The 51,790-nt window shown below is 42.0% G+C and carries 60 protein-coding genes; 51 read left to right on the plus strand and 9 right to left on the minus strand.

What is annotated here, in order from left to right:
* The first annotated feature begins 65 nt into the window (after positions 1–65).
* From H1R82_RS07120 to H1R82_RS07195, 16 genes are all read left to right on the plus strand, one after another.
* Positions 66–833 carry a hypothetical protein gene (locus H1R82_RS07120; protein WP_181729197.1) on the plus strand — a complete coding sequence of 256 codons (768 nt, stop codon included), beginning with the start codon at positions 66–68 and terminating at the stop codon, positions 831–833.
* A 579-nt stretch (positions 834–1,412) separates the two neighbouring features.
* Positions 1,413–1,802, plus strand: a complete 390-nt coding sequence (locus tag H1R82_RS07125; RefSeq protein ID WP_181729196.1) for a hypothetical protein — start codon at positions 1,413–1,415, stop codon at positions 1,800–1,802.
* Between the two features lie 964 nt (positions 1,803–2,766).
* Positions 2,767–4,545, plus strand: a complete 1,779-nt coding sequence (locus tag H1R82_RS07130) for a bifunctional 3'-5' exonuclease/DNA polymerase family protein (protein ID WP_232333819.1) — start codon at positions 2,767–2,769, stop codon at positions 4,543–4,545.
* A 12-nt stretch (positions 4,546–4,557) separates the two neighbouring features.
* Positions 4,558–4,758 carry a hypothetical protein gene (locus H1R82_RS07135; RefSeq protein WP_181729195.1) on the plus strand — a complete coding sequence of 67 codons (201 nt, stop codon included), beginning with the start codon at positions 4,558–4,560 and terminating at the stop codon, positions 4,756–4,758.
* Positions 4,751–5,797, plus strand: coding sequence for a DNA polymerase (locus H1R82_RS07140; protein ID WP_181729194.1), 1,047 nt, complete (start codon positions 4,751–4,753; stop codon positions 5,795–5,797). The genes H1R82_RS07135 and H1R82_RS07140 overlap by 8 nt, the downstream gene beginning before the upstream one ends.
* A 92-nt stretch (positions 5,798–5,889) precedes the next feature.
* A complete protein-coding gene (locus H1R82_RS07145; RefSeq protein ID WP_181729193.1) occupies positions 5,890–6,987 on the plus strand; it encodes a hypothetical protein in 1,098 nt (365 codons plus the stop codon).
* Entirely contained in the window at positions 6,975–7,451 is a 477-nt protein-coding gene (locus tag H1R82_RS07150) for a crossover junction endodeoxyribonuclease RuvC (protein WP_181729192.1), read from the plus strand. The genes H1R82_RS07145 and H1R82_RS07150 overlap by 13 nt, the downstream gene beginning before the upstream one ends.
* A gap of 12 nt (positions 7,452–7,463) precedes the next feature.
* Positions 7,464–9,515, plus strand: a complete 2,052-nt coding sequence (gene nrdJ, locus H1R82_RS07155; RefSeq protein WP_181729191.1) for a ribonucleoside-triphosphate reductase, adenosylcobalamin-dependent — start codon at positions 7,464–7,466, stop codon at positions 9,513–9,515.
* A gap of 171 nt (positions 9,516–9,686) precedes the next feature.
* Positions 9,687–9,836: a hypothetical protein gene (locus tag H1R82_RS07160; RefSeq protein ID WP_181729190.1), complete on the plus strand. Its 150-nt coding sequence runs from the start codon at positions 9,687–9,689 to the stop codon at positions 9,834–9,836.
* The gene (locus tag H1R82_RS07165; protein ID WP_181729189.1) at positions 9,833–10,108 is read left to right on the plus strand and encodes a hypothetical protein; all 276 of its coding nucleotides are present in this window, start codon (positions 9,833–9,835) and stop codon (positions 10,106–10,108) included. The genes H1R82_RS07160 and H1R82_RS07165 overlap by 4 nt, the downstream gene beginning before the upstream one ends.
* Positions 10,092–10,568 carry a dUTP diphosphatase gene (gene dut, locus H1R82_RS07170; protein ID WP_181729188.1) on the plus strand — a complete coding sequence of 159 codons (477 nt, stop codon included), beginning with the start codon at positions 10,092–10,094 and terminating at the stop codon, positions 10,566–10,568. Before H1R82_RS07165 ends, dut begins: the two co-directional genes overlap by 17 nt.
* Complete coding sequence (locus H1R82_RS07175; RefSeq protein ID WP_181729187.1) at positions 10,522–11,262, plus strand: GIY-YIG nuclease family protein; 741 nt, start codon at positions 10,522–10,524, stop codon at positions 11,260–11,262. Before dut ends, H1R82_RS07175 begins: the two co-directional genes overlap by 47 nt.
* A gap of 90 nt (positions 11,263–11,352) precedes the next feature.
* Complete coding sequence (locus H1R82_RS07180) at positions 11,353–11,880, plus strand: hypothetical protein (protein WP_181729186.1); 528 nt, start codon at positions 11,353–11,355, stop codon at positions 11,878–11,880.
* Entirely contained in the window at positions 11,870–12,490 is a 621-nt protein-coding gene (locus tag H1R82_RS07185; protein WP_181729185.1) for a Mom family adenine methylcarbamoylation protein, read from the plus strand. Before H1R82_RS07180 ends, H1R82_RS07185 begins: the two co-directional genes overlap by 11 nt.
* Entirely contained in the window at positions 12,480–13,232 is a 753-nt protein-coding gene (gene thyX, locus H1R82_RS07190; RefSeq protein ID WP_181729184.1) for an FAD-dependent thymidylate synthase, read from the plus strand. The genes H1R82_RS07185 and thyX overlap by 11 nt, the downstream gene beginning before the upstream one ends.
* 237 nt (positions 13,233–13,469) lie before the next feature.
* Positions 13,470–14,012, plus strand: a complete 543-nt coding sequence (locus H1R82_RS07195; RefSeq protein ID WP_181729183.1) for an AAA family ATPase — start codon at positions 13,470–13,472, stop codon at positions 14,010–14,012.
* 42 nt (positions 14,013–14,054) lie between these two features.
* Here H1R82_RS07195 and H1R82_RS07200 read toward each other — a convergent pair whose 3' ends face one another.
* Positions 14,055–14,447, minus strand: a complete 393-nt coding sequence (locus H1R82_RS07200) for a hypothetical protein (RefSeq protein ID WP_181729182.1) — start codon at positions 14,445–14,447, stop codon at positions 14,055–14,057.
* 100 nt (positions 14,448–14,547) lie between these two features.
* Here H1R82_RS07200 and H1R82_RS07205 point away from each other — a divergent pair, with 100 nt between their 5' ends.
* From H1R82_RS07205 to H1R82_RS07255, 11 genes are all read left to right on the plus strand, one after another.
* Complete coding sequence (locus tag H1R82_RS07205; protein ID WP_181729181.1) at positions 14,548–14,718, plus strand: hypothetical protein; 171 nt, start codon at positions 14,548–14,550, stop codon at positions 14,716–14,718.
* Positions 14,718–15,368, plus strand: coding sequence for a 3'-5' exonuclease (locus H1R82_RS07210; protein WP_181729180.1), 651 nt, complete (start codon positions 14,718–14,720; stop codon positions 15,366–15,368). Before H1R82_RS07205 ends, H1R82_RS07210 begins: the two co-directional genes overlap by 1 nt.
* 55 nt (positions 15,369–15,423) lie before the next feature.
* Positions 15,424–16,545 carry an IS200/IS605 family element RNA-guided endonuclease TnpB gene (gene tnpB, locus H1R82_RS07215; RefSeq protein ID WP_181729179.1) on the plus strand — a complete coding sequence of 374 codons (1,122 nt, stop codon included), beginning with the start codon at positions 15,424–15,426 and terminating at the stop codon, positions 16,543–16,545.
* A 216-nt stretch (positions 16,546–16,761) separates the two neighbouring features.
* Entirely contained in the window at positions 16,762–17,592 is an 831-nt protein-coding gene (locus H1R82_RS07220) for a hypothetical protein (RefSeq protein WP_181729178.1), read from the plus strand.
* 301 nt (positions 17,593–17,893) lie between these two features.
* Positions 17,894–18,670 (plus strand): GIY-YIG nuclease family protein, encoded by a 777-nt coding sequence (locus H1R82_RS07225; protein WP_181729177.1) that lies wholly within the window; start codon positions 17,894–17,896, stop codon positions 18,668–18,670.
* Positions 18,671–18,915: 245 nt separating this feature from the next.
* Complete coding sequence (locus H1R82_RS07230; RefSeq protein ID WP_181729176.1) at positions 18,916–19,668, plus strand: hypothetical protein; 753 nt, start codon at positions 18,916–18,918, stop codon at positions 19,666–19,668.
* A gap of 179 nt (positions 19,669–19,847) precedes the next feature.
* Positions 19,848–20,222 (plus strand): hypothetical protein, encoded by a 375-nt coding sequence (locus H1R82_RS07235; RefSeq protein ID WP_181729175.1) that lies wholly within the window; start codon positions 19,848–19,850, stop codon positions 20,220–20,222.
* A gap of 46 nt (positions 20,223–20,268) precedes the next feature.
* Positions 20,269–20,751: a hypothetical protein gene (locus H1R82_RS07240; protein WP_181729174.1), complete on the plus strand. Its 483-nt coding sequence runs from the start codon at positions 20,269–20,271 to the stop codon at positions 20,749–20,751.
* A 565-nt stretch (positions 20,752–21,316) separates the two neighbouring features.
* On the plus strand, positions 21,317–21,715 hold the full coding sequence (locus H1R82_RS07245) for a phBC6A51 family helix-turn-helix protein (RefSeq protein WP_181729173.1): 399 nt from the start codon (positions 21,317–21,319) through the stop codon (positions 21,713–21,715).
* A gap of 283 nt (positions 21,716–21,998) precedes the next feature.
* Positions 21,999–22,295 carry a hypothetical protein gene (locus H1R82_RS07250; RefSeq protein WP_181729172.1) on the plus strand — a complete coding sequence of 99 codons (297 nt, stop codon included), beginning with the start codon at positions 21,999–22,001 and terminating at the stop codon, positions 22,293–22,295.
* 197 nt (positions 22,296–22,492) lie between these two features.
* Positions 22,493–22,804, plus strand: coding sequence for a hypothetical protein (locus H1R82_RS07255; protein WP_181729171.1), 312 nt, complete (start codon positions 22,493–22,495; stop codon positions 22,802–22,804).
* A 174-nt stretch (positions 22,805–22,978) separates the two neighbouring features.
* Here the strand turns inward: H1R82_RS07255 and H1R82_RS07260 are convergent, their stop codons facing one another.
* Positions 22,979–23,806 carry a hypothetical protein gene (locus H1R82_RS07260; protein ID WP_181729170.1) on the minus strand — a complete coding sequence of 276 codons (828 nt, stop codon included), beginning with the start codon at positions 23,804–23,806 and terminating at the stop codon, positions 22,979–22,981.
* 348 nt (positions 23,807–24,154) lie between these two features.
* Between H1R82_RS07260 and H1R82_RS07265 the strand changes: the two genes are divergently transcribed.
* The 24 genes from H1R82_RS07265 to H1R82_RS07380 all read left to right on the plus strand — a co-directional run bounded on the left by H1R82_RS07265 (position 24,155) and on the right by H1R82_RS07380 (position 45,848).
* On the plus strand, positions 24,155–24,325 hold the full coding sequence (locus H1R82_RS07265; RefSeq protein ID WP_181729169.1) for a helix-turn-helix domain-containing protein: 171 nt from the start codon (positions 24,155–24,157) through the stop codon (positions 24,323–24,325).
* 251 nt (positions 24,326–24,576) lie between these two features.
* The gene (locus tag H1R82_RS07270; RefSeq protein WP_181729168.1) at positions 24,577–25,185 is read left to right on the plus strand and encodes a DUF4352 domain-containing protein; all 609 of its coding nucleotides are present in this window, start codon (positions 24,577–24,579) and stop codon (positions 25,183–25,185) included.
* Between the two features lie 144 nt (positions 25,186–25,329).
* Positions 25,330–27,087 (plus strand): phage terminase large subunit, encoded by a 1,758-nt coding sequence (gene terL / locus H1R82_RS07275; protein ID WP_232333820.1) that lies wholly within the window; start codon positions 25,330–25,332, stop codon positions 27,085–27,087.
* A gap of 13 nt (positions 27,088–27,100) precedes the next feature.
* On the plus strand, positions 27,101–28,690 hold the full coding sequence (locus H1R82_RS07280; protein WP_220214933.1) for a phage portal protein: 1,590 nt from the start codon (positions 27,101–27,103) through the stop codon (positions 28,688–28,690).
* A complete protein-coding gene (locus tag H1R82_RS07285; RefSeq protein ID WP_181729167.1) occupies positions 28,690–29,574 on the plus strand; it encodes a phage minor capsid protein in 885 nt (294 codons plus the stop codon). Before H1R82_RS07280 ends, H1R82_RS07285 begins: the two co-directional genes overlap by 1 nt.
* Positions 29,575–29,586: 12 nt before the next feature.
* Positions 29,587–29,982 (plus strand): hypothetical protein, encoded by a 396-nt coding sequence (locus H1R82_RS07290; protein ID WP_181729166.1) that lies wholly within the window; start codon positions 29,587–29,589, stop codon positions 29,980–29,982.
* 56 nt (positions 29,983–30,038) lie between these two features.
* Complete coding sequence (locus tag H1R82_RS07295) at positions 30,039–30,431, plus strand: hypothetical protein (RefSeq protein WP_181729165.1); 393 nt, start codon at positions 30,039–30,041, stop codon at positions 30,429–30,431.
* 91 nt (positions 30,432–30,522) lie between these two features.
* Entirely contained in the window at positions 30,523–31,134 is a 612-nt protein-coding gene (locus H1R82_RS07300) for a phage scaffolding protein (RefSeq protein WP_181729164.1), read from the plus strand.
* A 47-nt stretch (positions 31,135–31,181) separates the two neighbouring features.
* Positions 31,182–32,267 (plus strand): SU10 major capsid protein, encoded by a 1,086-nt coding sequence (locus H1R82_RS07305; protein WP_232333821.1) that lies wholly within the window; start codon positions 31,182–31,184, stop codon positions 32,265–32,267.
* A 61-nt stretch (positions 32,268–32,328) separates the two neighbouring features.
* On the plus strand, positions 32,329–32,772 hold the full coding sequence (locus tag H1R82_RS07310) for a hypothetical protein (RefSeq protein ID WP_181729163.1): 444 nt from the start codon (positions 32,329–32,331) through the stop codon (positions 32,770–32,772).
* 14 nt (positions 32,773–32,786) lie between these two features.
* Entirely contained in the window at positions 32,787–33,023 is a 237-nt protein-coding gene (locus tag H1R82_RS07315) for a hypothetical protein (protein ID WP_181729162.1), read from the plus strand.
* 10 nt (positions 33,024–33,033) lie between these two features.
* Complete coding sequence (locus tag H1R82_RS07320) at positions 33,034–33,393, plus strand: hypothetical protein (RefSeq protein ID WP_181729161.1); 360 nt, start codon at positions 33,034–33,036, stop codon at positions 33,391–33,393.
* Positions 33,394–33,714, plus strand: a complete 321-nt coding sequence (locus tag H1R82_RS07325; protein WP_181729160.1) for a hypothetical protein — start codon at positions 33,394–33,396, stop codon at positions 33,712–33,714. It abuts the gene before it with no gap.
* Positions 33,711–34,145 (plus strand): hypothetical protein, encoded by a 435-nt coding sequence (locus H1R82_RS07330; protein WP_181729159.1) that lies wholly within the window; start codon positions 33,711–33,713, stop codon positions 34,143–34,145. Before H1R82_RS07325 ends, H1R82_RS07330 begins: the two co-directional genes overlap by 4 nt.
* A 13-nt stretch (positions 34,146–34,158) precedes the next feature.
* The gene (locus H1R82_RS07335; protein WP_181729158.1) at positions 34,159–34,515 is read left to right on the plus strand and encodes a minor capsid protein; all 357 of its coding nucleotides are present in this window, start codon (positions 34,159–34,161) and stop codon (positions 34,513–34,515) included.
* A 6-nt stretch (positions 34,516–34,521) separates the two neighbouring features.
* On the plus strand, positions 34,522–34,950 hold the full coding sequence (locus H1R82_RS07340; RefSeq protein WP_181729157.1) for a phage tail tube protein: 429 nt from the start codon (positions 34,522–34,524) through the stop codon (positions 34,948–34,950).
* A gap of 24 nt (positions 34,951–34,974) precedes the next feature.
* On the plus strand, positions 34,975–35,283 hold the full coding sequence (locus H1R82_RS07345) for a hypothetical protein (RefSeq protein WP_181729156.1): 309 nt from the start codon (positions 34,975–34,977) through the stop codon (positions 35,281–35,283).
* Positions 35,284–35,306: 23 nt separating this feature from the next.
* Positions 35,307–35,591, plus strand: a complete 285-nt coding sequence (locus tag H1R82_RS07350; RefSeq protein WP_181729155.1) for a phage tail assembly chaperone — start codon at positions 35,307–35,309, stop codon at positions 35,589–35,591.
* Positions 35,591–37,981: a phage tail tape measure protein gene (locus tag H1R82_RS07355; protein ID WP_181729154.1), complete on the plus strand. Its 2,391-nt coding sequence runs from the start codon at positions 35,591–35,593 to the stop codon at positions 37,979–37,981. The genes H1R82_RS07350 and H1R82_RS07355 overlap by 1 nt, the downstream gene beginning before the upstream one ends.
* Before the next feature lie 13 nt (positions 37,982–37,994).
* Complete coding sequence (locus H1R82_RS07360) at positions 37,995–41,258, plus strand: distal tail protein Dit (RefSeq protein ID WP_181729153.1); 3,264 nt, start codon at positions 37,995–37,997, stop codon at positions 41,256–41,258.
* A gap of 2 nt (positions 41,259–41,260) precedes the next feature.
* Entirely contained in the window at positions 41,261–44,068 is a 2,808-nt protein-coding gene (locus tag H1R82_RS07365) for a phage tail protein (RefSeq protein ID WP_181729152.1), read from the plus strand.
* Positions 44,061–44,474 (plus strand): phage holin family protein, encoded by a 414-nt coding sequence (locus H1R82_RS07370; RefSeq protein WP_181729151.1) that lies wholly within the window; start codon positions 44,061–44,063, stop codon positions 44,472–44,474. The genes H1R82_RS07365 and H1R82_RS07370 overlap by 8 nt, the downstream gene beginning before the upstream one ends.
* Before the next feature lie 5 nt (positions 44,475–44,479).
* On the plus strand, positions 44,480–45,595 hold the full coding sequence (locus tag H1R82_RS07375; RefSeq protein WP_181729150.1) for a M15 family metallopeptidase: 1,116 nt from the start codon (positions 44,480–44,482) through the stop codon (positions 45,593–45,595).
* Between the two features lie 76 nt (positions 45,596–45,671).
* Complete coding sequence (locus H1R82_RS07380; protein ID WP_181729149.1) at positions 45,672–45,848, plus strand: hypothetical protein; 177 nt, start codon at positions 45,672–45,674, stop codon at positions 45,846–45,848.
* A gap of 36 nt (positions 45,849–45,884) precedes the next feature.
* Here H1R82_RS07380 and H1R82_RS07385 read toward each other — a convergent pair whose 3' ends face one another.
* From H1R82_RS07385 to H1R82_RS07415, 7 genes are all read right to left on the minus strand, one after another.
* Positions 45,885–46,448 (minus strand): hypothetical protein, encoded by a 564-nt coding sequence (locus H1R82_RS07385; RefSeq protein ID WP_181729148.1) that lies wholly within the window; start codon positions 46,446–46,448, stop codon positions 45,885–45,887.
* 46 nt (positions 46,449–46,494) lie between these two features.
* Positions 46,495–47,448, minus strand: a complete 954-nt coding sequence (locus tag H1R82_RS14850) for a toprim domain-containing protein (protein ID WP_181729147.1) — start codon at positions 47,446–47,448, stop codon at positions 46,495–46,497.
* Positions 47,449–47,502: 54 nt separating this feature from the next.
* On the minus strand, positions 47,503–48,882 hold the full coding sequence (locus H1R82_RS07395; protein WP_181729146.1) for an AAA family ATPase: 1,380 nt from the start codon (positions 48,880–48,882) through the stop codon (positions 47,503–47,505).
* A gap of 12 nt (positions 48,883–48,894) precedes the next feature.
* Complete coding sequence (locus H1R82_RS07400) at positions 48,895–49,365, minus strand: hypothetical protein (protein ID WP_181729145.1); 471 nt, start codon at positions 49,363–49,365, stop codon at positions 48,895–48,897.
* A 16-nt stretch (positions 49,366–49,381) separates the two neighbouring features.
* The gene (locus H1R82_RS07405) at positions 49,382–50,149 is read right to left on the minus strand and encodes a P-loop NTPase family protein (RefSeq protein WP_181729144.1); all 768 of its coding nucleotides are present in this window, start codon (positions 50,147–50,149) and stop codon (positions 49,382–49,384) included.
* A 60-nt stretch (positions 50,150–50,209) separates the two neighbouring features.
* Positions 50,210–50,599 carry a hypothetical protein gene (locus H1R82_RS07410; protein ID WP_181729143.1) on the minus strand — a complete coding sequence of 130 codons (390 nt, stop codon included), beginning with the start codon at positions 50,597–50,599 and terminating at the stop codon, positions 50,210–50,212.
* Between the two features lie 84 nt (positions 50,600–50,683).
* A complete protein-coding gene (locus tag H1R82_RS07415) occupies positions 50,684–51,718 on the minus strand; it encodes a hypothetical protein (protein WP_181729142.1) in 1,035 nt (344 codons plus the stop codon).
* Between the last annotated feature and the right edge of the window lie 72 nt (positions 51,719–51,790).

Here is a 51,790-nt window from a genome sequence, read left to right on the forward strand (position 1 = left end):
TTAGGTGAATAGGGGATAGAAGAGTACCCCAACAAAATAAGACAAAAAGGAAAAGGTGATGTTTAATGAGCATTTTTGTTAGGCAAGGTAAAGAAGCACTTCAAGAAGAGCAAAAAACAGACCGCAAAGAAATTTTGAAGTATTTAAAATCCGGCGACTCAATTAAGGTTGCCGTTCTTGGTTTGGATTTCGGTGAGTATTTGCAACATGGAGACTATTATTTAAGTTCGAATTTCGGAGTTTACTCCATGCCGTGCTTAAAACATTCTGGTCAAGAAGACCTTTTTGATAAAGCAATTCCGCTTATGTATGAGGATTCCGAGAACCTTAAAGCTCAAGGTAAAGAGGATGAAGCCGAAGCCATGCGACGCCTCGCCAATGGCTTGCGTGCTAAGAAACGTATGATGTTTGGCTTCGTAGACTTGTCTACAGGAAATCAAATTGTTGTAGACCTGTCTCGGACACAAGGAGAGGCAATTGCAAATACCATTCTTGATTATGAGGAAGATTTGGAAAATATCCCATTCGTCCTCTCTAAAAAAGGTACTGGAACCAGCACGACAGTAACATTACAGCCGATTATCAATTTGAATAAGGGTTTGAATGATACCGAACGTAATAACTTTGAACAAGCAAAAGGAACTAAGTTTAATCACGAACTATTCGAAAAGGTGTTCTTCACTAAATCACGAGAACAGCAAATTCAAGACTTAATGAAAATTGGGTTTGATGTTACACGAATTGGTGAAAAACCTCTTGATAATGATGAATCTATTGAAGACAGTAAAGATAATAAATCCGTTGAACTTAGTGACGATGATTTGCCTTTCTAAATCTGATATGAATATTTAGGTTTGGACGGTTCACCAACGGCTAAGGACGGAACAGGTAGCCGTCGCCTTCGGTGGAGATGCGGGAGTTACCACCCCGCTAGCCGTAGGTGAGCCTCTAAACCTTTTTAAGCCGCCTAATGCGGCGAGCAGTACAGGAACCACTTGTTCTTGTGTTGCTCAGCGCATTATGCGCTACGCCTACGTATCTGTAACATCGACCGTTTTGGTCGATTATTAGGATGCGTAGTCGTCATTAACTCTGGGCGACGGGGAAAACCAAGTAGGCTACTTTCCACGGTTTGTAAAGATACTGCCGAAAGGTGGGCACGTCCCGATAAGGGCATAGGGAGTAAGAAACCGTGGCGTGCCCTATGCCCGATGCCCTCCCCAAACATAACCGGGTTATTGAGGTAGGAAAGGTTCCCTACGCGCAGGCAAAACATGATGTCGCATGTGTAGCTCCTGACTGTACGGTTGGGTGTGATGAGATATGCGACATCTAATTAGTGCCTGTTACCAGAGATGCCGGACACGCCGACCGGTCAATAACCCGGAAATTAAAGAAAGGGGACGTTAAAAATGAGTGAGACAAACAGCGTTTACCGCCCCACAAAAAAAGGACTAAAACAGGCAAGGGAAAGGCTGAAAAAACGGCAAGAAGAATATAAACAGTATGTTTGTTCTTTAAGTTCGGAAGAGCTGCAGAAATCATCGGAAGAAAAACTAAAGGAAATAGCGGAGTTTTTAGCGAGCAATAGCGCTTCAATGGTAGAAGCTGTAGAGCCGGAATTAAAACCGTTATATGCATTCGTTGACGAAACCGGCGAGTATTACCGGGGCGAATCGTGGAATAACGTTAATATCCGTATTTGGTATACAGTCGAAGAAGCAAACAGATATGTAAAAAAGTATAGGTCGAAAGATAAACCGCCTTTAACGCTGGTAAAATTAAACCCTACCAAACGGTAGGGCGCTTTTATAGGTACTTATTTACCGGCGGGTATATAGACATTGGCTTTGCGTTGGAAAACGGATGGATTCTCAGTCTTCATCTTGATTATAACTATGATTTTAATTCCTCTGGGCAATACCCATTTGATTACAGCGACGAAGATATTAAATGGGGAATTCGAACCGCTACTGATTATCACTTTTCCATGGAGGAATACGAAGCGTGGAGAAATGAGGTTAAGGCGTCTAAATCGAACAGTTCCGCCACGGCGAATTGGAGGAGATGGTCTGGGTAACCAGCATTTACAAACCTATAAAGGACGGATTAAGGTGGGCACGTAAACACTAGATATATTGCAGTGCCTGCGGCGGATGAAGTTCCGAAGTCTGAATAAATTTTCTGAGGGAGTGGTTACATGAATTTACCATCGAATGTTGAATTCATGAGGGTTAATCCAGATGGTTCCTGTGAGGTCAAGTTTAGCAAGAAGCCTAATTTCATGTATATTTCGTTTGACCGGAAAGACAACGGAAACCACCTATTGGAACTTGTGTATTTAAATGGCGATTGGGTTCGTCATTGGCAATCCATCGAATTGGAATCGTATGCAACCGAGGTTCCGAGTGTAAAAATAGAGTTTAACCCTATCAATTCAAACTCTTGAGGGAGGCGTTGGGGATGGGTAACATTCATGCAGAGGTAAAGCGTGAAGTCGCTTATCGATTAGAGTTCAATAAACGGTTTGCGAATAAGCTGTATGACGAACTTCATGAATAATATACTGAATGCCCGGCAATAGATGAGCTGTATTATCTTCTTGCTAGGCTTTTGAACGAGGATGAGACTAGTATCTACTAATGGGATAGCTGATTAGCTATCCCTTTTTTTTTTCGTATTGAAAAAAGTTTTTTCGTGAATGTCTAATCTTATCCCCCACTCACCCACTACGTTAGGTGAATAGGGATAAGGAGGTTTTGTTGAATGGAAATTAAATTGAAATTCCATCCCGAAAAGCTGAACCAAGGAATGAAAGAGAGAGTGGAGAAGGTGCGGAAAGATGTTGAAACAGCAAATATGCCACCTCTTGAACAACTTAAGTATTTGCGAGACTCGGTTAAGTTGAACGAGAAAGAGGAAGAATTGTTCCGGTTAGTTGAGGAGGAGTTGGAAGCTGGAAGCCTCAAGTTAGAAGGCAAACTGACAAAGTCCCAAATTCTCCGGGTTGGACAGGGAATTGAAGAAAGAAGAGAGGAGAAGATGCGGATTCGAAGGGCACGTCAAGTTATCGAAACTAAACCGAAAAATTTTTATATTCTGACGGATGATAGCCAACTTCTGAAATTCCTAAAAAGACTTCGTACTGAGTGTACCTTGCAACGTAAAAAATGGGCAGGCAAATGGGACGATTTGGGCGTGAAAAGTCTAATTGCATGGGACTATGAGTCAACCGGGGTTGATAGTTTTATTGACCTAACAATTGGCGTTTCGTGTTGGCTTCCGCTATTGGATGAGGGTTATTATCTTCCTTATGGCCATATCGACGGAGTTAATGAAGTAAACGGTATGAAAATCCCGGCTGAGCTTCAACACCGGAAAGACGCCAAGCAATTAACCCGCTCAAAGGTAATTGAAGCATTAAAGCCATATATGGAAGCTGAGACGGAGGGAAAATCCTTTCATATGGGTTCTGCCCGGTTTGACTTGAATATCACAAAGAATGATGGATATACCATCCGGGGAGCGGTTTTTGATACGCACGATGCAATGTACATTTTGAATGAGCATGAATCATCATACGGATTAAAGCCACTCGTCCAAAAGTACGGCAAATTCTTTGGAATTGAAGGTGACGTCTTTACGTTTGAGGATTTATTCTCTAACTCGTCCCCTGCTCCGTTTAACATTGAGCTTGTGGGAATATACGCCATTAAAGACGTCTTATACGGGTGGAAACTCACAGAGTGGCAAATTGAAATGATGCAGAAAACTGACAACCTGTGGAAATGTTATTCCACGGTTGACAGTAAGTTACCGGAAACTGACGCTTTCCTGTTCCAGACTGGTTTTGAGATTGACTTGAATAAAATGAAACAACTTGAAGAAAAGTTTGAAGCCGAGTTGGAACAAGCAAAGAAAGATTTAATTGATTCCTTTAATATTGATGATTCCTGGCTTTATAAAATGAACATGAGTATCCAAGGCGATAAGATTCAAGATTGGATGAAGAAGCAAAAAGCAAAGGTGAAAAAGCTCAAGGAACGGATTGAGAAACAGAAGCAAATTATTAAGGAGTGCGAGGAGCAAGGGAAAACCAATTTGAAGAAGTACAAAACAGCACAACAAGCATTACAGAAGGCAAAGCAAGAGTTGTCGCAAGTCGAAGAAATCAAACCACAAAACTGTCCTTTTTACTTCCACGAGTTTGTCTTAACAAACAATCGGCACATCCAATATCTAATCTATGAACACTTGAATATTGTGGATATCACGCCTAAATATAAACCGGGAAAAGAAAAAGCAGTTTCCAAAGACGTTTTGGAGGCTTATTTCGAGGATTACCCGGAGCTTGAGCCTTTGCGAAAGGTTTCGGAACTTGAAAAACTTCTTGGAACTTACGTGAAGAAAATTCCAAAAGCCCTTGACCCGGACGGCAAGTTGAGAGCTAGGTTTGATTCATGCGGAACCGCAACAGGTAGGTATTCGTCTTATGCCTATCGTGCACGGGATGTTGCTGTTCTTGACGATATTAAAAAATTGTAGGTGGTGTGTCTAGTGGACAATGAGCCGAAAGATATAGACCTTAAGCATGCCGTAATGGTGGAAAAAGATTACGACGATGGTACTTTTAATATTTACGTAAGACAAGGCGAGTCAATGTATATTGAGTACTTTTGTAGTACTGATTGTGAGCGGAAAATGCTTAGGCTTGTTGAGTTGTTAAAAAAGGAAAGAGGGGAGTTTTATCATGATTAATGTTAACGATAATAACTATCTTGACGTTGTCCGTTTCTTGGTTAAAGATAACCGCATGAAACAACGCGGAACCAATCTCCAAAATATTCCGTCAAAAGGCAACGGTGAAAAAGTTCGCCGTTGCTTCGTCCCGTCGAAAGGCTGGGTGTTTGTGGGCGCGGATTTGTCCCAGATTGAACCTAGAATCCAAAGCCATATTATGTATACTCGGTATGGTGACAATTCTTTAAGAAGCATCTTCGTGGAAGGTGTAGACCTTTACACGACAATGGCAATGCGGACATTTAATCTTGATGAGAAATATTGTGTCGACAAGGCTTACGACCCTACAAACTCATTCCAACCAAGGAAGCTGATGAAACAAGGCGTGCTTGCCGTTTCTTACCAACAAACACCTAAGGCGTTTGCTAAAACAATGAATGTTTCCGAGCAAGTGGCGGAAGACTTCTTCAAGAACTTTGAAGAATCTTTCCCGTCTTTCTCCACCATGGTTAAGGACACTATTGATTTTATGAGAAAGAATGGGTTCACGGAAACACTTTACGGAAGAAAACGTCGTTTCCCGAAATATCAATATTACCAAAGACAAATCAGACAAAATGAGCCGAAGTTACGGGAGCTTTACCAGAAACGAAAGAAACTTCTCTCAATCGAAAGACCGACACCTCTTCAACAAGAGCAGTTTAAGAAAATTCAGGAACAAATACGGGAGTTAAGGAAGCCACAGGCACTTGCGGCTAAAAATGAACGGGAAGCATTCAATGCGGTTATTCAGGGAACGGGTAGTGATATACTGAAGCAAAACGGGGCTAGGATGTATAAAGTTTGCCTTGAGAAAGGCTGGAGAATGAATGCATCAATTCATGACGAGTTAATTATTTCAATGCCTGAGAAGGACGTTACACCTGAGAATATTCAGCTAGTTAACGATATTATGACAAAAACGGTTAAACTTTCTGTTCCACTCAAGTCTGACACCGTAATCATGACCGAGTGGATGGAAGAGGTTTCGCCAGAAGAATGGTTCAGCCGGGGGTAAAAATACCTCCGTTTTTTATTTTTGCATGTCTACTTTCATACCCTACAGTCCCCTATACGTTAGATGAAAAGAGTTAGAAAGGGGAGGTATACATGTTTCTAAAGACTTCGGAAGAACTGAAAAAAGAGTTGCAGGAACGAAAATTTGAGGAAAGAGGAAACCAGTTGGTAAGTGACTTTATTTCGATGCTCGACACGTGGTTTTCATTACCTAATAAAACTGACTCCAACTTGGAGGCTTATTATTTTCAAACAAAAGCTGAAATTGCTTTATATCCGACTGATACAGATTTCAAAAAGAAATACTTTACGCCATCATCCGCTAACTCTTGTCCTAGGGAGTTATATTGCAAGCTAAAAGGCATGAAGCGAGACACGACAGAAAACCTCCCATATCGGGGCAGATGGCAACGGATGGGGACGCTGTTTGGTGAAATGGTGCAGAAAGAACTTTTGTATATTCATAAGCACTACAAACAAGCTACTGGAGAAAATCCCCCATTTGTGCCGCATTATGTGGAATTACAGTTAGGGGAGGAAGTTAAAAAATACCCGGCATGGGAGGACTTCGTAAAGCGTTCTAAGACAATTGTTTGGAACGGCGTGGAAGTTAATCTGATGGGAATGCCTGACGGAATCTTGAAATATAAAGATGGAAGTATTGTCGGGCTTGAAATCAAGTCTAAACAAACTTCTTACTCAAGAACATCGCATTTTTCGATGAAAAGCCCGTCTGAAAGCCACGTACTTCAGCTTGTTGGCTATTCACTTCTTTACGGTATTGATGAGTTTATTATTTTATATGGAAACCTGTCTAAGAAGGATTGGCTTATGAGTCACGAAGAGTACGACAAGTACCCGGATATTCGGGCTTTTTATGTGCGAGTGACTGAGGAAGACAGAGAGCAACTTCTTGACCGTTTTAGTGCGATAGTCAAAGCGGTTAAAGAGGGCAACCCTCCTAAGCTCGACATTGATAAGTGGGTATTCAACAACTATAAGCATGCTTGCATTATCTCTCTCACTGATGGCGAAGTTAAAGAGATTAGGGATATGTACGAGGAAACGATGTTTGGACTAAGTAAATCTTCTAAGGTTTCTAGGGGCTTGAAAACCAAACTCGAAACCTTGCGGGATATTCTAAAGCACATCGACGAGGTTAAGGGAGGTGGGTTGCCATGGGAAAGCTAACGGTTTTAGGGTTGGATATATCACTTTCTAGCCCTGGCTTTGCCGTGCTGGAAGTGAAGGATAAGAAAGTTAAGTTATTGGAGTGCGGAAGCATTAAAGCCAACAATAAGCACTCCCAAATACAGAAGATGCGTAGAATTGTCTCGCATTTAGAAAGCCTAACATATGACTATGATGTCGATGTAAAAGTAAGAGAAAACAGCTTCGTCCGCCATAATCGGACAACGAAGATATTAGAGCGGACAGTTGGGGCTGTGCTGTTCACTCTGGGGGAAATGGAAGAAATTCCGCCAACAACAGTTAAAAAGCTATGTACTGGTGACGGAAAGGCTTCAAAGGAAGATGTTCAAGAATCAGTTAAGAAATGGCTAAGCCTTCCGTCTGATTATAAATTTCAAACTGATGATGAATCTGATGCCTGTGCTGTGGCATTGGCTTATTTGATTCAAAATAAATATCTGTAAGGGGTTGATTATATGAGCAAACAATTACTGACTAAAGATTTCTTAGCAAAATATCCTGATTTCCCTAGGCATATGGACGAATTAGGAAAGTTTGTTTATTACCGCACATATTCAAGATGGATTCCTGAGTTAAAAAGACGGGAAACTTGGAAAGAAACAGTTACAAGAGCAGTTGAGTATAATTGTTCTCTTGTTGATGCAGTCACGAAGGAAGAAGCTGAGAAGCTATTTGACAACATCTTTAACCTTCGTCAATTTCTGAGCGGGAGAACTTTGTGGATTGGGGGAACCGAAGCCGCTAAGAAATTCCCAATGGCAAATTTTAATTGTTCTTTTGTTGTTGTTGACGATTTTGAAGCTATTGACGATATATTTTATTTGTTGATGCTTGGTACCGGTACAGGCTTTAGAATCTTGAAAAGTGACGTTGATAAACTGCCCCGTGTGCGTACACATTTACCGACAGAATTCAAACCATACAACCCGACACCAAAACATAAACGGGCTGAACACACGTCTTTGGCATTTGAAGGGGATAAAGCAATTATCAAGGTTGGCGACTCAAAAGAGGGATGGGTGCAGTCTCTATCTTTCTATCTGCGTCTGTTCTGGGACAAAAAATATAGAAATGTACAAAGCGTGTTAATTGATTTTGACGACGTTAGACCGAAAGGTGAGAGGTTGGAGACGTTCGGTGGTACTGCCTCAGGGCATGAATCCCTGAAAAACATGTTTGAGAAGATTCATGACGTCTTGACAACAGACCGATTTGCCCCTAAACCAGTTAACGGAAAGCTTCGTCCGATTCATATTTTAGATATCTGTAATATCATCGGGGAAAATGTTGTAGTTGGAGGAGTAAGAAGAACGGCAGAAAATGCACTGCTAGATGCTGATGATGAAGAAACGATTTTAGCGAAGAAAGATATTCACCTGTACCCAGATAAATACCATAGATTCCTGTCTAACAACAGTATTTATTACACTTCAAAGCCGAGTTGGGAGAAAATAAAATGGCAATTTGATGTCTTAAAGGAAGAAGGGGAGCCTTGCTTCTTAAATGCTGAGGCGGCTCAAAAAAGACGCCCGAATTTCAACGGAGTTAATCCTTGCTTTGAAATCTTACTGGATTCCCGTGGTTTGTGTAACTTGACAACGGTTAATGTACTGGCATTTGTCAAAGATGGGAAATTGGATATGAGAGGACTCTTAGAGGCTCAGCGTTTATCCGCAAGGGCAAGTTACCGCATGACCAATGTCACATTGGAACTTCATAAATGGGATGAAATCCAAAAGCGTGACCGTTTGCTGGGTTGTAGTTTAACTGGTTGGAAAGATGCTATGGAAGCTTTAGGTTATGATTCTAAGAAAGAGGCAGAATTGCTGAGAAAATTAAAAGAAGTTGCAAGAAAGTCAGCCGACGAGTATGCAGATTCACTCGGACTTAACCGTCCATTGCTTGTAACAACTGTTAAACCTGAGGGAACGTTGTCGCAACTGTGCGGCGGAGTAAGTAGTGGATTACATCACACGCACGCTCCGCACTATATCCGACGCATTAGAATTAACGCCCATGACCCACTCTTAAAAACTGTTGAAGAGCTTGGCTGGGCTACTCATAACGAAGTTGGGCAAGGAGAGTTTGTAAATGGTCGTTATGTTCCGGTGACAACTAAGGTAATTGACTTCCCTGTCAAATCACCTGTAAGCCGGACTAAATATGACGTAACTGCTATTGAGCAATTGGAAACCTATTATAGATTCCAAGAAAACTATACTGAGCACAATAGTAGCAATACTATCTCAATTAAAGATGGCGAATGGGAAGATGTGGTTAAAAACGTTTGGGAGTTTTGGGACGACATGGTGGCTGTGTCGTTCTTGAAATTGGATAACCACGTTTACGAATTAGCACCGTATGAGACAGTAGACAAGAAGCAATATCAAGAACTTAAGTCTAAGATGAAGCCATTTGACCCCGAACTATTACAAAAATATGAAAACGGGGACGATTTTGATTTGGGTAATGAAGGCTGTGAAGGCGGTGCGTGCCCAATTAGATAATACAACATACCTCTCCCTGCCAAGTTCGGTGGGGAGATTTTTTTTTTTTTTTTATATTTTTTCAATCCCAATGTCCAATCTAGCACTTCTTTTGCCCACTACGTTAGGTGAATAGGGGATAGAAGAGGCTCCCCAAAGACAGAAAATCTAGAAAGATAAGGAGAGATTGCAATGGGTATTAACGAGGCATACGAACGTTATGTAATGGGTGAAATTGACGAAGAAGAATACTTAGATATGGTTTATGGCGGTCAAATCAACTTAACGAGAAATGAAAAGATTTTCCGACAAAGCAAGGTTGAGGAGGTAGTGGAAAGATGAGTACTGTCCGTGATTTTTTGGAATGGATTGACGAAGTTGAAGAAATATATACCTCTAGAAGGTTTAAATATAAAGCGTTTGTTGTTAGAGACGTTGTTTATGAGTATATTTACCGATTTGGCGATACTTCAACGGTTGAAGAATTTTCAAGCTGGGTTAGCTATGAAGCCTCATCAACTGACAACTATGCTTTCATTGAAGACTTGGCGTTAGTTGAGGAGTTTTTATATCAATATCAATTTGGGGTGATGGGTTATGAAGAAAGATGTTAAGGTTCTTAAAGTTAAGAAAATGCATCCAACAGCAATAATTCCGAAGTATCAAACTGAAGGAGCCGCCGGGCTTGACCTTCATGCTTGCCTTAGGGAACCCGTTATCATTGAGCCCGGCGGACGCAAGTTAATTAGTACTGGAGTTGCTATTCAATTGCCAGAAGGATATGAGGCGCAAATTAGACCTCGTTCCGGTTTGGCGTTAAAGCACGGAATCACAATCGCCAATTCACCGGGCACTGTGGATTGTGACTATAGGGGAGAGGTTGGCGTGATTTTGGTTAATTTCAGTGATATCCCTTTTAAAGTTAACCATGGTGACCGCATCGCCCAAATGGTCATTGCCAAGTATACTACAGTGAATTTTGAAGAAGTTGACGAACTTGATGAAACCGAAAGAGGAGGCGATGCCTTTGGGAGCACAGGAATCAATTGCCGGAATTTATCTAATAAAGAATAACATTACTAATAAAATTTATGTCGGTAGTTCAGCGAATATAGAACGAAGATGGAAGGAACATAAAAAAAGTTTAAATGCTGGAACCCACCACAGCCCGCATTTACAAGCCTCTTGGGACAAATATGGAAAAGAGGCTTTTTCCTTTTCGATTATTGAAGTTGTTGACGATGTTAACAACCTTATAGATAGGGAACAGTTCTGGCTTGATGAATTAAAGCCTTATAAAGAAGATATTGGCTATAACATTCTTCCCAATGCCTACTCAAGACGAGGTGTCCCTTTGTCGGAAGAAGCAAAGCAAAAAATGATTGAAACCAAACTTTCCAAACGGATTACTGTTACTTGTGTAAATTGTGGTCGTACTGAGAGAGTGCCCAAATCAAGAGCAAAATATTATACCACTTGTTCTGTGGAATGTCTTGCTGAGTTAAATAGGCGGAGGTACAGCAATAGTGTTGAGATTGAATGTCCTATTTGTCATTCGGTATTTAAAGTTAAACCAAGCCAGTTGAAGAAAAGAAAGTGCTGTAGCAGAGCGTGTTCTGCAAAATACCGCAAGCAAAAATTCACTGGCAAATCTAATCCCAACTACAGGCATGGGAAGTATGTAAAAGCTGTTGGACAAACTAAAGAAGTTGACGATTTCGACGAAGGTTTTGACCGAGGCGGTGGCTTCGGTAGTACCGGAAAGTAAACACGACGACAAGAGAATTTGAACAAAAGAGCCTGCATCACTGCGGGTTCTTTTTTATCGCAAAAAATCAGAGAGAAAGGGAGAGGCAAAATGGCACAAAAAACTTACGGATTCCAAGCACAATTGAAGGTCGGAGAGTTGGGAGAGGAAACATTGGATGCGTTCTTTGCTGAAAAGGGATATGAAATTAAAAATGTGACAATGAAGGAGCAAAGACGAGGTATTGACCGTATCTTCGTGAAAGACGGAAAAGAAGTGAATGTTGAATATAAAACGGATGCTTTAACTGCACGAACCGGTAATGTTTTTATTGAAACTGTATCATCAAATAAATCTGGTGCTCCTGGTTGGGCAGTTAAGACGCAGGCTGATTATGTTGTTTACTATGTTCCGGGTTATAAACAAGCATTGCTTTTAAAGCCGGAGTATTTACGTTCAAAGATTCCGTATTGGTTGTTCGAGTATCGTCAACGTCCGGTTAGGAACAAAGGATATATGACATTTGGAATTCCCGTTCCGTGGGAGGTGCTGAAAAAAGATTGTCAAGTTTTAAATATTGATGTCTCTGTTGACGAAGTTGACTCTGTCAACGAGGAGGCGGCAGTAGGTGAGAATTAAAGATATGTCGGTTGAGTTGTGTGATGTTAGCGAGGTACGAGATTTCATCACAAAATGGCACTATTCAGGCGGCATTAACGGCGTGCGTAGTCGATACTGTTTCAAATTGCTGTACGACGGGGAAATAATCGGAGCCGCCATCTTCGGTGGCGTTGCTATGGCTAACGTGTGGAAAAAGTACGTGAGTCGTGAAGAGGATTTGTTAGAATTACGACGTCTATGCTGTATTGATGACACGCCGAAGAATACGGAAAGTTACTTTATAGGTCAATGTTTGAGGTGGCTGTTGAATAACACGGAGGTAAAAAAGGTCATTAGTTATGCGGATATGGATTATGGTCATAGTGGGATTATATACCGGGCAACAAACTTTGAATATTTAGGAAAAACGAGTACGGGAAGGGTTATTTTATATCAAGGAAAGAGATATCACGATAAAGCGATTAGAACAAAATACAAAGGTAAATTAAAACCATTTGCTCAACGGTTGCGGGAAGCCTTAGAACGTGGCGATGCTACCTATACCAGAACAAAGGGTAAGCATCGCTATTTGTATGACCTTGAGGCAAGGAGAAAGAAGAAAGGAAAGGGTGATGGATATGAACGTTAAATTAATTGCCCACACCCAGCTAGCTATGGACTTTATGGGTAAATTAAATGATACAACAGCTGAGGGATACTTGAGTGAAAAAATGACAGACGGCCAAGCGGTAGCACTCACCGCCATCCGGACTTGTTACAGCCACTTACTGCCTAGTGACATTTTGAATTCCGAGTATGAAAAGTACTTTGAGAAGCAGGCAACCGACGGGAAAGGCGGAACGGAAGCGGACAGACTTATCCGACATATCATAAACTCCGGACATCTTAGCACGATGGAACATCTTTCCTTTACATTTGCTATCGAGGGTGTAAGCCGTTCTCTGCTAGCTCAACTTACACGGCATAGAATTGGCTTTAGTTATTCTGTCCAGTCTCAACGGTTCACAAAATTTGGTTCGAATGACCGTTCTGGCGGTGCTGGGTATGTTATTCCACATACGATTGAAGACAACCCAGAGGCGTTATCTATCTATAGTAACTTCACTGAAGAAATGCAAAGAGCTTATGATAATCTGCGAAAATTGGGCATCCCTGCAGAAGATGCCCGCTATGTACTGAGTAATGGCGTTACCTGTAACTTGGTTATGACCGCTAATTTAAGAGCGCTTTTGGACTTTTACAGCAAAAGGAACGAAAACACACATGCTCAATGGGAAATTAAGCAGCTTGCTGAACAATTACGGGAGGAAGTAACGAAAGTTGAAAATTGGTTAGAACCGTTTTTCGAGAAAATAAAAGGAGGTAAATAATTGTGTGCCTGCGATTAAAACGCCTTCAATCTGGAAAAGACCAATAAACCTTCTGACTATCAAAAGCGGTTGTTTCAGAATGATTTTTGACAAGCTAAAAACAAAGTAGGAACAAGGCATGTACCACATTCGGTACGTGCCTTTTTTGTTCTTAGAAAAAATTTTTTTCTTGAATGTCCACTTAGGGTACTCACTCGCCCACTACGTTAGATGAAAAGAATTAAAGGAGGAGACTGCATGGAAATGAGAATCGCACTAACCGGAAAAGCTGGTGCTGGAAAAGATAGCGTAGCTGATTTGTTAGTAGAAAATTGCGGATTTGAAAGACTAGCGTTTGCAGATGCATTGAAGGAGTTTGACCGTCAGATTTTCGGAGAGAGCAAGGTCAAAAATCGCCGGAGACTCCAAGAACTAGGTCAATTATGCCGCAAATTTGATGAGGAGGTTTGGATTAAGCACCTTGATAAGAAGCTGGAACAAGCGGGAGAAAGAGTGGTTATTACAGACCTTCGACAGATGAACGAGTATGAGTTTTGTAAGCGAAAAGGATTCGTCATCGTCAAAGTGCATGCGGACGATGATGTGAGACTGGAAAGGCTAAAAGCTAGAGGCGACAACTTCCAACCTGAGGATTTACGTCACGAGACCGAGTTGGCGGTGGACGATATACCATATGACCAACTCATCGACAATAACGGAGATTATGAAGCGTTAGTTGTGCAAGTACTGATGCTTATTAATTCTTACGCAAACAAATTAAACTCTTGGAGACTTCCTTGACTTAAGTATAGTAAAAAGACATCCAACAACTCGGATGTCTTCTTACCCTTTAATGTTTTCCAAGTCAGGAGCGGCAAAGCCTCTTTCTTGGAAGCAATACCAATCACCATCTTTCCCGACATATTCATAATGGATGGGAGCGTTAGAAATATCGATTTTGAATCGGTCAATGAATTTCCGTGCACTGATGAAGCGGAACTTCCCAAAGGTTATCGGATTCTTGCCGGGAATCTTAACAATTTCAGGCTTAGCAAAACAAATCCGATGGTTAACACTGTCATAACCAAGATAAACCTTGAAAGGTGCGACAGTATCTTTGATTCCGAAGAACTCCTGAGCCTGTTTGCTCAAGTACAAACGGCGGGAAGAATCGAGTGTTACGATAATGTCTGACGTTTTTCTAATATCATCATCGGAATAAACTTCAATTGGCATAAGATTTCCTCCTAATTAAATTTTCTAAATCGACGTCAGCGACTATATTAACTATTTTCGATTTGAATGTCAAGATAAACATTTAAAGGAGATGATTATTGTGAAAATTACAAGCAGAAAAATCTTCACTTTTGAGTTGTCCGAACAGGAAGTACAAGCACTAATTAACGACCTAGGTAATGTTCCATATGAAATTTTAGTCGATACAGAGATTTTGTTTGACCTCCTTGGAAAGCTTCTTGCTGAAAAAGTCGAAAGGAGTGATGTTTAATGATTAAGAAACCCTTTGTTGTGTTGGATTTGGAGACTACAGGGCTTAACCCGGTTAAAGACCAAATTATCGAAATCGGAGCAGTTAAGTTTGACCCGAACAGCTATGAGGTTTTAGGCGAATATCATACACTCGTAAAACTAAATGAGGGTGATTTGCCAGCTAACATTTCAATGCTGACGGGAATCAGACGTGAAGATTTGGAAAGTGGAAAGTCAGAGGAAGAGGCGGTAAAAGAATTAGTTGACTTTGTAGGCAACTCCATTATTTTAGGACATCACTTACCATTTGACTTAAGTTTCATTGCTCGTTACCACGAGTTAGAAAATGACTTTATTGACACCAAGTCAATGGCATACATGGTAAATCCAAACGTAAGCACGAGTTTAAAGGCTTTATGCAAACGCTACGAAATTAATAATAAAGCTCCCCACCGTGCCTTGAATGATGCGCGGGCTACATGGCTTGTTTTCCATGAGCTTTTCTTTTTGTTGAATAGGGAAGAGTCGGAAATTTGGACTGAGGATAATTTGCAAAAAGTGCTAAATACTCTTGTGATTGGAGAGCGGGGCTTGAGATATGTTCCTTACTCGACGGAAGTAATGTATAAGAAAGTTTCACATTTAATTCCATTCTCAAATTTGGCGTAGGGGAAAAACCTACGCCTTTAGGCTTATAGCATATACAAAAGGGAGGTGAAAATCAATGATTGTGAATAAAGCATATAAATTTAGAATCTATCCAAACAAAGAACAAGAAATATTAATTAATAAGACATTTGGTTGTTCTCGATTTGTATTTAATCATTTTTTAGCAAAATGGGATAATGCTTACAAAGAAACAGGAAAAGGATTAACTTATAATTCTTGTTCTGCTCAGTTAACGCAGCTAAAAAAAGAGTTAACTTGGCTAAAAGAAGTAGATAGTATTGCGATTCAATCGTCATTAAAAAATCTCGCTGATGCTTATTCTCGTTTCTTCAAGAAACAAAACAATAAACCACGTTTTAAGTCCAAGAAAAATCCTGTTCAGTCTTACACGACAAAACATACAAATGGCAATATTGCTATTGATGGTAATAAAATCAAATTGCCTAAACTTGGATGGATTCGTTTTGCAAAGAGTCGTGAAGTAGAAGGTCGTATTCTCAATGCAACAATTAGACGAAATCCAACAGGCAAATATTTTATTTCAATTCTTGTTGAAACAGAAGTACAAGAGTTACCTAAAACTAACTCGGCAGTTGGAATTGATGTTGGATTAAAGGATTTTGCTATTCTTTCAGATGGAACAAAATACGAAAACCCAAAATGGTTACGTAAATTAGAAAAGAAATTAGCAAAAGCACAACGGATTCTATCAAGACGTAAAAAAGGAGGTTCTAATTGGAACAAACAGCGAATTAAAGTTGCTCGTATTCACGAAAAAATTACAGATGCAAGAAATGATTACTTGCACAAAATCTCTACCGAGATTGTCAAAAACCACGACATTATCGGTATTGAAGATTTGCAAGTATCTAATATGTTGAAAAACCATAAATTAGCCAAAGCTATTAGTGAAGTATCATGGTCACAATTTAGAACGATGTTGGAATACAAAGCGAAATGGTACGGCAAAGAAGTTGTAACGGTAGCGAAAAATTTTCCGTCCAGTCAGCTTTGTTCATGTTGTGGATATAAAAATAAAGACGTTAAAAATCTTGGATTGCGTGAATGGGAGTGTCCTAATTGCCATACCCGTCATGACCGAGATATTAACGCAAGTATAAATATCAAAAATGAAGCCATAAGGCTTCTAACCGTAGGAACTACGGGGATAGCCTAGTAAATTAAGGTTCGTTAGAACCTTCTACCTAGGAATCCACTATGGCTTTAGCCTAGTGGTAGTTCAAAAGAAAGTTGCACATTTAATTCCATTCTCAAATTTGGCGTAGGAGATAAACCTACGCCTATTGACTTTGTTAGCATTATTAGCTATACAGGGGACCTGATAGATAATGACGATTTAGGAGAGAAAATTTAAGCTGGAGGTTATAGAAAAGTGAGAGTATTTTTAATGCTAATGAATATCTTGCTTGGTGGGTTTGTGTTTGTCCTCATGCTGATTCTGTCGTATAGCCACACGGCGGATTTTTTCGCAAGAGGTGGGTACACAGGCACATATGCACATCTAGGTGCTGTCGGTTGTGAAACGCTATTCTTCTTGTCCAACATGAACATTATCATCTGTGCTTTGACTGGCAGAAAAGTTCCTATTCCAATTCGGATTGCGTCTGTAATTAGCGCACTCGTTATTGGTTACTCCAACGTCTCGTCTGGGTTTCCTAACGGAGGCGAGGCAATAGCAATTGGTGTGCTAATTTTTGTAATTGGGTTTGTTGCGGAACTGGTTGTCAGTGCCGCTATCATTTCAGGCAATCGAGATGAAAAGGATAAACAAGCTGAACAGCCTGAACAAGAAGTACAAGGTGCACAGCCTGAACATGAACAAGGTGATGATGAAGATGGTGCACATGCACAAGCTGAACAAGGAGAAGCTGAACAGCGTGCACCTGAGCAGGAACAACATGCACAACCTGAACATGAACAGTCTAAAGCTGAACCTGAACAGAATGAAACTGCACAACCTGAACGAAAAGAAAAAGCTGAACGGCAAAGAAAGCGCACAGTTAAGATGAACTATATTGATAATGGTTACGGCCGTGTAACACCTGAGAATTACGAGAAAATCAAAGAAGCCGCTTTGCAATATAAAGCTGAACATGGAAAACTGCCCGGACGCCCAACGCTAATGAAGTTAACAGGGTGCCCACAACGGCAGGTTGACGCTGTTAAGAAGGAACTTGAGGATAAATTGCGCACAGCTTCATAAACAGCGTTCAGTTGAACAGTTCAGATGAACAAAGAAATATGTACAACCTGAACATATAAAATTGTGCAGTTAAACCTGTGCACAGCAAATAGACCTGCACAAGATGAACAACACGTAACCTGCACAAATAAATGTGCACAGGTTTTATCTGTACAGTTGAACACTTAAATTGACATGAACAGCTTGCACCTGAACATATTTAGCTGAACAATTTTTCAATACCAAACCTGAGCAAATTTTAATTTCCTTTTTGTTGAGTTGGTAGAAACGGTGCATTAAATAGATGGAAGGAGAATGCCATATGACGGGAATCTACGCAATTGAGAATATAGCGACAGGTGAAGTTTATGTTGGTCAAAGTCGGAACATCCCGAACCGTTACCAGCAACACCTTAGTATGTTGGAGTGTGGGGAACACCACTCAATAAAGTTGCAAAAGGCTTATAACTCTGTGGGTGCTGTAGGGTTTATGCTCAAAATATTAGAACTCTGTGATGAATCAGAATTAGATAGGAAAGAGCAGGAGTGGATTCAGAAGTTGGATGCATATGACAAAGGCTATAATATGCGGAATCAAACAGGGATGGTATTCAATCTTGATAGCTTCTACTATCGTGTTGCCGATACATTGCATAAGCAATTCAGAACAACCTGCAAGGAATTAGGGCTAGCCCCAACTGAAGCCATTCAGATGCTAATTGACCGTGAGATTGAAGAATCAAAACGAAATGTTGAACTGCTTCAAACCATCCGAGAACCTTTTGAACATAACGAAGACGGAATTGTAAAAACTACCCGAACCGCACGCACCGTTGAAGAAAAAGGGGAGCGTGTATTTACTGCAGATTCGGATTATTTGAGTGGTAATGCATTAAAAGAAGCAATTAAAACTGCGGCTTCAAAAATCAAGGCAGAATCTAATGACGAGTTTAAGATTTTGCAGGTAGCAAGAGAAAGAGGGGAATTAATTTCGAGAAGCAACATAATGGACTTGTTGGGTATTTCGGAATGGAATGCCCGAATGCTTAGAAGCAGTTTAAAAGTAAAATTCAAAAAGATGGGCGTTAATGTTAAATAACACAAGGGGAGAGGAGAATGTCTTAATAGACAAAGTTTGAGTGATGCCAATTAATGGTCTATTCAAACAATTAGCCAGGGCAATTTTTCCCTGGCTATCTGAAATTTAATGTTGACTTTAATGACTCATTTAACTATAATGAAGACGTAAACAACGGAACAGCCCGATGGAGTGCACAATGACGGATTTGCTTTAGGATGTTTTGACGAAGTTGACTATAAAAACTACATAAGGAGATGATATTCATGCCGAAATGCGCTGGATGCGGACGTATCGTCAGAGCAGGACTTGAATTTGGTGGTAAGGATTACGGACCTGAGTGCTTTAAGAAATACGCAGTGCCGGAAATTGAGAAATTGTTGGCGAAGCGGTCAGAGGAAGAACGGAAGAGGGATGCAGAGCGGAAAAGAGCATGGCGTGAGCGGTGCTGGATTTTGGTGCAGGTTTTGAAGAAGAAGGATTTGCGACGGATTCGGAATCGGTTTAAGCTCCGTGTGATACCGGAACTTATTGAGCAGTTCGAGACGAAGGGGTGGTTGAGTAAAAAGCAATGTCTAATGGTTCATGAGTGGCTTAATGACAAGGACATGTTGTTGATGACCGATATTGAGCGAGCATTGGGTTATTATGACGGCGATGATATTGGGTACTATAGGGAGGTTGTCGCATACGCAAAGGGGAAACGCAAGAAGGAGGCACAAGAAATCCTTGAACGACTTGAGCGGGAGAGATTAGAGCGGGAGTTTTTCCCTGAATGGCGTGAGAAATGTAAACAGCGTTTGCAGGAATTGGTGGAAGTATTGGAGAGTGGGGAAAAGGATAACTTAAGCTATGTGAAAGAGCTTGGTTCTTTTCGGGAACGGCTCGTAAATTGGGCGAAGTGGAGAATTGAAAACATCGAGACCATGGACGGGGTTGACGCCAGTGATGTTGAGTTGGATATTCGTTATCTTAAATGGCGTCCCTTGAAGAGATTCGTAGAAAAGGACGGATTCTGATTGGGTAGGAGCTTCAGCCTAAAAAGGCTGGGGCTTCTTTCTTAATGTAATCAGCAGAGCGGGAGGGAGCCTTAGATTGCTTGTTCCTGCTTTGCTTATTGCATTAAGAAGCATATTTATAAGTCTTGGTCAGTTATCAGACTATTCTGTTATATAACAAAGTTAGGAGAGTGATGTATATGGAGAAAAAACGTCAACAAATGGAGAGAATGTTTTGCCCGAACTGCCAAGGTGTCCACAACTTAGGGGTAACTCGTGACAATAGCGGGGTAACAATTGGTTACTTCTGCCACATAACGAAGGAAATTATTAAACTCAATACCACCGTGTGGAACGGAATGGATTTTCGACCCGTCATCTCTATCTACCTTGAAAACATTGTGAATACCAAGCGCTTGCCTTACTTGGGGACTTTGAAGGTTTTCAAGTTGGCAAAGGAATTATCATATAAGTTCATGGATACGGACATTGCCAAAAAGTACGAACCCAACTACTTTTTCGTCCTTTACATCCTGCACGATGAGTTATTGAAGATTTGGGCTAAGTTTCGGTGATAGGAGGATTTGTTTTATGAGACATTTCAGGGCGAGGTGATAGTTTATGGAAAGAAGTAAGGAGGAATTCATTGAAAGATTTGAGCAGAAGGATAAAAAAGGAAATTCGACGTTTGTAAAGTTAGATAAGCGCCTTTTAAGCGCTTATCTATATTTGCCTAAATTTGATAATGATGCGTTAAGTCTTTATTTATACCTCATAGACAAATATAACGAGGATTACGGGTACGCATTTCCGGATACGTGGCAGATTCGGGTTGATTTGAATATGAAAGACCACCGCAGAAAGAAGGCAATTAAGGCACTGAAACAGTATGGTCTTGTCACGGTTAAGAAGAACCGAAGCACGGGGAACAACCAATATATTCCGCACAAGCCTTTAGAGTTGAAGGAATTTGTGGAGAAGTTCCCGGAGGCAGTGGAGGAGTTTTCTAAGGTTTTGAAAGACGCCGAGGATAAGGAGAGGAAGGATAAGCAACGGTTAAAGGAATACCAGGACAAAAAGCGGCAGGAAAGCAAGCAAGAATAAGCGGTTTTTGGTGGTCAGTTTTTGCTACGGTTGATTTTCAACTTTGCTACGGTTGATTTTCAACTTTGCTACGGTTGATTTTCAACCGTTAACAAGACTTACACATAAAGACTTACACATAAAGACTTACATTTACGTACCCTTTTCGCTAACGCTCAAGGGTACCCGTGGCAAAGCCACGGAAATATTTTTAGATAGAAAAACCTTTTAAAAGAAATAGCACGGATAAGGTAGTAGAAAGTTAGGTTTAGGATTTTGTGCTTATTTCTCTTGTCGTGCTTCTATCTCATTTAAATGAAATATAAGTCGGAGGGCTGGCACGCCCGCCGCCCGCACGCACGCAACCCCGGCGCTAGCTCAACCGGGATTTTAGTCGTGCATGAAAGGAGGTGATGCGTGGAATAGGTTGGTTTGTTGTAACTAAGTTGGATGAGTTGGTTTTGTTAAATTTGTTTTCGAGACCTATTATACTTGGGAGCAATTTTGAACGCTCAGAGACCCTTTTAATTCGCTCCCAGGGGTATCTCTGAAGCAAAAATTTAAACAGTCAAGGAGGATGATGTTTATGGCAGGAAATAGACCGAAATTTTTGGACGAAAGACATTATAAAGCAATTGAGATGTTGGTTGCTGGTGAGTATACGATGCAAGAGATTGCAGATGAGGTGGGCATTTCCCGGCGTCAGTTGTATAACTGGATGAATTGGGATTTGTTTAGCAACACCTTAAACAAAATGATTGTAAATAGTAGCAAGAACAGATTGACCGAGGTATTGAATGCAATGGTGGATGCGGCAGTGGAAGACAAGTCAGCCGCCGCCGCTAAGTTGATTTTTGAAGCCCATGAGTTAATCGGTAAGAAGCCGGAGGTTAACGTGAATGTAAATAACGGTGGCGTTGACTATGATGCGATTAAAGAGAGTTTGCGGCAATTCAGGCAAGCAAAGCAAAAGAAAGATAAATAAGGGGATTTGTTGGGGGATTGGTTGGCTAAAACCGTCCCCTTTTTCCTCTGTGTGAAAATGGGTTAATTTTTGGTGCATATAATAGTAAGTATTTTTGAGCCATCGTTTCCAAACGTTTCTCACGTGTGAAATTTATCATCAAAAATATCTGGTGACCCCGGAAAATGCGCGACCCCTTCAAAAATTTTTCGGACAATTTCGTCTTTGATTTATATGTTGACTATAATGACTATGTTAACTATAATAGTAAATGTAAACAACAAGTTCACAGGAGGAATGAACCTTGAAAAATCTAAATATCCAAGAAGTTCGCCGTCTTGGTCGGGATTATATATGCGCCGTTCGTGCTTACTATGACTATTCTTTCGAACATAGCTATGACAACTATGCAGACGTTTTGCTGGACGAGATGCTGGAGAAAGAGGATATCTTTATTGAATCTGCACTGGAATTCTTCCGCGAGAGTATGCCAGAAGACACGTATCAAACGCTCAAACGCTATTGGAAATCTACTGAGTTATCTCTGCAAGACAGGTTAATCGATACGCTTTTACGTATGGCAAAAGTCCCCGTCTCTTAAGGCGGGGCTTCTTTCTACTCGTCGCCTCAGGCATTGGATAAATCAACTGAAAGGATTTGATACTTATGGTTAAATGCCCGTTGTGTGGTAGTCGTGTCAGCGTTGACGAGTTTAGAGTTACCGAAGATATTAGCTGTATCGCATTCCAATGCACGAATGCGGAATGCCAAATCTACCTCGTGAAGGATGAACATGTGATGGCGGAGATGGAAAAGGCGTGGTTCAAGGACGTTGACGAGAGAGTTCAGCACCGGACTTTTACAGAGCGCATGGTTGAAAAGAAGTTGAACAAGGGAGAATACGTGCCGGGAGCAGTTGTGAAGATGTTTCATTATACCCTGTGGTTGCGGAAACTGTGGGGTACCATAAAACCTAAGATTGACCGGACTAACCGCATCCGAGATTACCGGGAGCTAGGCAAGGCGATTGTTGAGGAGATGGAAGAGGCGAAACATAAGATGCTCGATGGGCTTTGTGCGGCGGATAGACAACACAGCAAAATTAACTAAGTAACACGACTCCATTAAGGAGTCTTTTTTTTTTTGTGCCTTGCGGGTTACATAAGAAAAAATGTAACCTTACAGTGAAAGATAGAGAAGGCGGAGCCGTAGGAATTATGCGGCTTTTGACGTGTTGATAATATAAGGTTACAAAATCAATCTTTTGTAACGTAACGAAAAGAGTTATGATGACGATGTTGACGAGACAAACCCAACGCAAGACAAACGCAAAGACAAGCCAAGACAAAACGCTATCCCCCCAAGGCGGGGGTCAGTGGGGGCTGGGGCTGGCTGAAAATAAATCCGCGTATCAAAAATAATTTTTGGAAAATGTACCCCAACCGCAAAGGAGTGTGGCAAGCAAGTTAGGCATTTGTTGGGATGTTGTTGTTGTCCTTGTCTTTGAGTTTCAAGGCTTAGTAGATGATGTAGTAAGTCATTGGGCATGACTCGATTATAAATGAGTATAAGTTTTTCAACTTCTTTGCTTGCGAACTCCCTAAACAGGTAGTTGTAGCTTCGGGTGCCTGAATTTCCGGCGAATAATTCCCACTTGATATTTTGTTCATCAAAATTTTCAACAAAATAATCAGAAATATCCTTAGTTGTTGAATCCTTGAAGAGACTCATATATCTTCTGTCTAGCTCAGGCAAAAGATAACTTAAATTTTCTCTAAGGTAATGTTTATATGCTGATTTTTCCTTCTCCCTCTCTTCCCGCTTTCGGTCATTACTTAAAGTGTGTTCGATAATAAGATACACTAAGCCGATGTCAATACACATTCCTATAATTTCAGAACGCATTTCAGTAATAAATTCCTTGAAATTTGAAAACAAAGTAAACGCCAAAAAGAATCCAAAAATGTATATAGAACCCGTGAATTCAGTGGTCGTTAAGTCCTTAATATCTTTCCGCAGAAGAATCACTATTACAAAACCTAGTCCTAACACAGCTATATACGCATAAAGACGCCACCAAGCATCAGGCACGTTTAAATAATCCAACAGCATTTTTATTCCTCCAATCTGAAAAATTGTTCCAATTAAAACTTAAAGCACAATGAACTGAAAATTTCAACTAAAATTTTTTCCGCAGACTTTGTTGACAAGAATGAATTCAGTTGCTATATAATGGACCTCGACGATAATAAACCCGTTAGCTTTCGCTGATAAAGTTAACTTTATTGCTGATATTTTTGGATTCACAAATAGTTCAAAAATTTTTTTATGTCGTAAAGGTAGCAAAAGATATGTAGAGGTACAAGGAGATATGGATATGTACAAATGGTTATATTTGACAGCCAGTATGAATACTAGGTATTATCAAGATGGCTTCCGTGCGAAAGGGTGTAGGGAGGGATGAAAGAACTAAATAAATTGTTGACACCGAAAGAAGTCGCTGAACTTCTTCAAGTGTCCGAGGTGACCGTCAAAAAGTGGTTAAGAGCAGGCAGGCTCAAAGGCTTTAAGGTAAACCGCTTGTGGCGTGTGAGTACAGAAGATTTGGAAAAGTTTATCAATGGCAGTTGAGTTTGGCGTCTTCCTCTTAGTTCTGGTTTACGGCGCTGTATTGTTTGTCTTTGTGATTGTTCAGGCTTTAGGTTTGGCTTGGTTGTGTAGGCTAGGCGTTGTTGGGTTTTTATTGGTAAGTCGTGTTGTTGAGGTTAACAGGTTCTTTATTTTGTGACGTATTTAACCGCCAATCATTCTCCTAAACGGTTCGCTTTAAGGGGAGAACATTCTCCCCGTTCTTTTTGTGTGCAATAAAGGGGGTTAGCGTTGTGAAGAAGTTTTTTGTCAACCCGGAAACGGGTAAATTACGCAAGTTCCGTACTTTCTTAGTGATGATTGTGGGACTCTTTATTCTGGGTGCTATCTTTGGGGATGGAGATACCCCAGAGGCAACGTCAGGGAATGCAAACAACTCAACTCAACAAAATGCAGAAGCGAAGAAGGAAAGCAAAGTTGCTAAAATCGGCGAGAAGGCAACCGCTGGTAAGTTGGCATACACGATTACTAAAGTGCAAGAAAAAGACGTACTCAGCAATGCTTTGGGGAGCAAAAAGCCAGGTTCTGGTAAATACTTAATCATAGATGTTACGATTGAGAATCTAGACAATGAAGGACGGTCAGTTTCTGAGGGGATGACATGGCTTGAGGATAAAGAGGGAAATAAATATGAACCAGACAGTTCTGCGTTCATGTACTTAGACCAAGCAAATGCAAGTTCCAATTCCTCTTTATTTGACAAAATTAATCCAAAGGGGAAAAAGGAATTTAAATATGTCTTTGACGTGGCAGGTAGTAAGGAGGATTATGTTTTTGTAGGAACTGGCGGATTTGATTTGCTGGATAATGGTGAGGTTAGGATTGAACTAAAAGAACAGTGAAAGAATCTCCCGGTTTGGGAGATTTTTTTATTTTTCTCTACTGGATGTCTAATCAGCTTATAAACAATCCCCTTATGCTTTAGTGAAAAGAGTTAGTTAAGGAGAAGAATGTCTAAATATTCTGAAAAAAGGAGGTGCTGGCATATGGCATGGATTAAATCTGAAAAGCGTTGGGTAGACCGGGAAGAGCGACAAGAAATGATTAATACTCTGGAAGAATACCTTGAATTGGTTGACATCGACAATGCCACGCCTGAAGAACTGGAAGAAGTGGCAAAAATGATGGACGAACTTGCAAGGTTGAAGCGAGTACATAGGGCAGAGGTTGACCTATTATATTTCTCTTGGGAGTACTTTTCCGAGAAAGGAAACCCGGGAAACCCCGGTAACTGGGAAGGGTTTGACCTAGAATGCCCTGAAGATGCGGCAGATTTTCATAAAGAAATATGTCACGACATGGACGAGGTAAGCAACAAAAGGAAAAATGCTAAGATTGTTCGTGCCGCTCCTCGTGGTCATGCTAAATCAACGTACCTTTCAAAAGCTTTCCCGATTCGGGAGGTTTGCTTTAGAAAAAGAAAATTCATCATTGCAATATCCATCACCCCAGACATTGCGATGAAAAATATTGAGTGGATTTCACTTCAACTAAAGCACAATAAAAAACTTAGGGAAGACTTTGGGCCGCTTCTGAATCCAAAGAAGCAAGAAAACCCCCGAGATAATAGTGAATCATTCATTGCTTGGCATGAGGACAAGAACGGAGAACAGAAACTTTTAACTCTCGTTGAAGCGTCTTCCACAGGTAAGGCTTTGCGGGGTAAGAACTGGAACGGTTCTCGTCCGGATTTAATCGTATGCGACGACTTGGAAGACCTGAAGGAAAATGCCGGAACACAGGAACAGCGGGAAAAGTTAAAGGATTGGTTTAACTCGGTTGTGCTCCCTCTTGGAGACCCTAAAGGAAAACGAACTGCTATTGTTTTGATGGGTACAACCGTTCATCATGATTGCCTTTTGATGGATTTGCTTTATCGTCGTGGTGATTTCGAACCAAAAGTATATAGGTCAATTATTAAAGAGCCGGAAAGGTTGGATTTGTGGGAACTATGTAGGAAGATTTACCAAGACCACGAAAACCCGAACCGTTTAAATGACGCTAAGGAATTTTACAAAAAGCACAAAGAAGAAATGGATAAAGGAGCAATTCTTCTTTGGCCAGAGTCAAAGAATTTATGGACGCTGCATCAGATTAAATGGGATTTAGGAACAAAGGCATTTAACACAGAGTACCAAAACAATCCTATAGACGAAGATTCGATGATATTCAACCCCAAGAGCTTCACCTATTGGGACAATAAAGACCCCGGAAAGACGTTTAAGCATAGTCAGTATCATATCGGATTCGGTATTGACTTTGCAATGGGGAAAGAGCGTGGGGACTTTTCGGCAATCTCGGTTGTTGCTCGGAATAAAGAAACAGGTGTTATTTATGTTGCTGACTCTTACGTGGAGAGGATTCACCCGGATAAGTTCTTAGACGTGATTGTTGAAAGAGTGCTTAAATGGCAACCGGACGTTATCGCTGTTGAAGCCCAACACGCACAAGAATTCTTTTCTTTCCACTTGAAACAAAAGTTGCAGGCTGTTGGATATCCTGCACATACCCGAGTAAAAGAGGTTAAGCAGAAGGCAAGGAAGGAGCTTCGGATTGAGGCTTTGTTGCCTGATATTCAATCAGGAAAAATCCAATTTAACACAAGACATCATCGACTTTTAGAACAATTCGAGTTGTACGGAACAAATTCTCATGATGATGCGCCGGACAGCTTGGAGATGGCAATTACGGCAGTAAGACAGAGCGTTCCTGTTGTGATTGAAGACAAACCATTCTGGATGTGAGGAGGTGAGGCGGATGCTTTTTGCTGATGATGAATCTAAATTTGAAATTCCCACATTAACCCATGAATTTAAAGAAGGCGGTATTTATCCGTCTGAGGATGAACGGGTTTTACGGAGACTTGCCAAATATAAGCGAGGAAAGCTTTTCTTTCAGGGAAATCAAGAAGAAATGTTTGAGCGGGCAAGCGAGGCTTTGAAAGGGACGAAACATGAGTCTTATTTGCGAACTCTTTATATCGCTTGTAACTTGCAGGATATTCTGTTGACCAAGCCCGCAGACCTTATGTTTGGTGAACCTCCTATTTACGACATTAGTCAACCGGACGAAACGCCAACCAAGCAGGCTTTAAATGAGATTGTCAAAAGAAACCGCCTCAACAAACTAGGGCATGAACTTGTCATCTCCGGAGGATATAGGGGTGACTCTTGGATTAAGGTTCGTTACGGGTATCGGGATGATTTTTCAGAAGTCCCAAAGGAACTTTTACCGGAAGGGGTTTCGGCTGAAGAGTTTCTAGGGGCTGAGTTGGAACCAATCATTGAAAGCGTACCTGCTGAGTTTGTTTTTCCTGAGGAATCGTTACGGGATAGGAATAGGTTCAAGGCAATCAATATTGCCTTTGTTGAATGGGTTTTAGAGGGCAAGGAAGAAGTTCCTTATCTGTTTGTTGAACGGCACGTGCCAGGCTTTATAACGTATTCGAGGTTTAGGATGACTCCCTTAGATGTCCAAAACATAGACAGTGTTCCAATTATGATGTATCGGATTCAAGAAAGGGTTCCTACGGGAATGGAACAAGACATTATACCAACCGGATTAAATTATATTCCGGTTTGGCACGTTCCGTATAAATCGGTTGACGATACGTGGGAAGGAATTTCTTTTATTGAAAAGGCGGAATCGATTATACAAGCCATCAATGACCGCCTAGTTCAGATTGATTATATCCTGTGGAAGCACGGTGACCCTCCAGCATATGGCCCACGGTTAACCGGAGAAAATGGGACTGTAAGCTGGGCTGGCAGATATATTCCACTAGAAAACGACCAACCCCAGCCCGGTTATATGCAATTTGACTCCCGGTTAGAGGGGCAATTTAAAGAGCTTGATTATCTGATTAATATTTTGTATCAGATGGCTGAGACACCGCAATGGTTGTTTGGTACTACCATTACGGAAAACTCCGGAGGAACAGGTACTTCTCACACTGACGGGGTGGCTATCCAATCAAGGTTTATGCCCATCCTGTCCAAAGTTAAACGAATCAGAGTTCATGTGGACTATGCGTTTAAGAATGCGATTAAAACAGCACTTGAATTAAAGGCACTTAACCAACCTGAGCTTGGGATTGAGCCCGAGGAACCAATTATTCACTGGAAAGACGGATTACCGAAAAACAAAAAAGAAGAAGCTGAAATCATGGCACTTCGAACCGGAGATAAACCGACGCTTGACGTCAAGTCCGCTATTAAACGCCTTGATGAAGTGGAGGACAAGGTGGCGGAAACGATAATAGAAGCCATCCAAGAAGACGAAGCAAGACTAATTCCTCAAGCAATGCCTTCCGTTCCGCTTGAAGAAGTTGAAGGCGGGGATGAATAATGACTTGGAATCCTCAGCCAGTTCCTAAACAGGAATATAACTATGAGGTTGAAGTCTTGGTTGCAGAGTATAAAAGAGCGGCGGAACGAATACGGGATTTACTCTTACGTGCTCCGCTAGATATGAAGTCGGTGGAACGTCAAAGGTTGCTTCAAGAAATCGCTGAGATATTAAGGGAGCTTGATGCATCCGCTGAGGCTTGGATTGAGAAAAACATACCGAAAGCATATCGAGAGGGAGCGGCAGGTGCACTTATCACGCTCGGTGAAGCAACCACCTTAAAAAAGGCACTTGAGTTGGTTTCTACAAATAGACTTAACCGACAATTCGTCGAGGCGATGATTGCTGATACCATGGAAGATTTGTTGCAAATGACACGGAACACTGAGTTGCAAGTGAAAAAGTTCATTCGTCAGATTGTCGGGGAACAATTGCGGCAGGGTGCAATTGAAGGGGAAAAAGGAAGTAAGCAAATTAAAGACATTAGCAAAGTTCTAAGGCGGCAGGCTGAAAAATCCGCTAACTTTGCGATTCGTGACCGTGCAAATAGGATTTGGTCAATTGAAGCTTATGTCCGCATGGTAACGAGAACAAAATTAATGCAGGCACATTTGGAAGGTGCAACTAACGAAGCGCTTTCCCGTGATGCTATGTATGCGACTATCTCCGCCCACGGGAGCAAACATGCTCCTTGCAGACGTTGGGAAGGTAGGATAGTTAAGTTGACGGATGGAGTACCCGGAAATTATCCAACATTAGCCGAGGCGAGGATGTCTGGCATATTCCATCCGGGCTGTCAGCATAGTATTCATCCGTTTAGAGACCCTTCAATACTTCCTCGACAACTTCAGGACTTGAATAAAACACCCATGACATTTGATTAAGGAGGTGATGTCATGGCGAACCAAAATGCACTGCCTGACGATAACAAGAACATGACGCTGATTGGTGAATCTCTTGAAAACCCCGGCGAAACCCGCCGCCTTAAAGTCACTGAAGATGGTGCTTTGGTGGTCACCGCTATTGGTGGTGGAACTGCTTCTAAGTGGTACAGTGGAACTTCTGACCCTGACGATTCCTTGGGTCAAGTTGGTGATTACTACCTCAATACCTCTAGTGGTGATGTTTTTGAAAAGGGTTCCGCTGGTTGGGGCAAAACGGGGAATATCAAAGGACCTCAGGGACCTCAGGGTGAACAAGGCACACAGGGACCCCAGGGAGAACAAGGACCCCCCAGGGGAACCTGGTTTCCCGACGGAAGAAGATTGGAATGCCCTCTTAGCAAGGGTTGACGAATTGGAACAACGGATTGCTGCCCTTGAAGGTGAAGGGTAAGGAGGTGGGATAGATGCGACAAATCACGGCGATTGCCACTGAAGACATCCCGGCAAATCGGCTTTGCTGTCTGGCGGGTGGGGGAGACCCTGATAAAGTTTATGTCCGTTTGGCAAAAGCTGATGAAGCCGCTGATTTCTGTTCCAAACGGACAATTTCCCAAGGTGAAGAAGTCACTGTCGATTTGGAAGGCAGTGGGTACTGGGAGGTTGAATTTAAGGCAACTGAACAAGCTAACTCCGTTGCTGCTGGCATTTCTGTCAACGTTCTTGACGGTGGCTACATCGGTATGGATGGGAATCTTGCTTCTTACATTGGGTATACTCTGGAACCCGGAAGTGACGGGGATGTTATCAAGATTAAAAAGCTGTACAAAGTAAAAGCAAGCAGAATTAATCCCTATTAAGCTTCCTTGACCAACACGCAGTGAGGTCGTTAAAAGCTGCTGCGGAATTCGGCTACTTGCGCCGCAAAGCAAGGTTAAGGAGGAATGTACTATGGAACAAGAAAACAAACAACAAGAAGTGAAACAAACCCAACAGGGGGAACAACACGAAAAACCCATGTTTACTCAGTCTCAATTAAATTCAATCATTGGGGACAGGGTAAACCAAGTTAAAAATAAATATGAAGCAAAAATCCAAGAGCTAAATAAACAGCTTGAGGAAGTGATGAATGGCAATGACGAGCTGAAAAAGAAAGCAGAAGAGTATGACGCTTTGTCTGAGGAATTCGAAAAATTTAAAGCCAAATATCGTACTGAAAAGATTCAGTCTAAGTTCAAGGAAAAAGCCAAGGAGTATGACGTGGAATATGTTGATGCCGCTTTGAAATTGGTCAAAGATGAGCTTTTTCAGCTTAACATTGACGAAAATGGAGATGTTGAGGACATCGACGATTTAGTCAAAAACCTTGTAGAGCAAAACCCTTTCTTGGTGGTTCAGAAAAAACAGCAACCCAAAGTTTTAGGTGCACCTACTAACCCGTCCGGTAAGGCGGAAAAGACGAAAGAGCAACTTTTGAAAGAAGCTCATGACAGAGCTAAACGAACCGGACGTCAGGAAGACATTATCAGATACTCACAGCTTAAGCGTGAGTTAAATAAATAAATAACCATTCTGACTAAATTAACTAAATTAACAAGGAGTTGGTTTTTATGGCACAACAAAATTCTCAATTGATTGTAGGTAAAAAGGAATCTGTTGTTGATGAAATGCTCCTGTTGTCTCCGCATCAAATCCCGCTGCTTAGCCTGATTGGGTTTGGTGACTCCGTGTATAACACGAAGCATGAGTGGGTTGAAGATGAAATGTTTGCTTATGAAACCCGCCTGACGGCTGCTGCGGACAACGATGCCACCACGCTGGAAGTGGCTGATGGTAGCATCTTCCGTCCTCAGCATGTGGTTCAAGTTGACGAAGAATATATGCTCGTGACGGCGGTGAACGGGAACACGGTGACCGTGAGCCGTGCGCACCTGGGAAGCACGGCGGCTGCCCACGGTCAAGGTGCTGTCATTGAAGTTCTTTACAACGAAACTGAAGAAGGTGCGGAAGCTCGGGAAGCCCGTGCTAAGCAACGGAAACTGGTGGAAAACTATACTCAAATCTTTGAAGAAACTATTTCGGTTTCTGGCTCCGCTATGGCTGTTGCTCAATATGGATTTGCTGATGAATATGAACGTCAACGGTTGCACAAGCAATCCGAACTGGCTTTGCAACTGGAAAAAGCCATGATTGCTGGTCCTGGAGTGAACAACGGGCTGAAACGGTACATGAAAGGTATCCGCAACTATATTGTGTCCAACGTGGAAGATGTCAGTGGTGGAAATGTCACGGTTGATGTTCTGAATGATGCCCTCCAAAAAATCTATGCTGCTGGTGGATTCAAGACCGTGAGCAACCACGTTATCATGGTTCCCGCTAAGCAAAAACGGGTCATTGCTGCGATTAGCAGAGACCTTGTTCGCCATGGGGTGAATGACCGGGTTGAAGGACGTGTAGTTGATACCTTCATTTCTGACTTCGGTGAGTTCCCCATTATTCTGAACGACAACCTGAAGTCCAGCGAAATCTTTATTGTTGACCTGAACCGGATTGCCGTGCGCCCCTTGGGTGACCGTTCCTTCTCCCATGAATACATGGGTAAACAAGGTGACTTCATCATGGGTCAGCTTTTGGGTGAATATACCCTCGAGTTCAAGCAAGAAAAAGCGCATGCCAAATTGGTGAACCTTGGCTAATTGAATTGGGGCACCCAATTGGATGCCCCTTTCTTCTAATCATTTTTGGGAGGTGTTGTTAATGAGCGTTCATTACCGGTACATTCAAATCCCGGGTCCTGTTGCCCCCGGAGAAACAAAATCTGCTTTTGTCGATTTGGGCGTTAAGGATGTAGAAATAACTTCCGCTAGTATCTGGGCACCTCGTGTCCCGTACTCTACGGAGGGGAAAACCTTGGTGTATCTGGATTGTGAACCGACTCATCAAGAATTTTCTGGATATACTACTCCGCCGGAAGTTCCGCACTTAACCATTCTTCAGGTAGAAGGTGACGTTGAAGACGAACAAGGTAGCGTACATGCGCAAAGTATTAAAGTTCGTGGTGAACGCGGTACGGTTTACGGTCAGGATAATTTCCCCTTCTATGCTACGGGTAGGATATCGCTCAATTATAAAAACGACACTGATGCAGAATTCCCTGAGGATTATGGAATCCTTGCTGCAATTATTTACAAAGATGTGTAATCGGAGGTGGAACCATGGCTGAATTCAGAAGTGAACATGCCTTCTTGTCCGTTTGGGTTGGTAATAAGAAAATCCAATTCACCAACGGCTTTGCCCAAACGGATGATGAAGAAATCATCAAAGCACTTGAACAAAATCATAGAGTAACCCGCATCGACAAGCCGGAAGAAAAGGAAGAGGAAAAGAACGAAGAAGCCAAACCCAAAACCAAATCCACCAAAAAGACCACGAAAAAGAAAGCTGAAAAGTGAGGTGTTGACCATGCCAAGCCTCACTGACGCTCAACAATACTTTGACACCTATGTTCTGCACTCAGAAGCTTGGGACGAAGCTGATGACACTAGGAAAACCAAAGCATTGAACCAAGCGGAAAAAGATTTATCCGAATTTTTAGGTGATGTTGACTTTGAAATTCCAGTAGAAGCCATCTATGAACAGGCTTTATGGATTCTCCGCATGGACGACGCAATTCAAAAGGCAGAGTTGGGAGTTACCAGCGTATCTGTCGATGGAGTTTCAGTTTCAATGGCAAAGGCTCCGCCTAGAATCTCTCCTAGAGCCGTCCAGAAAATCGAGTACGAAACGGGATATAATCCTTATGACTTGTGGACGGTGATTTAAATGGCTTGGATACCTATGAAAGACAAAATCAAAATAACCAAACTTGAAGGAATTGACGGATGGGGTGAGCCAATCTGGGGAGAGTCTAGGGAAGTGAAGGGGAGGATTTCAGAGCAAACCCGGATTGTTCTAAACCAAAACGGAGAAGAGGTATCGTCACGATACACACTATACGTTTCGCCAAAAGAAGTAATCCGATATGGAGACAAAATTGAGTTTACGGATTCCAGTGGCTTAACTATTTCAGGTGAGCCTTTGTCAATAAAAGCCATCAAGGATTACGGAGGAAAGGTGATTCTTAGAAAGGTGAGTTTGCGATGAGGATTAGAACGAGAGTCACCACAAATGTTTCTAAATTGAAAAGTGCTTCAAAGTCTATTCAATCCGCATTAAACATGTCACTTCACGATGTGGGAGATGACTTGGTTCGGGCATCTTCTGGAGCGGCTCCGCATGAGACAGGCTATCTTGAGTCTAGTTGGAACAAAAAAGTTGACACTTCCCCTACACAAGGAAGCGTGGAAGTTTCTTACCGTGCGTATAATCGAGGCTTCAACTATGCACTGAAAATGCATGAAGGTAGTTATAACTTGGGGGAAGGCTCACGGAGAAAGCCTGGAGGGATTGGAATGTCAGGGAAACGTTATCCAGTTGGTGCTAAGTTTCTTGAACGTCCACTTATGGGGGAACGGAGCGCTTATCAAAAACATGTTAAAGAGCGATTGGCACGGAATTTAAAGGCACTTGATTAGGGGAGGTGGTTTAATGAGGATTGAGGAGTTGAGGAAGTTTGTTGAAAATAGTTTTAATATTCGGACATATAGCAATGAGTTTTACGCTCAATCTGAAAATAATTGTGCTATGGTGAGGATTACGCCGGGCACAACTGAACCTCATGTTAACCGCCTAAATGTCCAAATCCTCCTGAGGAATGAAAGTGCCGCACAAGCTGAGGAAAAAGCGTGGAAAATTTATAAAGCATTGCGCACTAAGTCTAGGTTTTTCGTTGGTGATGCTTTTGTAATCCTGTGCATTGCCAACCAGCCTTTGTATATAGGAAAAGACGAAAACCAAAGAACGCAATATTCAATAAATTGCAGTCTAATCACTGATGGGGAGTGATGTTAAATGGCATCTAATAAAGTCGCTGGTATTGATGTGTTGTTATACGTAGATGTGGATGGTACGCAGAAGGTTTTGGGTGGTCAAGGAGATGCTACCTTCAACCGTAATGCTGAAGAAGTCGATGTCTCCAGTAAGACTGATGGAGAATTTGGTGATTATTTGCCGGGACGTAAAAGTTGGTCGATTGAGTGTTCCGGGTTCTTGGTAGAAGATGATGAGGCACTTTTGGCACTGGAGGCGGCATTTGAAAACCGCCAAACACTGTCAGTTGCTTTTAAATTCCCGTCTGGTCTGACGTATCAAGGGGAAGTAATTGTGTCTGAATTTCCCCTTGAATTCGCACAAGAAGATGGCGTGTCGTATTCTCTCACATTGACCGGAAGGGGTCCATATTCAATTGTCCGTGGCGGCAGTGCCGGATTAGAGGGTTAATATATCTAACAAGGAGTGATGAGGATGGCGAAACAAACAGTTACTGTGAAATTGGATAAACAACGGAAGTTGAAATATACGTTCAGTGCATTTTGCGAGCTAGAAGAAGCCTTAGGACGTCCGCTCACAGAGATTAAAAACAACTTTCGAATGAAGGATTTACGTGCTTTGGTTTGGGCAGGGCTTCTCCATGAAAATCCTGACCTGACTTTAGAAGAAACTGGACGATTACTTGATGAAGCCCCGTCCTTAGAAGACGTTGGAGATGCCGTTGCGAAGGCGCTGGAAATGTCCGTAACTAAAAATGCTGGTAATGGTGGCTCGGGGAAGTAATAGAAGAGGTTGATTGGGAACAATTGCAAAAGGTTGCATTTGGTAAGCTGGGGCTTCTTCCGGATGAGTTCTGGGGACTGTCCCCGTATGAATTTCATCTCATGCTGAAAGGAAAAGTGGAAGATGAAGAAAGGTATTTTGATTTTCTTGAAAACCTAGCGGTGGGCATCATGAACTCTAAGTTCTTGGAAAAGCCGGCAAAGTTATCAAAGAAAAATAAGTCCCACAAAAAGGATAAAAAGAAAAAGAGCTTGGACGAGTTAAAACAACAATTTGCATTTATAAATAGGAAGGAGGTGAGCGGTTAATGGCAATTGCAGAAGTTGTTGCAAAATTTACGGCTGATACGTCGGGACTAGATGCAAGTCTAAAACGTATTGAAGCATCAATTAGCCAATGTGCTGGTAGTCTCTCTAACTTTGGCGGTAAGTTCCAGAAGATTGGAAACACTGTCAGCAATATTGGGGAGAAAATGACCACGCACATCTCAGCACCACTTGCAGGGCTAGGAGCGGCGGCAATCTTGGCGGGGGCTAACTTTGAGGAAAGCATGTCAAAAGTTGCCGCTGTTACTGGTGCAACAGGAAAGGACTTCGAAAAGTTAAAGGAAGTTGCTAAGCAACTAGGGGAAACTACTAAATTCTCAGCTTCAGAGGCGGCTCAAGGTATGCTATACCTCGGTATGGCAGGGTTTAAGACCAACGAAATCATCGATGCCATGCCCGCAGTATTGAACCTTGCAACTGCCGGGGCATTAGACCTTGGCAGAGCCGCAGACATTACGTCAAACATTATGTCTGCGTTCGGCATGAAGTCTGAAGAGGCGGGGCATATGGCAGACGTACTTGCAAAAGCCGCATCCTCGGCTAATACCTCAGTTGAACAAATGGGGTATGCGATGGGTTATGCAGGACCTATTGCTAACTCATTTGGAATTAGTGTAGAGGAAGCGGCGGCGGCAATCTCGTTAATGTCTAATGCTGGTATCCAAGGGGAACGGGCAGGTACGGCATTGCGGGGTATTCTTAGCCAATTGTCAAACGTAACAGGGAGTACCGAAAAAACCCTTAGAAAATATGGTCTGACTGCCGAAGACGTTAACCCTAAAACTAAATCATTAGCGGAAATTATCGAAGTGCTCGCAAATGCAGGGGTTAAAGCCTCTGATGCCATGGAATTGGTTGGTGTTGAGGCAGGTCCTGCAATGGCTGTTTTGTTGCAGGAGGGTACCTCTGGTCTGCAAGATTTTACCTCAATGTTAGAGAATGCCGACGGCTCAGCCCAGAAAATGGCGCAAACAATGGCGAATAACACAAAGGGAGCCTTTCGTGAATTTATGTCGGCACTTGAAGGGCTAGGGATTGCTATTAGTGAGCACATCCTACCCGCATTGATTCCATTTTTAGAGCGTTTGGCGGAGATGGTTAGGAAGTTTGGTGAGCTAGACCCGGCTACGCAAAAGATAGCCATAGGTTTAGGTGCTGTAACTATTGCATTGGGGCCGCTAACCTCCCTCTTCGGTAACCTACTAAAGACCATAGGGGTAATTCTTCCGAAACTAACAAGGTTGCCTCAGGTCTTAAACATGCTCGGTTCCGGCTTCTCAAAAGTTGTAGGGTTTGCATCTACCTTTTGGGGCTGGCTTGTACGGCTAACACCCGTCATCTTGAACATTGGTAATGTAGTTCGAACAGCATTCACGATTATTGCGGGAGTTATGACAGGGACTTCCGGTATCATCATTGCCGTCATTGCCGGAATTGTTGCGGCAGGTATTTGGCTTTGGCAGAATTGGGATAGCGTGACAAAATGGATATCCAACGCTTGGAACTGGTTAACAGGTGTAGCGTCTACTGTCTGGAATGGGATTAAAAATATTGTAGTTGGTGCGTTCAAGTGGATGTACAACCACAACTATTATTTTGAAGATTTAGTTAATTTCATCGTTAATGCGTGGAACCGAGCCAAAAGTCAAACAACTGCAATCTGGAACTCAATTAAATCATTTATTACCCCGCTTTGGAACGGTCTTAAAACAACTGCAACTTCCGTATGGAACAGCATAAAAAGCGTTGTAACTTCAGTTACAAATGCAGTTAGAAGCACCGTAACGAGTGCTTGGAATAATATTAAAAGCGTAACAAGCAGTGTATGGAATAGTGTTAAAAGCATAATTAGCAGTACCGTTTCCAGTATCAGCAGTACTTTGTCTGGGCTGGCATCCAAGGCATATAGTTGGGGAAGCAACTTCATGAACATGTTTGCATCCGGGATAAAGAGCAAGATTAACAGTGTCGTTTCCACAGTGAAAAATGTTGCAAGGACAATTGCTTCATATCTCGGGTTCCACAGCCCGACGGAGAAGGGGCCGGCTTCAGATTCCGATAAGTGGGCTCCTAACTTTATGAACATGTTTGCGTCCGGCATTCAAAACAGCATTCCGAAATTAGCACAAACAGTAAGTTTTGCGGCTTCGGAATTGGCTTCGCTAAGTCAGTTTACGGCTAATCCCACAATTGCACCGTCAGTTTCTGGCGTGTCTTTTGGGGTTGGTTCATCCTCTATGGGTGGTGTTGGTGGCGTAGTCATTACCGGAAATACCTTCAACGTCAGAAAAGACTCAGACATAAAACAAATTGCAAACGAGCTTTATAAACTCCAACAAAGACAGTTGCGGTCAAAAGGACGCCTAAGATAAGGTAGGTGGTTGAATGTTTAAATTTAAGGGACAACACGCATTAGACTACTTCGATAAGGTACTAGAAGTAAGGCGGGGCATGACCGCTCCGTCTTCTGCCGTCCTTCAGAAAGTGCGAGGCAATCATGGTGCTTATTTCTATGGTGTAGAAACTGATATTTACGAAATCGAATTTGATGTGTTTCTACAGGGAGAAAGTAGGCAAGATTTATGGCAGAGAGTGCGGAGGATTAACACTTGGTTGAGGAGTGAGCATCTAGAAAAGTTAGAGGTTTGCGTGGAAAAGGGCTTGTATTATAAAGCAATTTGTGTCGACAGTCTTGACTTAGATGAAATGCTTGAATATGGTTGGACAACCATTAAATTTATTGCTCCTGACCCTTTCGCACATGGAGAAACTAAGGTTCAGCGTGTGGATTCTCCTAGTGCTATTTTTTCTCGAGCAGGTATAAGGTATCGGGAAGATGGCACGGTAGTAACTGAAAACTATCCAATTTATAAGCCCGGTAAGTTTGACCAAGCAATCCTCGTCGAAGAGGGAACTGAAAACCTGCTGGAAACCGCCTCTAATCCTCAAGTTGAGGAGTTAGCAGTGGTAAAAGGTGCTGACTACTACTTGACAACGGTTAACGGTTCAGCAGGCATCGAACATAAAAAGACCGAAGAATTGCCCATCCTGTCACTTGAAAAAGAGGGAACGGATTACCTAGGGGCTGTTGACCGTGGTTGGGAATCAGGAACACTGGTCGGGGTTGAAGAAGTAGACAATGACTTTCTCGAGTTAACGAAATCGGGCGTTGACGTCGAAAAGATTTTCCAAACAACTACGGACTGGAACTCCGGAACCCACCACAACACAAGGGCTGATGCTGGGGAAAATCTTGAGCTAACCAATATTCTAGATTGGGAATATTGGTCGGATATGTATAATCACGTGGACTGGACGAACCATAACGCTTCTAATACTCAAATCAATCAATACCCGGAATACGTGGAGATTGTCAAGACTGGTGGGCAGTCACAATCTGGGGGAATGAGAAAAAATGTTAGCTTGAGTTTCGCTAATGGCTTTACGATGGAATTTCGATTTAAAACACAAAATGCCAACAATGGAATATCCGTCTATGTATCAAATGGTTCCATACTCGCTAACCTGTACCTCCCTGATACTAATGGGGAATGGCGGATGGCACGTATCCGGATTCCGGCAGGGGCATCAGCAGGGAGTATTGCGGAGCTATATGTTGACGGGGATTTGCACACAACTTATACGATGACCAACTACTCAACCGCTTTAATCTTGTTCTTCTTTTCTGGAGTAGCTCCGGCAGGGAGTTCCTTAGCGCTTGATTGGGTTATTTATCATCAAGAAGACCGGGGAGCACCGCCTGCAGGAAATGTTTATTACGGCTATTGGGAGTCTCCGTGGTTTGACATTTCTGACGCAAAGCTGGTCGCAAATGCTTATTTAACTCCAACGTGGACGGATTTTGACCCTTTACCTGAGTATTTTCACGATGTCAAGTTCCATGTCAGACGTGACGATAATGGCGAAGTTGGGGAATGGGTTGAAGTTGTAGACGCAGAAATAGTCAATATTCTGGAAGGGGAAGACTTGGAAGAAAACCAGACAAAAATACAAGTCATGGTGGAACTGTTCAGCATCCATGGTGCTGACAGCCCCGACCTAAAATCCTTGCAAATCCAAATTCACAGCGGATATGTCACGAGTGGGTACCGGGAATCCGTTCCTATTAATATTAGCCAAGTTGGGAAGGCATCCCGAGCTATTTCGGAATTAACAGCATTTATCCCAGAAGGTACTTCCGTTTTGGTAGAGACTCGCATTTCTACTGACGGAGGTAATACGTGGTCTGAATATATGCCTGTATCAGGAAATGTCATTCAGGGAATTAGCCAAGCAACAGATTTGTCTAATGGAAGGTTTCAGTATAGAGTCACTTTGACAACAAACAGGGTTAGCTTGACGCCATCCGCTGATAGACTTTCTTACGAGTTTTATTCAGGATATGTTCCGAGTAAAACTATTACGCTACCTAGCGTAGATGTTAGCAACATCGGCAAGGCGATTACTTCAACTGCCATCTTACCGCAAAACCACGGTGCAGAGGCAACATCCGTTATTTTTGAATATAGCCTTGACGGAACTACGTGGTCAAAAATGAATCATAATCAGGCATTTGTTGAAGATGTTGACTTATCCGACTCGAACTTAACTATCAGGTATACGCTGGTGACAGAGGACACCAACGAAACGCCAACTATTGGCGACACGATGACTTGGTATATCCGACAACAGGAACCAAATAAAATTACTCCGGCAACTGATATTATAAGGCTTATTCCTAATGGTGCGTCTCGGTGGCAACTGGAGAAGCGAAGCTATCCCACCAGTTGGCATAATACGGGCAATCGAAATCCTGAAGAACTAAAGGTATGGATTGACCATCTGACGGAAGAGCTAAACGAAGCGGGAACTATTTCAATGTGGGTATACGAGGATGGAATGAAAAGACAACTTCAAGCCACGGCTTTTGACACAACTGGAACGGAATCAAGATTCCATCTATTTAAGGACGAGGAAACAACTTCATACGTGCTTGAGATTGGCGGCAAGGAAGCAATTTCAGTTCCAAAAGGTTCCGGGTGGAATCATTTGGCAGTGGTTTGGGGCACAAGCAACATTTACCTCTATTTGAATGGGGAATTCCAAGGCGAAGCAGACAGGACGGTTTACCCGTTAAATTTCAATGGCATGACATATCTGTGGCTTGGTGTCAGCCGAGAAAACAGCAATCACTGGAATAACCTTATAGACGATGTTGTTATTTTCACGAGGGCACTAGAAGCTGTGGAAGTGGAGGAGTTATTTAATTCAAATCAGCCTGCAACTCCCACAGAGGATAACAACGTTTATCACTTTGATGGCAACCTTGCCGCAGGTAGTAATGACATTCTTGAGTATCTGGGGACGTATCCGGCGTATCCTAGGTTCAATGTTCAATTTTCTAGAGCCACCCCTTATTTCAAAATATCCAACGGCTCGGAGTTCATCCTTATCAATCATGAATTCCAACCGGGAGACAAGTTGGAAATTGATTGTGCTAATGAATCGGTCAAATTAAATACGCTCCTAATTATGGAAGACCTGTCGATTGACTCTGACTTCTTCGCAATCAAAAACGGAGACCAAATCTTATTTGACCCTGACGGAGCGGCTAGTGTTGACCTAGAGTTTACGGAAAGGTGGGTGTAATTATGAAGCTTTGGATTTTAAACAGAGACGAAAAAATAGAGACCATTCTCCAAAACGGAAGCAATCCCACCATCTTAGATGCAGTGCACAGGGAACAGGTTAACGGGGAAAACGTTTTAGAGTTCTCTGTGCCTGCCAATCATCCAAAAGCTCAATTTGTAGTGGAAGAGAACATTGTCTTGTATCAGGATATCGACGGTGTCTGGCAGGAGTTTGTCATTAAAGAAATAGAGGACGAACATGGGGAAGACTTTGTCCGGCATGCGTATTGTGAGCACGCCTATACCGAATTAAATGACTATATTATCCGTGATATTCGACCTGAAAACCGAGATGCAGAATATATGTTGAACCAAATTTTGCAAAAAACACGATGGAATGTCGGACATGTTGATGGAAATGAAACTTCCACCCATGTCTTCTATAACAAATCAACTCTTCAATGTATATATGAAGTTGTTGAACTGTTCGGTGGAGAGTTGCGTTTTCGGACAGAATTCACCGGAAGCAAAATAACCGGAAGATTTGTGGATTTGTTTAGCCAACGTGGGCAGTTCAGAGGCAAGCGGTTTGTTTATGGTAAAGACGTAACCAATATCAAAAGAACCGTTGACACGTCCAACCTCTGTACTGCCCTTATCGGCAGAGGAAAAGGTGAGGAGAACGAAGAGGGCACAGGATATGGCAGAAAGCTAGATTTCACGGAGGTTGAGTGGTCGGTTGCCAATGGAGACCCCGTTGATAAACCGTTAGGGCAGGATTGGGTAGGAACAGAAGAGGCATTAAAACGCTACGGAAGACCAGACGGTCAAGGTGGGTTAATTCATAGAGAACGTGTCATTGAATTTGAAGACGAGGAAGACCCGGTTAAATTGCTTGAGAGAACGTGGGAAGCATATCAACAACTTAGCCAACCAATTGTATCCTATGAACTTGATGTGATTGACCTTGAGACTGTAGAAGGACATCGGCACGAAGCCGTTAGGCTTGGTGATGAGGTTGTAGTGATTGACCGCAAGTTCAACCCGGAATTGAGACTGAAAGCAAGAGTGCTTGAAATTGAAAGGGACTTAATCAATCCGGAAAGTACTAAAGTTCAAATTGGCAATGTTCAAAATCCCTTCCAACATGTTGAGCGTCAAATTGACTTAGAAGAACGGGTTAAAGATAAACCTGTTCCGACTTCTTGGCTTGATGGCTACATTGATGCCATCCGGAATGAGATATTAGCAGGAGCCGGAACCGTTCGATTAACAGAAGGTGGAATGCTTAACCTTGATAAACCGCCAGACCAAAATCCGACAAAAGCTATCTTCATTGGAAATGGGATTGTTGCCGTATCAAATGAAAGACTTCCCGGTGGTGACCCTTCTACGGTTGGTGGTTGGGACTGGAGTGGGGGCACTTTCATAACAGGTGATGGTGCTTTTGCTGACAAGGTAGTTGCTGGAACGATGCTTGCTGACCGTGTACGAGGCGGTCAACTGTATTTGGGCGGAGTCGTTAACGGTATTGGACAAGACGGTAGGTTTTACTTGCTAAATGATGAAAATGAGATAGTTTGTCAAATGGATTCCCGCACGCAAGGGTTTGATGAGCTATTTGTAGGTCATATCAAAGGAAACAACGTGGTCACAAAAAACTATACGAATCTAACTTATTATATCGACCCTGATAATGGCTCAGACGAAAATGACGGCACAGAATTCGCTCCTTTTGCTACCCTGAAAAAACTAACTGACAGCCTGCCAGAAGCCAACAACGCTTATATCATTGTGGAAATGAAGGAAGGTAGTGAGCTTAACGAAGTTGTTGAATTAACTGGGAAATTTGGGTCTGGCATCATTGAATTTAGGTTTAATGACTCCATTCTAAATGGACATTTTAGAATTGGCTCATGTAACCACAGAATTAGACTAATCGGTGGAACTATTGTTCATGACGGAATTCAGCACCCACAAGACAGCTTCGTAGCGGCTTGTATCCGCTGCTATGCGTCAAACTGGGTAGTCCTTCAGGACATGACGCTTAAGGCAGAGGGGAAAGCATCTTTCTGTATTCAAGCGGAAGGAGCAAATATGGAGGTAATCAATTGTCAAGTGTATGACGCAACCTCAGCACAAATATTTGCTTCATTAGGTGGTTCCATCCACGCCGTTGACAACGCAGGTTCTGGCTGTGATGTAAACTTTCGAGCTTCAGGGAGTGGTTTGATTTCCGGCTATGGGACAGAACCGCTAGGTTCTCACTCAACACCCGGCGGAGGTCAAATTACCGGAACGTGGAGTGAAGCATCAGCAGGTCAGAAGCCAAGTACTGGCGCACAGCCCGGAAAGGGTACGTGGAGTGCTACTGGTTGTGGTTCTTATGAACCAACCTACGGGTGGAGAACAGACAGCGTCTACCAAGGTGACCCCGGTAGCTGGGCACCCCAAATTGGTAACTATCGTGGTTTATGGTTCTTTGATTATCAGAATATTAGGAATGCTTTATCTGGGAAAACGATTAAGAGTATCCGCATATACCTCACTCGCCAATCGAAAGGCGGTTACTACAGCAGTAGACCGCTATACTTCTATACCCACAATAACACGTCAGCATCTGGGGGAAGTCCGGCATTATCAAACAGTGCGGGGAACTTGGCAAGCTTTAGTCCTGGCGAAAGTAAATGGGTGGAACTTCCGAAATCCTTCGGCGAGGCATTGAAGAACGGAACGGCGAGAGGAATTGCAATTTACGATTCCAGCGGTTCCCAACAAAACTATTTGCTTATGAGTCGTTCTGCAACTTTGGAAATTGTGTATGAGTAGGGAAGTGGTGAATATGGAAACATTCTTCAAGGCAGTAGTTTCTGTATCTGGTGGGGTTCTAGTTTATATCTTTGGAACTTGGCATGAATTGTTTGGCGTGTTTATTGCCCTGTGGTTTTTCGATGTAATCACGGGGCTAGTTGCCGCAGGGAAAAACGGGAAAATTTCCTCAGTTAGGGGTTTAATTGGGATTGCAAAAAAGGTTTTGATATTCTCGCTGATTGCAACTTCCCATATTGCCGATATGGTTTTGGATACTGGAGATGTAATCAGAAACTCAACCCTCATGTGGTTTGTAGTTAACGAAATGATTAGCATCATTGAAAATGCTATGAGGGCAGGGGTTCCAGTCCCTCCAAAATTAAAAGAAGCCATTGATTTATTAAAAGAGAAGAAAAGGGGATGATGCATATGGCAATGACCTACCATAACACAAACCAAAAAAGACTTGCGGAGCTTCAACCTCATGTGAGAGATGCGGCACAAAAGGCACTAGCAGAAGCAGAAAAAGCTGGTCTTGACATCCTTGTTACGCAAGGTTTAAGGACATTTGCGGAACAAAATGAGCTTTACGCGCAAGGAAGAACAAAACCGGGTAAGATTGTCACTAATGCAAAAGCCGGGCAGTCTTATCACAACTTCGGCTTAGCATTTGACTTCTGCTTAATCGAGAATGGCAAGGCTTGTTGGGATGTAAACAGTAAGTGGAAACAGTTTGTTAACATTTGTAAAAAACAAGGATTTGAATGGGGTGGTGATTGGACGAGTTTTAAAGATTACCCACACTTTGAAATGACAGGTGGGTTGTCCCTTGCCCAATGCCGTGCAAAATGGCCTAACGGATGGAAACCCACAAGCACCAGCACAGGAACAGCCACAACGTATGTTGAGATGGACGAATTACCTTTGAAGAAAGGTCATAAAGACGGTTTTCTTAAACTTGTGTCCAAGCTTCAAGAAAGACTTAAAGTGAAGGTTGACGGATATTTTGGAGCTACTACGGAAGAAAGCGTGAAGATGTGGCAAGAAAGGCACGATGAAAACGGTAATGCTGTATCGATTGGAAAAGGCTTAACAGCAGATGGAATTGTGGGTGAAAAGACTTGGAAAGCACTTTTTGGCGAGCTTCCGAAGATTGAATATGTAGAAGATTATCACGCTCCTTTTGAAATTGGTTCTAAAGGGGATGCTGTGAAAAAGATTCAGAATAGATTGAAAATAAATGCTGACGGCTACTATGGTGTTGCCACAGCCCGAGCCGTTCGCACATGGCAAGAAAGACACGATGCAGACGGTAATGCTGTTCCTGTTGGTAAGGGGCTTCCTGCAACAGGGGTTGTTGATTTCACGACTTGGTATGCTTTATTCCCGGAGGAGAAGCCGAAAGAACCAGCTTATGAAGTGGTAGTTGATGGGGAGCCTGTGGTTACTTCTGCGTATGACAAATACGTCCTTGAGGCTGTCCAAAACGCCATCAAAGACAATAAAGCAGAGAAAATCGAAATCCAAAGGATTGACTATAAATGATGATTTTAATAGATGTGCTGAGGTTAGCTAATCAGTTAACCTCAGTTAAATAACTTCAAAAGGAAGGTGACGCCCGGTGAAAAAGAGATGGGGCAAAATCCTAAATGTATTAAGAAACAAAGACGTATGGTTAGCGGCAGTTGCGCTGGTTATTGTCATTTTAGAAACCCTTGGCTTTAGCATAAGCGAAGGAATCATAAATGGCATAAAGCAAATAATTAACTTGCTGGTAACCATGGGGTTTTTCGCCTAAAAATAAAACCCGAGGATTATTCCTCGGGCTTTTTCTTTATGATTGATTTAACTTGTTCCGAATAGCGTCAAGGTCAATTGAACTCATTTTATCTTTTGCCTCATCTAATTTATCTTGATTAGCTAAATCTAAAGAGTCTTTTGCTGTGTCTCTGATGTTTATTATTTCCTTCTTAAATTCCTCATGGAGTTGTGCCTGTGAGTTGGCAGGGCTCAGATTATCCAGTTCCTTAACTTCGTTTTCCAACTCTTTTATGCCTTGATTTACTTGACCTGGGGCATATTTTGAGTTCCACAGGTCATAACCATGATTAATCAGGTCAATGGCGAATCCCACCCGATTAACCAAATGATTAGCATACTTAATATACTCTTCCTCTTGAGAAGGGGATTGGGACTCTTCTTTCTTAACTTCCTGAGTCTCCTGCTTGTTCACTGCCTGTGCGGGTTCTTCCTCTGCAGGTACGAAGAATCCGCTAATACCAAACAAAACAACGCACACAATCAAAACTTTCCAAGCATGTTTTCTTGTCTTCTTGAAAATTAGTCCGACAAGGCTTAGGAATATTCCTATGAAACTTAACACAAAGATTGCTTGCATACACTCACCCCCAAAATAATATTTCGTGTTGCTATTCAACTTTTTGTCACAAAAATCTCTTATTCAGTTTTTTAGCACCATTTAAAGCCTTATTACATTTCTCAATGCCCAACTCATTCAAGTCTTTAGCACCATCGGGAAACTCGACTTTATACAGATTGAATTGAAAGCTCAATGCATCCTCAATCTGTTTTGCTAATTTAGCCCCAGCCTCGTCATTATCAGAAGCAATGATGACATTTTTGACTTTTGTCTGCATCAAAGCGGATGTATGCTTAGGGCTAAATTGCGAACCTCCAACCGCAACCGCAGGGAAGCCAGCAGTCATTGCGGTCATTGCATCGATTTCAGCTTCTGTAACAACAACTGTATCTAGATAGTCTTTTTGATGAAGGATGTGCACTCCATACAAAAGATTCCGGATAGGATATCCTCCTTTTGCATAGAAAAACCTTTTACTAGATGTTCTCCGATACTTAACAGCCGCTAGCTTACCGTTAGGTAAAAACCACGGGAAAGCAATGGCTTTTTTCTCTGTGTCATATCCAGTTTTTAATGCCCGTTGTACACCTTTTGATATTCCCCGTTTGGATAGGTAGGGATGTTCTTGAAGTCCTTCAATCAAGCTTAAAGGAAGGGGCTTCCGTGCATTCTCTTCTAGATTCACATTTAACCTATTCAAGACAATATGACCGTCAATGTATGTTCCATACTTAGTCACCAAGTAATCCACAGTTTCTTCAGGCGATTCATTCCGTAAAAAAGAGAGGAGGGAAATAAACCCTCCTTTTTCAAACTCACCGGAACCTCCACTATCTCCCCACGAACCAGCCCAAGCTTGGTCTGTATCCACCAGCCATACGTAAAATGATGGTCGACTTTCGTCTCTAAAGGGAGAGCAAGCAATTAATTTTTCACCCGTCCACTTGGCTTGTTCCCAATCAAATTCCCTTAACTCAGCTTCCACATCAACAGGAACGTCAAATCCTTTTAATCTCACGTTTCACCACTCCAGTAATAAAAGTTATTGACTCCAACATCTTCACTAGGGACATCAAAAATTAACGGTAAACTTTTCTTCTGCTTCTTCAGCGGAAGGCATTTCCTGCACAAGCCCGTAGTTAGGGAGGAATACAATATCAATTTTTTCGTCTTCTCCGCCGTTTCTTCCCTTGGCGGGCACAATAACACCTTGCCCGTCTTTAGTGTCAATGCCAATAGTAAGCGAAGCATCTTCCAGAAGTTGCTTACTTTTCTTAACTTCGTTCCGTTTTGGCGGCGTCAAAACACGTTCTCCGTCCTCTGCATATTGGTCTTTTGTTTCTTCCGCTTGAGTGATGACATGTAAAACGACACCCAAATTTCCTGCCATAAGGCGAAGCTTTTTACTTGTTGCCGCCATGTCTCCTCCGGCTGTTTTGGAACTATTGAATTCCATATCCATGTAGTATGCGGGGTCAATCACAACTACGTCAGCACCCGTTTGTCTAATCTCAAATTCCAATTCCCTTAAATCCCGCCGCATGAAATCTTCATCGTCAATGCACCGGAAAATGATTGTGCCTTTCATTTGCTGGTCTATGGTTTTTACAAAGTTCTTGAACCCGTGGTAAAAAGTAGGTGACATCTTCGCCATCAGTATATCTCTTTGAGGGAAACCTACTTCATAGTCAATCCCGTCAATCTGTGCTGTGAAAATCCCTCTTCGTGCTGACAGGAAAGAGTATGCACGTGCATATAACTCATACTTTGGCATTTCTAAACCCCAGTAAAGTACGGTTGCTCCGTTGATTGCCGCGGTGATTGCTTCTATCAGAGCTATAATTGATTTCCCACGACCAGAACGTCCAAACCATGTATACATATTCCCGGTTGAGTATCCGCCTCCCATAATCTTGTTGAGCGAAGGGAAGCGGGAAGGGAATACCTTAAAGGTTTTTCCTTGTTTTCTCCGTTCATATTCATCCAAGAACCAGTCAAAATCAGTTTTGATGTTATGCCCGATTTTTTGATTAGAATTTATTCTCTGTTTGATTTTGTCTACTTCATCAGCTAACCATTCAATAAGTTCATATCCGTCCTTTTCGTTGATGAGGCTGGAGAGGTTGTCACGTTTTGCAAATTCGTCATCAGCCCCAACATTGCCCTGCACAAGACGTGCAAGGCTCATCTGGATGAACTTGCCGTTTAATTCTTTCGCAAGAGTGTCAAATGAACATGCGACATTTGGGATGTAAACAAAGTCCTCAAACTTGGCTGATAATTCTTCCGGTGAGGGGAGTGTGCGATTTTCCCTGATGTAGTATTCAAGATATCTAAATACTTCCCGTTCTTCAGGAGTCGGGAATTTTTCAGCATCAATCCCATATTTACTAAACGCATCAACATTTTTGCTATCCAACATTTTGGAGATGAATTTAAAACCTGCAGACATCAGAATGCCTCCTTAATCATTTTTGATTTGAAATGCACGGGTGGGGATTGTATTGATGATTTTGGAAATCTTTTCAACCCGCCGAAGGTATTTTTTATTACCCGTAAACTGATACAAGTCTAAATACCAATCTTGCCAATGCTTGAGCTTTGCGATTTTCCTTCTGTTTTCGGCAAGTTCATCCAATACTTTCTTTTCGTCTTCTCTGACACGTGGTTTTGGAGGTTTTAAAACAACCGCATTAGGAGGTTCAAACTCTCGCATATAAAAAAGCGGATTTTGTTCATACTCATCTATATCGGCATCAGTTGCAATACGCATGTCTTCCGGATACGCTATCAAATCGTCTACGTAGTCCCCCAAAAGGTATTGCCTAACGATGTAACATTCTTCAGCTTCATCTTCACGGTATCCAACGACTTCAAATACGCTTGAATATCCTTTGACTTTAACTAAATCCCCAATCTCAAACGTTGATTTCATATAACCACCTCCCACCTCAATCCCAATCTTTCCGAACTCCCCGGAAACTTTTCTCCTGAAACCCAACTAATTCAACGGTTTGGTCTTTAATTCTGTCGTATAATCGAGAATCATATTTATCCATCAACTCTTTAAGAGGAACGTTTGAGGTATAAATAGTTGGTTTACGGTAAATGGCACGGTGATTTATAAGGTCATGTGCCACAGAACTAAATGCCTCAGTTGGGTTTCGAATTCCGATATCATCGATAACTAATAGTTCCGCATTTTTTGCGGCATCTCGAGAATGGTAAAAACTTCTAGCAGCTTTGTCTGCAGTATCTTGGGAAATGCGTGGGTTGTTGAACTCATTAAACTTGGTCTGCCAAGCATTGAAGTCTAGGAAGAATACAACACCATCTTTTGGGCGCTGTCCTCGCTTCCAACTTCCGATGCAATGAACTAACAAATATTCATTGGCGATTGCACAAGCAGTAGATGTTTTTCCTGTTCCCGGAGATTCGGAATATAGGTAAAGTGAACGGATTCTTTCTCCATTGAACATTCTGGGGAAAGTTTTGACGTAGTTATCTATCTGTGTGTAAACAGTACTCTGACTTTGTCGCACAGGATTTTGTTTAACTGTCATTCTGGAGTAGTCGAGGGGGATATTTGATTCAAAGATTTTTCCTCCTTTCCCTGAAGCACCGTGAAGATGAATATAAAAGGGGCACAATTTATTGCACTTTTTGGTATCTTTGTCTCCGCAATACTGAGCCAAAATGCAGTTTTTAGAAAAACTCATGATTTCCACTCCTTTAATTTAAGTTGAATTAGTCAAAGAAGCTAACAAAGTCAATGGGAATCAAAACATATCAATCACATTCTGAATTTGTTCATACGTCACTTTTTCGTTCTCAATCATCCGGTTTTTCTTTTCGATTTCTTTTTCTGCATCTTCCATGTACTTCTTTAGGTACGTGTAGAAGTAGATGAAATTTGCTCCCTTATGACCATTTCGGGGTTTAAACCTGTGAAAGCAAAGCTCAATAAAACGCTTTGTGGCTTGCTTTCCGTGTTTTTGATAAACCCTTTTAACCAAACCATTATGCATTCCCATGTTCTTAACGGAGTACTTTGTCCCGTAAGTTTTCAAGTGCATGTACTTTAGATACTCGTAGAAGGTGATTGCATTCCAATCATTGATATCAAGTTCCCGCCAGTTTTTAGCTGGCGGGAGTTTTTTGCTTGCCATTCAAAACTCCTCCTTTTTAACCCTTTTCACCCAACCCTAAGGCGAGGGTTAGATACACGATTAGACATCCACCTGAAAAATTTTTTATTTATTTCTCAAAGCCTCCAGTTCCTCAGGGCTGAGCTTGTATGTTTTTACCTCTGTTCCCTGTGTGAATTCTTCGTATTTTTCCTTGCGTTCCTTGTTCCGGTTGAATGCCTTCACGTCATAGAAAGCTGAATTTTCTGGGTTTTGCCTTTTCTTTGTTTTCGGCTTTTTCTTGTTTTCCGCAAGATATTTGAACTCCTCGTACTCCTCAATTTGTTCAACTATGACTCTCAACTTTTCAAGGGTTCTTGACAAAAACTTCAAATTTGTTCTGTAACTTGTGCCGAACTCCCGTTCCATGAGATATGCAATATCGGATTGGCTATACCCCTTCGGAAGCAACTTAACAATGAACTTAACCTTTTCTTTATGATAGAAATTCCCTCTGGTCGCCAACTCCTCAGCCCAATCTTCCACAAGAATATCTCCGAGGGTGTCTTCCTCACATAACGGGTGGTAAATCTCTTCATTCAAAGAGTATTTTACTTCTTTGGGGATGTTAGATTTCTTTAATTTTGATTTATACCTATGCAAATCATTCTTTTGTTTTGCCGCCAGCCGATGAGCAGTTCTGACACAAAGGGAATTGAAGTTTTTCACACTATCTTTGTCTTCCTGATTGCGGGCATTTTCCCGCAAACTTTCCTCAAAGTTGTAGTGCGGGTCATACGCTTCGATTGTATATTCAAAGTTTTTCCAAAGCTGGTCAGAGAAAATTGTTTCATCCCGGAAGATATGCCAAATTCTTTCGGTGTGAGTTTGGACAAAGTTCTTAGCTGGAACACCGTTACGGAACCCGCAAGGGCCGTAGAAAGGACGCAACAATTCGTAATATTCGTATGAATCATGGTAGTTCATGCCTTTTTCTTTCATTTCCTGTACTTTGAGTGCGTATTGGTTCATTTCTTTATGGGAGGGTTTTACATAATAAGTTCTTTCTTTGAAAGTCTGCTTATTAATCTTCGGCTCACCTTTGTAAAAATCGTCGTTAACACCGTTAACAAAGTCATTTGTGAAAATATTTTTGTCCATAATGAACAACCTCCTGAAAAATTTGATTTTCAGGAGTGCCTCTTTCATGGACAGTTAGTACCACTTAGTTGG

It is taken from the genome of Thermoactinomyces intermedius, from assembly GCF_013912365.1.
Lineage (GTDB): Bacteria > Bacillota > Bacilli > Thermoactinomycetales > Thermoactinomycetaceae > Thermoactinomyces > Thermoactinomyces intermedius.

Coding starts and splice junctions, on each gene's coding strand:
- H1R82_RS07120 (WP_181729197.1), top strand. CDS start 66: ATGAGCATTTTTGTTAGGCAAGGTAAAGAAGCACTTCAAGAAGAGCAA.
- H1R82_RS07125 (WP_181729196.1), top strand. CDS start 1,413: ATGAGTGAGACAAACAGCGTTTACCGCCCCACAAAAAAAGGACTAAAA.
- H1R82_RS07130 (WP_232333819.1), top strand. CDS start 2,767: ATGGAAATTAAATTGAAATTCCATCCCGAAAAGCTGAACCAAGGAATG.
- H1R82_RS07140 (WP_181729194.1), top strand. CDS start 4,751: ATGATTAATGTTAACGATAATAACTATCTTGACGTTGTCCGTTTCTTG.
- H1R82_RS07145 (WP_181729193.1), top strand. CDS start 5,890: ATGTTTCTAAAGACTTCGGAAGAACTGAAAAAAGAGTTGCAGGAACGA.
- H1R82_RS07150 (WP_181729192.1), top strand. CDS start 6,975: ATGGGAAAGCTAACGGTTTTAGGGTTGGATATATCACTTTCTAGCCCT.
- nrdJ (WP_181729191.1), top strand. CDS start 7,464: ATGAGCAAACAATTACTGACTAAAGATTTCTTAGCAAAATATCCTGAT.
- H1R82_RS07160 (WP_181729190.1), top strand. CDS start 9,687: ATGGGTATTAACGAGGCATACGAACGTTATGTAATGGGTGAAATTGAC.
- H1R82_RS07165 (WP_181729189.1), top strand. CDS start 9,833: ATGAGTACTGTCCGTGATTTTTTGGAATGGATTGACGAAGTTGAAGAA.
- dut (WP_181729188.1), top strand. CDS start 10,092: ATGAAGAAAGATGTTAAGGTTCTTAAAGTTAAGAAAATGCATCCAACA.
- H1R82_RS07180 (WP_181729186.1), top strand. CDS start 11,353: ATGGCACAAAAAACTTACGGATTCCAAGCACAATTGAAGGTCGGAGAG.
- thyX (WP_181729184.1), top strand. CDS start 12,480: ATGAACGTTAAATTAATTGCCCACACCCAGCTAGCTATGGACTTTATG.
- H1R82_RS07195 (WP_181729183.1), top strand. CDS start 13,470: ATGGAAATGAGAATCGCACTAACCGGAAAAGCTGGTGCTGGAAAAGAT.
- H1R82_RS07200 (WP_181729182.1), bottom strand. CDS start 14,447: ATGCCAATTGAAGTTTATTCCGATGATGATATTAGAAAAACGTCAGAC.
- H1R82_RS07210 (WP_181729180.1), top strand. CDS start 14,718: ATGATTAAGAAACCCTTTGTTGTGTTGGATTTGGAGACTACAGGGCTT.
- tnpB (WP_181729179.1), top strand. CDS start 15,424: ATGATTGTGAATAAAGCATATAAATTTAGAATCTATCCAAACAAAGAA.
- H1R82_RS07225 (WP_181729177.1), top strand. CDS start 17,894: ATGACGGGAATCTACGCAATTGAGAATATAGCGACAGGTGAAGTTTAT.
- H1R82_RS07230 (WP_181729176.1), top strand. CDS start 18,916: ATGCCGAAATGCGCTGGATGCGGACGTATCGTCAGAGCAGGACTTGAA.
- H1R82_RS07235 (WP_181729175.1), top strand. CDS start 19,848: ATGGAGAAAAAACGTCAACAAATGGAGAGAATGTTTTGCCCGAACTGC.
- H1R82_RS07240 (WP_181729174.1), top strand. CDS start 20,269: ATGGAAAGAAGTAAGGAGGAATTCATTGAAAGATTTGAGCAGAAGGAT.
- H1R82_RS07245 (WP_181729173.1), top strand. CDS start 21,317: ATGGCAGGAAATAGACCGAAATTTTTGGACGAAAGACATTATAAAGCA.
- H1R82_RS07255 (WP_181729171.1), top strand. CDS start 22,493: ATGGCGGAGATGGAAAAGGCGTGGTTCAAGGACGTTGACGAGAGAGTT.
- H1R82_RS07260 (WP_181729170.1), bottom strand. CDS start 23,806: ATGCTGTTGGATTATTTAAACGTGCCTGATGCTTGGTGGCGTCTTTAT.
- H1R82_RS07265 (WP_181729169.1), top strand. CDS start 24,155: ATGAAAGAACTAAATAAATTGTTGACACCGAAAGAAGTCGCTGAACTT.
- terL (WP_232333820.1), top strand. CDS start 25,330: ATGGCATGGATTAAATCTGAAAAGCGTTGGGTAGACCGGGAAGAGCGA.
- H1R82_RS07280 (WP_220214933.1), top strand. CDS start 27,101: ATGCTTTTTGCTGATGATGAATCTAAATTTGAAATTCCCACATTAACC.
- H1R82_RS07285 (WP_181729167.1), top strand. CDS start 28,690: ATGACTTGGAATCCTCAGCCAGTTCCTAAACAGGAATATAACTATGAG.
- H1R82_RS07290 (WP_181729166.1), top strand. CDS start 29,587: ATGGCGAACCAAAATGCACTGCCTGACGATAACAAGAACATGACGCTG.
- H1R82_RS07295 (WP_181729165.1), top strand. CDS start 30,039: ATGCGACAAATCACGGCGATTGCCACTGAAGACATCCCGGCAAATCGG.
- H1R82_RS07300 (WP_181729164.1), top strand. CDS start 30,523: ATGGAACAAGAAAACAAACAACAAGAAGTGAAACAAACCCAACAGGGG.
- H1R82_RS07305 (WP_232333821.1), top strand. CDS start 31,182: ATGGCACAACAAAATTCTCAATTGATTGTAGGTAAAAAGGAATCTGTT.
- H1R82_RS07310 (WP_181729163.1), top strand. CDS start 32,329: ATGAGCGTTCATTACCGGTACATTCAAATCCCGGGTCCTGTTGCCCCC.
- H1R82_RS07315 (WP_181729162.1), top strand. CDS start 32,787: ATGGCTGAATTCAGAAGTGAACATGCCTTCTTGTCCGTTTGGGTTGGT.
- H1R82_RS07320 (WP_181729161.1), top strand. CDS start 33,034: ATGCCAAGCCTCACTGACGCTCAACAATACTTTGACACCTATGTTCTG.
- H1R82_RS07325 (WP_181729160.1), top strand. CDS start 33,394: ATGGCTTGGATACCTATGAAAGACAAAATCAAAATAACCAAACTTGAA.
- H1R82_RS07330 (WP_181729159.1), top strand. CDS start 33,711: ATGAGGATTAGAACGAGAGTCACCACAAATGTTTCTAAATTGAAAAGT.
- H1R82_RS07335 (WP_181729158.1), top strand. CDS start 34,159: ATGAGGATTGAGGAGTTGAGGAAGTTTGTTGAAAATAGTTTTAATATT.
- H1R82_RS07340 (WP_181729157.1), top strand. CDS start 34,522: ATGGCATCTAATAAAGTCGCTGGTATTGATGTGTTGTTATACGTAGAT.
- H1R82_RS07345 (WP_181729156.1), top strand. CDS start 34,975: ATGGCGAAACAAACAGTTACTGTGAAATTGGATAAACAACGGAAGTTG.
- H1R82_RS07355 (WP_181729154.1), top strand. CDS start 35,591: ATGGCAATTGCAGAAGTTGTTGCAAAATTTACGGCTGATACGTCGGGA.
- H1R82_RS07360 (WP_181729153.1), top strand. CDS start 37,995: ATGTTTAAATTTAAGGGACAACACGCATTAGACTACTTCGATAAGGTA.
- H1R82_RS07365 (WP_181729152.1), top strand. CDS start 41,261: ATGAAGCTTTGGATTTTAAACAGAGACGAAAAAATAGAGACCATTCTC.
- H1R82_RS07370 (WP_181729151.1), top strand. CDS start 44,061: ATGAGTAGGGAAGTGGTGAATATGGAAACATTCTTCAAGGCAGTAGTT.
- H1R82_RS07375 (WP_181729150.1), top strand. CDS start 44,480: ATGGCAATGACCTACCATAACACAAACCAAAAAAGACTTGCGGAGCTT.
- H1R82_RS07385 (WP_181729148.1), bottom strand. CDS start 46,448: ATGCAAGCAATCTTTGTGTTAAGTTTCATAGGAATATTCCTAAGCCTT.
- H1R82_RS07395 (WP_181729146.1), bottom strand. CDS start 48,882: ATGTCTGCAGGTTTTAAATTCATCTCCAAAATGTTGGATAGCAAAAAT.
- H1R82_RS07400 (WP_181729145.1), bottom strand. CDS start 49,365: ATGAAATCAACGTTTGAGATTGGGGATTTAGTTAAAGTCAAAGGATAT.
- H1R82_RS07405 (WP_181729144.1), bottom strand. CDS start 50,149: ATGAGTTTTTCTAAAAACTGCATTTTGGCTCAGTATTGCGGAGACAAA.
- H1R82_RS07410 (WP_181729143.1), bottom strand. CDS start 50,599: ATGGCAAGCAAAAAACTCCCGCCAGCTAAAAACTGGCGGGAACTTGAT.
- H1R82_RS07415 (WP_181729142.1), bottom strand. CDS start 51,718: ATGGACAAAAATATTTTCACAAATGACTTTGTTAACGGTGTTAACGAC.